The 57671-nt window shown below is 71.4% G+C and carries 44 protein-coding genes and 1 pseudogene (1 of these 45 running past the window's edge); 16 read left to right on the top strand and 29 right to left on the bottom strand.

From position 1 onward, the window contains the following. Together ACZ4N5_RS12170 and ACZ4N5_RS12165 are read right to left on the bottom strand one after the other, a co-directional pair. Positions 1-357 carry the 5' end (the start) of a carboxyl transferase domain-containing protein gene (locus ACZ4N5_RS12170; protein WP_467756993.1) on the bottom strand. Its footprint begins 1029 nt before the window's first position, so only the first 357 of its 1386 coding nucleotides appear in the window; the start codon lies at positions 355-357; the stop codon falls past the left edge of the window. After that, the gene (locus tag ACZ4N5_RS12165) at positions 350-1909 is read right to left on the bottom strand and encodes an acyl-CoA synthetase (RefSeq protein WP_467756992.1); all 1560 of its coding nucleotides are present in this window, start codon (positions 1907-1909) and stop codon (positions 350-352) included. Before ACZ4N5_RS12165 ends, ACZ4N5_RS12170 begins: the two co-directional genes overlap by 8 nt. Positions 1910-2249: 340 nt before the next feature. Here ACZ4N5_RS12165 and ACZ4N5_RS12160 point away from each other — a divergent pair, with 340 nt between their 5' ends. Continuing rightward, the gene (locus ACZ4N5_RS12160) at positions 2250-2948 is read left to right on the top strand and encodes a toxin-antitoxin system, toxin component (RefSeq protein ID WP_467756991.1); all 699 of its coding nucleotides are present in this window, start codon (positions 2250-2252) and stop codon (positions 2946-2948) included. Between the two features lie 30 nt (positions 2949-2978). On the opposite strand, the gene ACZ4N5_RS12155 is transcribed toward ACZ4N5_RS12160, so the two are convergent. Continuing rightward, positions 2979-4082, bottom strand: coding sequence for a MerR family transcriptional regulator (locus tag ACZ4N5_RS12155; RefSeq protein WP_467756990.1), 1104 nt, complete (start codon positions 4080-4082; stop codon positions 2979-2981). A 253-nt stretch (positions 4083-4335) separates the two neighbouring features. On the opposite strand from ACZ4N5_RS12155, the gene ACZ4N5_RS12150 reads away from it, so the two are divergent. Then, the gene (locus tag ACZ4N5_RS12150) at positions 4336-5211 is read left to right on the top strand and encodes an ATP-grasp domain-containing protein (RefSeq protein WP_467756989.1); all 876 of its coding nucleotides are present in this window, start codon (positions 4336-4338) and stop codon (positions 5209-5211) included. Here the strand turns inward: ACZ4N5_RS12150 and ACZ4N5_RS12145 are convergent. From ACZ4N5_RS12145 to pgfA, 10 genes and pseudogenes are all read right to left on the bottom strand, one after another. Beyond that, entirely contained in the window at positions 5192-5869 is a 678-nt protein-coding gene (locus ACZ4N5_RS12145) for a hypothetical protein (protein ID WP_467756988.1), read from the bottom strand. The two genes, ACZ4N5_RS12150 and ACZ4N5_RS12145, sit on opposite strands and share 20 nt — an antisense overlap. After that, the gene (locus tag ACZ4N5_RS12140; protein ID WP_467756987.1) at positions 5775-6680 is read right to left on the bottom strand and encodes an FkbM family methyltransferase; all 906 of its coding nucleotides are present in this window, start codon (positions 6678-6680) and stop codon (positions 5775-5777) included. The genes ACZ4N5_RS12145 and ACZ4N5_RS12140 overlap by 95 nt, the downstream gene beginning before the upstream one ends. Next, the gene (locus tag ACZ4N5_RS12135) at positions 6677-6904 is read right to left on the bottom strand and encodes a Trm112 family protein (protein ID WP_467756986.1); all 228 of its coding nucleotides are present in this window, start codon (positions 6902-6904) and stop codon (positions 6677-6679) included. Before ACZ4N5_RS12135 ends, ACZ4N5_RS12140 begins: the two co-directional genes overlap by 4 nt. Continuing rightward, the gene (locus ACZ4N5_RS12130) at positions 6901-7806 is read right to left on the bottom strand and encodes a hypothetical protein (protein WP_467757131.1); all 906 of its coding nucleotides are present in this window, start codon (positions 7804-7806) and stop codon (positions 6901-6903) included. Before ACZ4N5_RS12130 ends, ACZ4N5_RS12135 begins: the two co-directional genes overlap by 4 nt. 15 nt (positions 7807-7821) lie before the next feature. Then, the gene (locus ACZ4N5_RS12125) at positions 7822-8703 is read right to left on the bottom strand and encodes a class I SAM-dependent methyltransferase (protein WP_467756985.1); all 882 of its coding nucleotides are present in this window, start codon (positions 8701-8703) and stop codon (positions 7822-7824) included. Beyond that, a complete protein-coding gene (locus ACZ4N5_RS12120; RefSeq protein WP_467756984.1) occupies positions 8700-10037 on the bottom strand; it encodes a condensation protein in 1338 nt (445 codons plus the stop codon). The genes ACZ4N5_RS12125 and ACZ4N5_RS12120 overlap by 4 nt, the downstream gene beginning before the upstream one ends. Positions 10038-10708: 671 nt before the next feature. Continuing rightward, positions 10709-14814 (bottom strand): annotated as a pseudogene (locus ACZ4N5_RS12115) (alpha-(1->3)-arabinofuranosyltransferase); the annotation flags it as partial. After that, on the bottom strand, positions 14811-15560 hold the full coding sequence (locus ACZ4N5_RS12110; protein WP_467757130.1) for a class I SAM-dependent methyltransferase: 750 nt from the start codon (positions 15558-15560) through the stop codon (positions 14811-14813). The pseudogene ACZ4N5_RS12115 and the gene ACZ4N5_RS12110, both read right to left, overlap by 4 nt. 287 nt (positions 15561-15847) lie before the next feature. Further along, positions 15848-16999, bottom strand: coding sequence for a glycosyltransferase family 4 protein (locus ACZ4N5_RS12105; protein ID WP_467756983.1), 1152 nt, complete (start codon positions 16997-16999; stop codon positions 15848-15850). Positions 17000-17255: 256 nt separating this feature from the next. Beyond that, positions 17256-18233, bottom strand: a complete 978-nt coding sequence (gene pgfA, locus ACZ4N5_RS12100; protein WP_467756982.1) for a cell envelope lipid trafficking protein PgfA — start codon at positions 18231-18233, stop codon at positions 17256-17258. A 269-nt stretch (positions 18234-18502) separates the two neighbouring features. On the opposite strand from pgfA, the gene ACZ4N5_RS12095 reads away from it, so the two are divergent. From ACZ4N5_RS12095 to arfA, 9 genes are all read left to right on the top strand, one after another. Then, positions 18503-18655 (top strand): hypothetical protein, encoded by a 153-nt coding sequence (locus ACZ4N5_RS12095; protein ID WP_467756981.1) that lies wholly within the window; start codon positions 18503-18505, stop codon positions 18653-18655. Positions 18656-18960: 305 nt separating this feature from the next. Next, positions 18961-20115 (top strand): PucR family transcriptional regulator, encoded by a 1155-nt coding sequence (locus ACZ4N5_RS12090; protein ID WP_467757129.1) that lies wholly within the window; start codon positions 18961-18963, stop codon positions 20113-20115. 257 nt (positions 20116-20372) lie between these two features. Continuing rightward, positions 20373-21146 carry an IclR family transcriptional regulator gene (locus tag ACZ4N5_RS12085; protein WP_467756980.1) on the top strand — a complete coding sequence of 258 codons (774 nt, stop codon included), beginning with the start codon at positions 20373-20375 and terminating at the stop codon, positions 21144-21146. Next, the gene (locus ACZ4N5_RS12080) at positions 21143-22027 is read left to right on the top strand and encodes an SMP-30/gluconolactonase/LRE family protein (protein WP_467756979.1); all 885 of its coding nucleotides are present in this window, start codon (positions 21143-21145) and stop codon (positions 22025-22027) included. Before ACZ4N5_RS12085 ends, ACZ4N5_RS12080 begins: the two co-directional genes overlap by 4 nt. A gap of 173 nt (positions 22028-22200) precedes the next feature. After that, entirely contained in the window at positions 22201-23559 is a 1359-nt protein-coding gene (locus tag ACZ4N5_RS12075; RefSeq protein WP_467756978.1) for an extracellular solute-binding protein, read from the top strand. After that, the gene (locus ACZ4N5_RS12070) at positions 23556-24497 is read left to right on the top strand and encodes a carbohydrate ABC transporter permease (protein WP_467756977.1); all 942 of its coding nucleotides are present in this window, start codon (positions 23556-23558) and stop codon (positions 24495-24497) included. Before ACZ4N5_RS12075 ends, ACZ4N5_RS12070 begins: the two co-directional genes overlap by 4 nt. Next, positions 24494-25357 (top strand): carbohydrate ABC transporter permease, encoded by an 864-nt coding sequence (locus ACZ4N5_RS12065; protein WP_467756976.1) that lies wholly within the window; start codon positions 24494-24496, stop codon positions 25355-25357. Before ACZ4N5_RS12070 ends, ACZ4N5_RS12065 begins: the two co-directional genes overlap by 4 nt. A gap of 18 nt (positions 25358-25375) precedes the next feature. Continuing rightward, positions 25376-26344 (top strand): arabinan endo-1,5-alpha-L-arabinosidase, encoded by a 969-nt coding sequence (locus ACZ4N5_RS12060; protein ID WP_467756975.1) that lies wholly within the window; start codon positions 25376-25378, stop codon positions 26342-26344. A 145-nt stretch (positions 26345-26489) separates the two neighbouring features. After that, positions 26490-27992: an arabinosylfuranosidase ArfA gene (gene arfA / locus ACZ4N5_RS12055; RefSeq protein ID WP_467756974.1), complete on the top strand. Its 1503-nt coding sequence runs from the start codon at positions 26490-26492 to the stop codon at positions 27990-27992. Here arfA and ACZ4N5_RS12050 read toward each other — a convergent pair. The 10 genes from ACZ4N5_RS12050 to ACZ4N5_RS12005 form a co-directional block, all read right to left on the bottom strand. After that, the gene (locus tag ACZ4N5_RS12050; protein WP_467756973.1) at positions 27989-30988 is read right to left on the bottom strand and encodes a beta-galactosidase; all 3000 of its coding nucleotides are present in this window, start codon (positions 30986-30988) and stop codon (positions 27989-27991) included. The genes arfA and ACZ4N5_RS12050 overlap by 4 nt on opposite strands. Before the next feature lie 279 nt (positions 30989-31267). Continuing rightward, on the bottom strand, positions 31268-32047 hold the full coding sequence (locus ACZ4N5_RS12045; protein ID WP_467756972.1) for an intradiol ring-cleavage dioxygenase: 780 nt from the start codon (positions 32045-32047) through the stop codon (positions 31268-31270). A gap of 419 nt (positions 32048-32466) precedes the next feature. Then, positions 32467-34158, bottom strand: a complete 1692-nt coding sequence (locus ACZ4N5_RS12040) for a pyridoxal phosphate-dependent aminotransferase (protein ID WP_467756971.1) — start codon at positions 34156-34158, stop codon at positions 32467-32469. 195 nt (positions 34159-34353) lie between these two features. Beyond that, a complete protein-coding gene (locus ACZ4N5_RS12035) occupies positions 34354-35499 on the bottom strand; it encodes an aldose epimerase family protein (RefSeq protein WP_467756970.1) in 1146 nt (381 codons plus the stop codon). A 224-nt stretch (positions 35500-35723) separates the two neighbouring features. Continuing rightward, positions 35724-36968 carry a multiple monosaccharide ABC transporter permease gene (mmsB, locus tag ACZ4N5_RS12030; RefSeq protein WP_467756969.1) on the bottom strand — a complete coding sequence of 415 codons (1245 nt, stop codon included), beginning with the start codon at positions 36966-36968 and terminating at the stop codon, positions 35724-35726. Beyond that, on the bottom strand, positions 36965-38515 hold the full coding sequence (mmsA, locus tag ACZ4N5_RS12025) for a multiple monosaccharide ABC transporter ATP-binding protein (protein ID WP_467756968.1): 1551 nt from the start codon (positions 38513-38515) through the stop codon (positions 36965-36967). The genes mmsB and mmsA overlap by 4 nt, the downstream gene beginning before the upstream one ends. A gap of 32 nt (positions 38516-38547) precedes the next feature. Beyond that, positions 38548-39660, bottom strand: coding sequence for a multiple monosaccharide ABC transporter substrate-binding protein (gene chvE, locus ACZ4N5_RS12020; RefSeq protein WP_467756967.1), 1113 nt, complete (start codon positions 39658-39660; stop codon positions 38548-38550). Positions 39661-39801: 141 nt separating this feature from the next. After that, on the bottom strand, positions 39802-40770 hold the full coding sequence (locus ACZ4N5_RS12015; protein WP_467756966.1) for a hypothetical protein: 969 nt from the start codon (positions 40768-40770) through the stop codon (positions 39802-39804). Between the two features lie 118 nt (positions 40771-40888). After that, positions 40889-41893 carry a zinc-dependent alcohol dehydrogenase gene (locus ACZ4N5_RS12010; protein WP_467756965.1) on the bottom strand — a complete coding sequence of 335 codons (1005 nt, stop codon included), beginning with the start codon at positions 41891-41893 and terminating at the stop codon, positions 40889-40891. Next, the gene (locus ACZ4N5_RS12005; protein ID WP_467756964.1) at positions 41890-43047 is read right to left on the bottom strand and encodes a mandelate racemase/muconate lactonizing enzyme family protein; all 1158 of its coding nucleotides are present in this window, start codon (positions 43045-43047) and stop codon (positions 41890-41892) included. The genes ACZ4N5_RS12010 and ACZ4N5_RS12005 overlap by 4 nt, the downstream gene beginning before the upstream one ends. Before the next feature lie 252 nt (positions 43048-43299). Here ACZ4N5_RS12005 and ACZ4N5_RS12000 point away from each other — a divergent pair, with 252 nt between their 5' ends. After that, the gene (locus ACZ4N5_RS12000) at positions 43300-44070 is read left to right on the top strand and encodes an SCO2400 family protein (protein ID WP_467756963.1); all 771 of its coding nucleotides are present in this window, start codon (positions 43300-43302) and stop codon (positions 44068-44070) included. Between the two features lie 294 nt (positions 44071-44364). Here the strand turns inward: ACZ4N5_RS12000 and ACZ4N5_RS11995 are convergent, their stop codons facing one another. After that, positions 44365-44814, bottom strand: a complete 450-nt coding sequence (locus ACZ4N5_RS11995; protein WP_467756962.1) for a MarR family winged helix-turn-helix transcriptional regulator — start codon at positions 44812-44814, stop codon at positions 44365-44367. A gap of 110 nt (positions 44815-44924) precedes the next feature. On the opposite strand from ACZ4N5_RS11995, the gene ACZ4N5_RS11990 reads away from it, so the two are divergent. After that, positions 44925-45947 (top strand): NADP-dependent oxidoreductase, encoded by a 1023-nt coding sequence (locus tag ACZ4N5_RS11990; RefSeq protein ID WP_467756961.1) that lies wholly within the window; start codon positions 44925-44927, stop codon positions 45945-45947. Between the two features lie 182 nt (positions 45948-46129). On the opposite strand, the gene ACZ4N5_RS11985 is transcribed toward ACZ4N5_RS11990, so the two are convergent. Then, entirely contained in the window at positions 46130-48739 is a 2610-nt protein-coding gene (locus ACZ4N5_RS11985; RefSeq protein ID WP_467756960.1) for a M14 family zinc carboxypeptidase, read from the bottom strand. A 316-nt stretch (positions 48740-49055) separates the two neighbouring features. Here ACZ4N5_RS11985 and ACZ4N5_RS11980 point away from each other — a divergent pair, with 316 nt between their 5' ends. Beyond that, positions 49056-49919, top strand: a complete 864-nt coding sequence (locus tag ACZ4N5_RS11980; protein WP_467756959.1) for a hypothetical protein — start codon at positions 49056-49058, stop codon at positions 49917-49919. A gap of 94 nt (positions 49920-50013) precedes the next feature. Further along, a complete protein-coding gene (locus ACZ4N5_RS11975; RefSeq protein ID WP_467756958.1) occupies positions 50014-50844 on the top strand; it encodes an EI24 domain-containing protein in 831 nt (276 codons plus the stop codon). A gap of 30 nt (positions 50845-50874) precedes the next feature. Here the strand turns inward: ACZ4N5_RS11975 and ACZ4N5_RS11970 are convergent, their stop codons facing one another. After that, the gene (locus ACZ4N5_RS11970) at positions 50875-52188 is read right to left on the bottom strand and encodes a pyroglutamyl-peptidase I (protein WP_467756957.1); all 1314 of its coding nucleotides are present in this window, start codon (positions 52186-52188) and stop codon (positions 50875-50877) included. Positions 52189-52320: 132 nt separating this feature from the next. Beyond that, the gene (locus ACZ4N5_RS11965; RefSeq protein WP_467756956.1) at positions 52321-52896 is read right to left on the bottom strand and encodes a TetR/AcrR family transcriptional regulator; all 576 of its coding nucleotides are present in this window, start codon (positions 52894-52896) and stop codon (positions 52321-52323) included. A gap of 103 nt (positions 52897-52999) precedes the next feature. Between ACZ4N5_RS11965 and ACZ4N5_RS11960 the strand changes: the two genes are divergently transcribed. Next, positions 53000-55501 carry a glycoside hydrolase family 3 protein gene (locus ACZ4N5_RS11960; RefSeq protein ID WP_467756955.1) on the top strand — a complete coding sequence of 834 codons (2502 nt, stop codon included), beginning with the start codon at positions 53000-53002 and terminating at the stop codon, positions 55499-55501. Positions 55502-55568: 67 nt separating this feature from the next. Here the strand turns inward: ACZ4N5_RS11960 and ACZ4N5_RS11955 are convergent, their stop codons facing one another. Together ACZ4N5_RS11955 and ACZ4N5_RS11950 are read right to left on the bottom strand one after the other, a co-directional pair. Further along, the gene (locus ACZ4N5_RS11955) at positions 55569-56543 is read right to left on the bottom strand and encodes an aldose epimerase family protein (RefSeq protein WP_467756954.1); all 975 of its coding nucleotides are present in this window, start codon (positions 56541-56543) and stop codon (positions 55569-55571) included. Between the two features lie 10 nt (positions 56544-56553). Beyond that, the gene (locus ACZ4N5_RS11950) at positions 56554-57453 is read right to left on the bottom strand and encodes an SGNH/GDSL hydrolase family protein (RefSeq protein ID WP_467756953.1); all 900 of its coding nucleotides are present in this window, start codon (positions 57451-57453) and stop codon (positions 56554-56556) included. Positions 57454-57671 lie beyond the last annotated feature (218 nt).

Below are 57671 nucleotides of genomic sequence, written 5' to 3'. Positions count from 1 at the left end.
GACGGGCAGCCGGTGCGTGCGGGCGTAGTCGTAGGCCGCCTCCAGCCGGTCTCCGGTGCGTTCGCCGAGGGAACCGCCGAGGAAGCCGAACTCGAAGGCGACGAGGACGGCGGTGACCGGACCGAGCGGAGCTCTGCCGTCGATCGTCGTACCGAAGCTCGCCGTCCCGAAGGTCGCGGTGCCGCAGACGACGGACTCCTCCTCGCCGGTACGGGCGGCGGCGCGCGCCCGCGCGTCGTCGTACCCCGTCCAGGAGAGCGGACCATCGGGCCGGAACTCCCCGCCTGGGGACGGGAGTTCGGCGAAGCTGTCGGTGACCAGGGCGATGGCCTCGCGGGCCGAGATCCGTTCAGTCACGCGGCAGCGCCCGCTTGAGGATCTTGCCCATGTCGTTGCGGGGCAGCTCGTCCAGGAAGCGCACGGTGCGGGGCCGCTTGTGCGGGGAGAGGCGGCGGGCCACATGGTCGGCCAACTCGTCCGCGGGCGGCGGTGCCTGAGGATCGAGAGGGACGATCCAGGCCACCACGCGCTCACCGAGGTCGGCGTCGGGCTCCCCGGCGACGGCGGCCTCGCGCACCCCGGGATGTTCGAGGAGCGCGTTCTCGATCTCACCCGCGCCGATCTTGTAACCGCCGCTCTTGATCAGGTCGGTGGCCTTGCGGCCGACGATACGGACCGAGCCGTCGGGGTCGAGAACCGCCATGTCACCCGTGCGGAACCAGCCGTCCGCGGTGTACGCGGCGGCGGTGGCGTCGGGCCGGTTCAGGTACTCGGTGAAGAGGTTCGGCCCGCGCACCTGGATCTCACCGACGCTCTCGCCGTCGTGCGCGCCGGTCGGGGTGCCGTCGGCCTCGTACCCGGCGATCGTCGTCCCGTCCTCCTCGACGAGCCGCAGGCCGACGCCAGGCAGCGGCACGCCGACGGTGCCGGGCCGGACCTCCCCGTCCGCCCGCACGCTCGTGTTCATCAGGGTCTCCGTCATGCCGTACCGCTCGACGACCCCGCGTCCGGTCGCGGCTGTGATCCGCTCGTGGTCGTGCAGGGGCAGCGCGGCGGAGCCCGACACGAGCAGCCGCGCCCGGCCCAGCGCCTTGGCGAGCCCGGGGTCCCCGGCGAGCGCCTCGGCGAGCCGGTGGTACATCGTCGGCACCCCGAACAGCATCGTCGCCCCGTCGTTCAGCTCCCGAGCCACGCCTTCCGCGCTGAACCGCCCCAGATGCCGTACGGACCCGCCGCGGCGCAGCGGGCCCAGGATGCCGATGATCAGCCCGTGCACATGGAACAGGGGCAGGCCGTGGACCAGCACGTCGTCGCCGGTCCACTGCCAGGCGTCGGCCAGCGCGTCCAGGGTCGAGGCGACGGCCCGGCGCGGGATGACCGCGCCCTTGGGCGGACCGGTGGTGCCGGAGGTGTAGACGACCAGGGCGGGGGCGGCGGGATCGGTGACCGCGCCGCCCGTTTCCGTACCGGAGGCCTCGACACCGCCCTTGACCCCGGCCTCGCCCTTGACCCCGGCCTCGCCCTTGACCTCGGCCTCGGACTCAACACCGACTTCGGCCTCGACATCGATGCGGTCCAGCGCCTGGAGCGGAGCTGGGAGCCGGTCCCCGCCGGCCGCGAGCACCAGGGACGGCGCGCTGTCGCCCAGGATATGGCCGAGTTCCGCCTCTCCGGACTTCGGGTTCAGCGGCACGGCCGGCACCCCGGCGAGCAGCGCGGCGACGACACCGACGGCCGTCTCCAGGGTCGGCGTCGCCCAGACGGCGACCCTCCCGGCACCGTCGAGCCGTGCGGCCAGCGCTCCCGCCGAGGCGGCCAGTTCCGCGTACGTCAGGGACCGATCGCCGAAGCGCAGCGCGGACCGGTTCGCGACCGAACCGCCCACCAGGGCCGGGAAGAGGGAGAACACGGGGACTCCTTGCCGAGAGGACTTCACCGGGAGGGACAGGCTCTTCCTACACGATGAGGCTCCCGAACCGGGTGGCAGGCCGCCGGTCCGCGCCGAGGACGTGGAGGGGGAGCGCAGGCGTCGTAAGGATCGTTCCGAAACCGGGAACGATCGTTCGGGAACCGTGGCGTGGACGGACCCGGACACGTAGTGTCGGCCTCGCGTCACAACTTGATGAGTCAACTGCCGGGAGACCTTTGGTGAGTGAGTCCCCGCCGCTCCTTCCCGAGACACTGGAACGCCTCGGTGCGCGGATCGTCGAGTTCCAGTCCGTCCCGCTGGACGCCGAGGGGGCGGAGCGATGACGGCGAAGCCCACCGGTGCCGTCGGAGGCTTCCTGACGGCGCTGCGTCCGCGCGGCGCCCGCTCCGAGATGCGGACGCTGGCGGTGGAGCTCGGCCGGGTGCTCCGGAGAAGGATCGATACGCCGGTCGGTATGCGGGAGTTGGCGCAGGCCCTGTGCGAGGAGATGAGCCGACGGCGGGGCGGCCGTCCCGTCCAGCTCCGTTTCGAGCGCTTCCCCGACGAGATCGAAGTCACCGGCCTGTGGATGGAGTTCAACGACTTCGACCTCGTCATCGTCGAGGAGCGCGCCGAGACGGTGCAGCAACTCGTCATTCTCGGACACGAGTTGTGGCACATGAAGGAAGGGCACCGAGACCACCACGTGGACGGCGCACCGGCCGTCGCGCGGGCGGCCCTCTCGGACCGTTCCACCCTGCGTGATCCCGGAGCGCGCACGCCGTTCCGGCGGGAGGTCGCCCTCACGGTCGCCGCCCGCAACGGATCACGCCAGGCGGACGAGGCACAGGCCGAGGCCTTCGGCCTGCACCTGGCGAGCGTCTTCCGCTCCTGGGTGACCGGCCCCGGCGGGGGCGCCCCCGTCGACCCGGTCGGCCGCGCCATCGAGACCTCCCTCGGCTACCGCAGACCGCGGGACCGACCCGCGCCCCAGGAGCAACCGCGGCCCCTCGGAAGCGACCTGCGGAACCAGGACTGACCTGCGGTACCAGCGCTGACCTGCGGGCTTCTATCCGACCCGGAGTCCGGCCGGCCGCGCCGCCTCGACCACGTCCGCGACCACACAACTGACGTTGTCCGGCCCGCCGGCGTCGTTCGCCGCCCCGATCAGGGCCCGGACGGCCGCGTCGGGATCGGGAGCCGTGACGAGAAGCCGTGCGATCTCCTCTTCCGGCACCACGGTGGAGAGGCCGTCCGAGCAGAGCAGGTAGCGGTCGCCCGGCAGTACGTCCTGCAGTCGCAGATCGGGTACGGCCGCCTCGGCGCCCAGTGCCTTGAGCAGCAGGGCGCGCTGGGGATGCGCGGTCGCCTCCTCCGGGGTGAGCCGGCCCTCGTCGACCATCGACTGGACCATAGTGTGGTCGTGGGTGATCAGGAACAGCCCGCCGTCGCGGAGCACATAGGCCCGCGAGTCCCCGATGTGGACGAGAGCGAGCTGGGAACCGGTCCACACCAGGGCCGTGAGCGTGCTGCCGGTGTACTCCCCGTCCGCAGCCTGGGCCGTGGCGTGTCGCGGCACCAGGTCCGCCACGGCCTGGGCGGCGCCCTCCACGGCGTCCTGCAGGAGGTTGAGCACGCCACCGGCCGACAGCGGCTCGTCGTCCAGGAACGTGAGGGCCCGCACGGCCGCCGTGCTGGCGGGTGCCCCGTACGGCCCGCAGCCGTCGGCGACCGCGAGGACACGGGCGCCCGCGTGGACGCTGTCCTGGTTGGCGTCACGGACCAAGCCGGTGTCGGAGAGAGCGGAACAACGGAGTTCCAGCATGCTGGTGTCCTTTCCTTGGGACGGTGAGAGATGGTCCACGAGGAACGCCGCCAGATCCCGGCGGGCGGCCGTCTCGGCCTCGACCCGGGCCCAGTACGCGCGGATCTCCCCCGCGGCCGGCGCCGGTTCCAGGGCGCACACCCGCCGGATCCGGGCCAGCGGCATGCCGAGCCGCCGCAGCCACGCCACCAGCCGGGCCTGTTCGAGCTGAGCCACCGCGTAGTAGCGGTACCCGGTCTCGGGGTCCACCCGGGCGGGGCGCAGCAGCTCCAGCTCGTCGTAGAGCCGCAGCGCCTTCGGCGACAGCCGGGAGGCCTTCGCGAAGGCCCCGATCGTCAGCATGTCCATGTGCCCACCCCGTCGCTCCCGTGTCCGGGCCGTTCCTCGTTGTCCGGTTCCTCGTTCTGTCACCGATGCTGGGCCCTCCCCCTTGGTGAAGGTCAATATTGGCTTGGCCAGGGGATGCGGGTGGTTGTTAGCCTGCGGCGGGATTGTCCCGGGTGGCGTGCCGGTGGGGTGCGTCCGAGGTCGTACGCCTGTGTCGTACGCCGCAGCTGTACGTCGATGTCGTACGCAGGTGCCGTACGAGGATGGAGTCCGCGTGGCCCGTATCGCGCTCGTCACGTACGACCCGGGCGAGGAGCCCGGCGCGGACCGGGATCTGCCCGTGCTGAGGGGAGCCCTGGAGGATGCCGGGGCGGTGGCGGACATCGTGCACTGGGACGACCCCGGGGCTGACTGGGCCGGGTTCGACCTGGCGCTGATCCGCTCGACCTGGGACTACAGCTGGCGAGTGGCGGAGTTCGTCGAATGGGCCGAGCGGTGCGCGGGGCTCACGCGGCTCCTGAATCCGGCGCCGGTCGTGCGATGGAACACGGACAAGCGCTACATCGGGGACCTGGCGGACGCGGAGGTGCCCGTCGTGCCGACCCGATACCTCGCGCCGGGGGACCCGGTCGAGCTGCCCGGCGACCACGAGTTCGTCGTGAAGCCGACCGCTGGGGCGGGGGCGCGCTATGCCGCCCGGTACGCACCGAAGGAGCGGGACACGGCCCTCGGCCAGCTCGCGCGCATGCACGCCGAAGGGCTGACCGCGATGGTCCAGCCGTATCTGACGAACATCGACACCGGGGGCGAGCGGGCGCTCCAGTTCTTCGGCGGGCGGCTGCTGCACGCCAGTCGCAAGGGAGCCGTACTGGAGCCGGGAACGCCCTACGACGGGGCGAAGACGCCTCACCCGCGACTGGAGGTCTGGGAGCCCACCACCGCCGAACAGGCCGTCGCCGAAAGGGCGTTGGCCGCTGTACCGGGAGGCGCGGACAGCGTGCTCTACGCCCGTGTCGACCTCGTCGACGGCGACGACGGCGAGCCCCGGGTGATGGAACTGGAACTCGTCGAGCCGAACCTCTTCCTGTGGCTCCACCCGCGGTCGCTGCCCGTCGTCGTGGACCGGATCCTCAAGGCCGCCGCCCTTTGAGGGTCTCGTCGACGGTCCTGTCCGCGGACTCCTGACCAGACTTCTCGGGGGGTGCGGGGACAGGCCCCTTGACGCCCACCCGTTGCAGCAGCCCCCAGGTGAACTCCGCGGCGCACGCGTGAGGCACGCCCGACGCGTCGGGGGCCGTGAACGCCAGACCCCAGCGGGTCGGGGCCGTGCCCTCCAGGGGCCTGGCGGGGGCGAAGGCGCGGGCCGCCTCGTCGACCGTGCAGCACCAGGGGGCCAGGTCCTCCAGGGTCTCCAGCGCCGGGGCGGGGGCGCCCGGGGCCCGTACCAGCCATTCGTTCCAGGCGACGCCGTTCGGGGCGAGCAGGACCTCGAAGCGCAGATCGGGCCACAGAGGCACCGGCCATTGCAGGGCCTCGCAGGTCAGATCGCCGATCCGGCGCTCCCGCGCGGACTCGGGGGCACCGAGCACCGAGCGGTAGCGGGAGGCGGCGGACCGGGAGCGTGGTGCGCGCAGCATCGCCTGCCAGCGCCGGTTCGCCTCGCGCATGTCGGCGATGGACGCACCCAGTTCGTGACGGGCGTCCTCGACCAGGTCAGGGTTGTGGTCGGCCATGCGGCGCAGCAGGACCAGCTGGAAGTCGAGCGGGGTGAAGGGGGTGGCGGGGTGTTTGGCCGGCATGGGGTCCATGGTCGCGCACCCGGCCCTCGCCCGGACGGCGCCCGTCCGGCAGGAACAGCACCGAGTTGACGTACCGCGGTCCGCGCGGCGGCAGCACCCGGCGCAGCAGCCCCTGCGAGACGACGTACGACATCCGCGCCTGGTGCGCCTCCAGAGGGAAGGAGGCGAGCGGCACCCAGCTGGAGCCGGGCAGCACCCAGCCCGTGTACCCCTGCTCGGCGAGATGCTCGACGACCGGGGCGACCGGCTGGATGCGGGACTCCAGCTCGATGAACAGGGCGGGGCGGTCGCGGGCCAGCAGATCCCGGGCGCCGCGCAGCACCGCCGGCTCGTTGCCGTCCACGTCGATCTTGATGAAGCCGACCTCGCGCAGATCCAGGCTGTCCAGGGTGAGGCAGGGCACCTCCAGCGCGCGGGCGTGGATGTCCCGGCGGACGAGTGAGGACACGCCCCGGTCGCCCGCGTCGTCCGCGGGCAGCCACAGCCGGGCCGTGCCCCGGTGGTCGGAGGCGGCGGCCCTGATCACGCACACGTTGTCCGGAGTGGCCGAGGACAGCAGTCGGGCCAGGTGCGGCACCGGTTCCACGGTCACCACACGGCGGGCCAGCGGGGCGAGGCGGCGCGTCCAGGGGCCGTACCAGCCGCCCACGTCCACGGCCGTGCCGCAGCCGGGCGGACACAGGTCCGCGAGCCGGGCCAGCTCGGGTTCGAAGCGCGGATAGACGAACCGGGCCGTCGCCGCGACCAGGCGGGTGGGGAGAAAGGGGGCGAGGCGGGCGGCGAGGGTCCTGGCCGCGCGGCCGTCGGCTGATCCGGTCATGGCGCCATCCGCCCGAGAAGTTCCTGGTGTTCGTCCTCCGTCACCTGCTCCCCGGAGGACGGCAGCAGCTGCGGGATGCCGTCCACGACGGGGTAACGGCGGCGCAGCCGGGGGTTGTAGAGCGCTTCCTCGGACGGACGGGCCTCATCCGGGGGGACGAGATGCAGCGGACCCTTGTCGAGCGGGCAGGCGAGGATTTTCAGCAGCGGGTCGTCGGGATTCATGGGGGTGTCAACTCCTTGGCGCCGATGGGGGTTTGAGGCGCCTCGTCATGCTTGGGCATGGCGAGCAGCACGGTCACCGCGAGAACGGTGCCGGCCAGCCGCAGGGCGAGCCGGACCGGATCGTGCGGCAGGGCCTCGCCGAAGGTGAGCGTGCCGAGCACCGCCGTGAACAGACAGGTCACGGTCGTGCAGACCGGCACGATCAGCGAGGCCCGGCAGCGCTGGAGCGCCGCCTGCGACATGACCAGGCCGAACGCGCCGGTGAAGAGCAGGAGATAGGGGTACGGGGAGCGCAGCAGGCCGACGACCGCGCCGCCCGGGTCGCTCGTCGTCAGTCGGCTCGACACCCCCTTGATGGCGAGCGAGCTCACCCCGTACAGCAGGCCCACCGCCACGCCGTATTCGACGCCGGTGCTCGGCATGCGGTGCCGGTGCCGGGAGCGGCGCTCGGCGGCCGCGTACAGCCAGACGCCCAGCGCGAGCGAGGGCAGGCAGACCGTGAGGACCAGCGGCGCCGGAGCGCTGCGGCTGACCGTGTCGGAGCCCTCGCGCAGGGACAGCACGACCATCAGCAGGGCGAGCAGGATCGCGCCGAGCGCGTACCGTTCGCGGCCCGTGGTCTCCTCGCCGAGCAGCCGGGAGGAGAGCAGCACAAGGAGGACGAGCCCGGACACGAAGATCCCCTGGGCGGCGGCGATCGGCAGGGTGCGGTACACGGCCAGCTGCGCGCCGAACCCGGAGGCCAGCGCGAGAGAGCCGCCGATCCACAGCGGGCTGCCGAGGACCAGACGGAGCAGCCGGGCGGGGCGGTGGATGTCCACCTCGGGCAGGGCCGCCAACGCGCGTTTCTCCAGGACGAATCCGGTGCTGTACAGGACGTTCGCCAGCAGAGCCGCCGTCACTCCCCACCACATGGGCTACGTCCTTCGCGCGTGCAGGAGCAGGATCGAGGACAGGGACGGCACGGCACAGGCCAGCCGGTCCAGCGGGCGCAGCGGACGCGGTACGCCGTGGAAGGGCGCGCCCGCCAGCCGGACGACCTCGAAGCCGGAGGCGGCCACGAACTGCCGGAGCGCGCGGGCCGTGTACAGCCGCAGATGGCCGACGACCTCCCGCCCCGGACGGCCGTGCACGGCGCGCAGGCTCACTTCGGAGAAGACGGGCTGGACACCGGCGAGCAGCAGGCCGCGGTTGTACCACGCTGCCAGATTGGGGGTGGACAGCATCAAGTGGCCGCCGGGGCGCAGCACTCGGCGGATCTCGTCGAGGGCGCCGTCCGGGTCCACGAGGTGCTCGATGACCTCGCTGAAGAGCACCGCGTCCGCCGTCGCCGTCGCGAACGGCAGCCCCTCGTCGGCGAGTTCACCGCGAATCGCGTACGGGACACGGGTGCGGGCCCGGCTGAGGGCGTCCTGCGACCAGTCGACGCCGACCACGCGGTGCCCGGCCAGGAAGGGGGCGGCGGTCGCGGCGGCGGTGCCGTCGCCGCAGCCGATGTCGAGCACGGTCCGGACGCCCGCCGTGGCCGGCCCGAGCGCCGCGGCCAGCATCCGCGCCTGGCGCAGACTGCGCGGGGTTCCCGAGGCGACGGGGACGGCCGGATCCTCGTAGAAGTCCCGAAGTCCGCGGCGGGCGCGTGGTGTTGGGCTGGACCGCCTGGACTGGGCGAACGGGTTGGACGGGTTGGACGGGTCGGACTGGGCGGAAGGTGTGGAGAGGGTGGTCGGCGTGGCTGGGGCGGACGGGGTGGTCCGGGTGGACGGAGGTGTAGTTCTCGTCGACTTCGCGCCGGTGGTCATCCGCCGATCGCCTCCCTCTCCTGGGTCGCGTGCAGATAGTGCTCGAAAAGGTCGCGGAGGTGGGCCCCGTCGCCGTGGCCGAGCAGACTGCGCGACCAGCGCAACGAGACGTGCAGCCGGCCCGCGGTGGACGCGGTCGTGACGGTCAGCCCGCGGGGTGTACGGGCCGGGGCCGAGAACCAGACCGCGTGGGCGCGGCCCGCCTCCTCGCCGAAGTCGAGCGAGTACGGGATGCGGCCGATGTTGCTGAGCAGGACGGTCGACGTCCAGGGTCCGGCCGCCCTGCGCAGGCCCCGGGTGACCGCGGCACGCCAGGCCACCGGTACCACGGGTGCCGTCAAGAGGGCCGCCCCGTAGCCGAGTTGGGGCCGCTCGGCGGCCTTCAGGGCGCGCGTGCGGGTGGCCGTGCGGCGGAGCAGTTCGCCCATCCGGGACGCGTCCACCTCCTCGGGGGCGAACGTCACCTCGACCAGCCGCGTTCCGTTGCCGATCGGCATGTCCGTGCCGCGCGGCCGGTCGTCGACCGGCATCGTGATGCGCAACGGGCGCGGACGCGCGCCGTGTTCCCTGTTCCAGTGGGCGACCATCAGCGCGGTGGCCGCCATGAGCTGGTCGTTCACCGTGTAGGGGGAGCCCTTGGGGCGGCGGGGCACACCGAGCTCGGTGACGATCAGGCCGTTGCCGGGGGAGGTCTCGGGGCTGCCCTGGGCGACGCGGGCGGGCGGGGTCCAGGTGGAGGGGGCGTTCCCGTCCCCCGGTTCCGGGGTCTCCGGGGTGCGCACGGGCGGGGCGGAGGGGGTGTTGTCCCTGCCCCCGTACAGCTCCGCCGCGGTGGCGAGGACACGCAGGCACGCGGGTCCGTCCAGGGCGGTGTGGTTGATGGTGAGGAAGAGGACGGTGCCTCTGCGGGCGGGTGCGGGGCCCGCCCCCTCCACCACCTCCAGGCGGATCGGCGGGGACGCCGACAAGGGCGGGGCCTCCTGAAGGGCCCTGGTCCGCGCGGCCCGCAGGGCGTCCGGGCCAGGGGGCGGGAAGGACACCACCCGGACGTCCGGTTCCGGGGTCAGCTCCCATTCGTAACGGCGGCGGTACCAGGGCCCCGGGGCCTCGCGCATCAGGACGCGCGGATGACGGCGCAGGGCCTCCGTGAACGCGGCCGTCAGCCGAGCCCGGTCGACAGGGCCCGGCAGATGGATCTCGATGTGGACGGTCTCCGGCTCCTCCTCCTGGCTGCAGTGCCGGGAGACCTCGTCCACCACCGGGAACGGAACGCGCCCGCGGGGTCCCGCGGGGCCGCCCGTGCCGTCCTGAGCCGGATGCTCCACCGTGGTCACGCCGACGTGTCCTTCCCTGTGTCGTTCCGGGGCCCCTCGGGCGGACTCACCCGGAACCTCGGTTTGCGGAAGGCGATGCGCGCGGTCGGCGGATCGGGCGCGGGCCGCTGCGACCCGGGCCCACGCGCGGAGATCGTGGGCCCGGAGGTGACCCCGGTCCCAGTTCCGGCTCCGGTCCCAGTTCCGGCTCCGGTCCCAGTTCCGACCCCGGTCCCAGCCCCAGTTCCGGCCCCGGTCCCAGCCGCGTCGCCACTGTGTTCCGGGGTACCGGTCCCGCCCCTCGCCGCGCCGCCTCCCTGTTCCGCCGTGCCGGCTGCCTGTTCCGGCGGCCGGTGTCCGGGTTCCGTCGTGCCGGCTGTCTGTTCCGGCGGCCGGTGTCCGGGTTCCGTCGTACCGGTCGGCTGCTCCGACGGCCGAGATCCTGGCCCCGCCACAGCTGCCTGCCGTTCGGCCGGAGGGACCTCGTGCCTCGCCGCGGCGGCTTCACGCTCCGCCGCCTGGTCCTCCCGGGTTGCCGACGGACCGGCACCCCACCGTGCCCTGAACCCCGCCGGTAGGGTTCCCGGGCCGCGTGTCCTGCCGCGTACTCGTTGGGGCAGCGGTGCCGTGGGGGCCTCCGAGGAGTGCGGCCGCGGCGACCGTGCCGGTGCGACGGACACCCCGGGGTCGCCGGGCTCCCGTACGCTCACCAGCCCCGCGAACAGGCCGGTCAGCGCCAGGAGTTGAGCGACCGGGCCGAACGCGCCCGCACCCTCCGAGACCGGCGATCCCGCACCCGTCGCGGCCGCGATCCCCGCCCCGGCGAGCGCGAGGAACGCGATCGGCACGAGCAGCGTGTGGCGGCGCCGGGCGAGCAGGGCCAGGGCCGGGACCAGCAGGGCGAGGAAGCCCGCCACGACGACGCCGACCAGGGTGAGGGCGACCAGGCCGAGCCACGGACCGGGCAGCGGCGGTACGGGCTGCGGCTCGTCGGGGTTGGGTGAGCGGCGGCGCCACACGACGAGGCCCACGAGCACGGCGACGGCGACCCCGCCGCCGATCAGCCCGGCCTGGTACGTCGCGGGCTCGTACGACAGCTTGACCGTGCCGCCCGCGCCGGACGGGATCCGCCAGCCCTGCTGCCAGCCGTCGAGCCGTACCGGAGTGAGTTCCTTCCCTCCCAGGGTGGCCTTCCAGCCGTCGTTGAAGTTCTCGTACGTCGTCAGGTACGAGGCCGCGCCCGCGCCGACCGTCACCTCGCGGCGGTCGCCCAGCCAGTCCCGTATCTTCAGGGCCCGGCCGGAGGTGGAGGCCTCGGCCGGTGTGCCGCGGGTCAGTGTCACGTCCGTGACGGCCAGTGGCCCGCCGTCGCCCGCCTCGACCCGGTGCGCCCCCTCGGAGAGCTGCAAGTCGGCTGCAGAACGCCCTCCTTGACAAGGCGTCACTTCGATGGCCCGGCGGTCCACCAGGTCCCGCACCGTTCCCTGCGCGCTCGTCTCGTACAGCTTCCCGTCGACCGCGACGACGGGGCCCTTCCCGCAGGGGAGCGAGAAGGGGCGGGTGCCGGCGGGCTGCCGGGTGCGGTACTTGTCGAGCGCGGGGATGTACGCCTCCGTGAGGCCGACCGGCAGTTGCAGGTCGGCGCCGGCGACCGGGTTGTGGACGGTCAGGGGAGCGGTCTCGGTGACGGTGATGTCGAGGTGGTCGGTGGTGATGGGGTCGAAGCGGGCCCAGCCGAACTCGTCGACCCCGACGATCGCCGCGCCGTCCGGCGAGCTGATGTCGATCTTCGTGGGGCGGGTCGACAGACCGCCCGCCGGGGCCAGCACGATGGACGAGACGGGCTGCTTGCCCGGCCAGCTCAGATGGATCGTCGGGTTGCCGCCCGCGATCCACGCCGTCGTCAGGTCGCCGTCGGTGAGGTTGCGCGCGGACAGGCCCGCGCCCAGCTTCGCCGTCGAGTCCGCGGTCGCCGTGATCCGGCTCTGCTGCTCGGGCGCGACCTCGTACAGCAGCTTGTCGAGTTCCTCGCCCGGCACGGGGACGGCGTCCGCCTTCACCGTGTACGTCCCCGGCGCCGAGGTGGAGAAGACGCGGTGCAGGCCCGCCTCGGTGCCCGTCGGGGAGAGGCCGGTCGGGTCGGTGGAGCGGTGCAGGGAGACGATCTCGGAGGAGGCGTCCGAACCCGAGGCGTCCGTGGGGAGCTTGAGCAGACGCGTCACCTGCACGTCCGGCAGCGCGATCTCGGAGAAGCCCGCGCCGGTGAGCCCCGGATGCCGTTCGGTGGAGGAGACGATCGTGATCTTCAGCCAACTCGTCTCGCCGGAAGGGGCCTTGACGGACTGTTTCCTGCCGTTCGGCAGGAGGTGACTGGTGGCGGAGCCCTTCTCCGTCTCGACCCGGATCCGGGTCGCCGCCGAGCACCGTCCTGCGGCAGCGGGATCACGTCGAAGGACGCGGGCACGTCCACGGAGCCGTCGAACCCGATCCGCAGCCATTGGCCGTTCGCCGAGCCCGCCGCCCCCTCCGCCCACGCCGTGTCGGGGTTGCCGTCGAAGGCGTTCACCGGGTCGTACTGCGGAAGATGGAACAGCCAGTTGCCGGTGGACGAGGCCGTGACGGAGCGGGCGCCGCGCAGCTCCGCGACGGTCTGGTGCGTGACACCCTCGGCCGGAAGGATCTGGCGTGGGCTCTTGCCGGGATCCTGCAGGCTGCCGCTGTCATTGCGCTGGTCACGCGTGTACGTGTACGAGGTGTTGGCGTCGACCAGGCCGAAGCGGGTGTCGGCGCGGCGCAGCCCGTCGCCCACCACCTGGACCGGCGCGGTGCCGAGACCGGGATGGTTGTCGCCGGTCAGCACAGCGGCGCGGCCCCGTATCGAGGGGTCGGCGGCCAACGGGAGCAGCGACTCGGGCCCGCCGGAGACCACGGCCGTGTCGGCGATCGGCTTCAGCCCGGCCTGCCCCGGCCGTGGCACCGACTCGTCGACCGGCTCGTAGATCTCCACGGCGCGTTGGCGCGGGTAGAGCCCCTCGACCTGGAGCGGGGTGTGGTTGGCGATCCGGCCGCCGGTCATGACGGGCCCGAATCCGTTGACCCGTTGGTAGCCGGACTGTTCCAGGGTCCGCCGCACGGTCGCGGTCGGGACATAGCCGATCTGACCTGGGTCGAGGTCGTTGCGTACGACGACGTAGTACAGGCCGGCCCGGCTCAGGTAGTCGGCAAGGCCCGGGACGTCGCCGCCGGTCAGCAGGGACTGCTCGACCGCGTCCATGGCGCGCCGGTTGCCCGGGGTTCCGAAGGGGACGTAGTCCCGCTCGGCCCAGCGGGAGCCGGCGAGCACGTCGAGGGGTTCGTCGATGGGGGAGCCCCAGGTGTAGATGCCGTGCGCGGTGGCGGGGACGACGAGGGCGCGGGAGTCGGGCGAGTACTTCTTGAGCCAGTCCGCGGTGGTCTTCCAGTACCGGGGCAGCTCCTGGAACGAACCCGGTTGCAGGATCGACCCGTCGAGATACGGCCAGGCGAGTCCGGGCACGACGAGGACCGCCGCGATCAGCGGGGCGAAACGCCGGCCGCGCACCGGGCGGGCGCCGTGCGTCTGCGTCGCGACGCCCACCAGATGCGCGAGGCCGAGGACGAGCGCGAGCGCGAGGCCCGTCTGGAACTTGTAGATGTTGCGGAAGGGGACGAGCCAGCCGTTCAGCCAGTCCTGGACCACGCCGTGGAAGGGTGCTCCGAACGAACCGCCGTACCCGGCAAGGGTGATGAGCGCGACCGACAGCACGGTCAGCACGAGCCAGCGGCGCTCGGGCATGTCCCGTCTCGCGAGGCCCGCGAGACCGAGGCCCGCCACGAGCGCCGAGCAGACGATCACGATCACCGACGACGCGACGGACCAGCCGGCCGGCAGCCAGGCCTCGCCGAAGTGCAGATACCCCACCCAGTTGCCCGCGCCCCGCAGCGACTCGGTGGCCGACATGGTGGCGGTCGTGGTCTGCGAAGTCTCTATATAGGGAAGGAAGTTCTCCCCGTAGGCGCCGAGCAGCAGCAGCGCGATCCACCACCAGGCCGTCGCCAGGATCACGCCCGGCACCCACCAGGAGATGAGCCCCCGCTGCCGGGGCCCGCGCGGGCGGGACAGCAGATAGAGCCCGACGGGGAGGAGCGACGCCAGGGTCGCGGCCGCGTTCACCCCGCCCATGAACGGGACGACCAGCGCCGAGCGCAGGGCCGCGATCCGGGCGCTGTAGCGCTCGTCGGTCAGCGGCAGCAGAACCCAGGGGAGGAGAGCGCCCGGGAGCGCGGCCGCGGAGGTCGAACCGACGACGATGGTGAAGACCGGCCACAGCGCGTACGCGACGGCGGCGAGCAGGCGGGACGCGCCGCTGCCGACGCGGAGCCGCTCGGCCAGCCTGAGCGCGCCCCAGAAGGCGACGGACACGACGATCGACAGCCACAGCCGTTCCGCCAGCCACACCGGGAGATGGATCAGCCGGCACAGGCCGTAGTACGGCAGCATCGGCCAGGCGTAGCCGACGTACTGGTCCTGGATGCCGCCGAAGCCGCCCCGGTCGTGCCACAACTGGCCCAGGTCGGAGAGGAATTGCCAAGGATCGAGCGCGACTCCGAGCTTGGTGTCGAAGGTCGTGCGTCCGGGGTGCACGGCCAGGAACAGCACGAACACCACGGCCCAGAAACCCAGCAGCCACCGTCGGGAGCGCGGCCCCTCCGGGGGGCCGGACGTGCCGGTGGCGGGGCGGACCGCTGCCGGGGGAGGAGCCTGGACCGTGCTCGTCATGGTGCACACCGCCGGAGGATGAGGAGGAGGTTCCAGGTGGCGAACTCGCGCAGCCCCGGCGCCTTGGCGACGGCTTCCGCGAGGAAGGGCCAGTAGCGGGAGCGGGCCGAGACGACCGTGATGTCGTCGCGGGCGCGCACCTGCCGCAGGGTGGTACCGATGTGCACGGCGAAGAGGTTCTCGCCGAGGGTGTGCTTGGGGGGCCTTCCGGTACGGCGCCGGTAGCGGGCGCGAGCCCGTTCGGCGCCGAAGTAGTGCCAGGGCGCCCACTCGTGACCGCCCCACGGGGACAGCCAGTTGGTGAACGACACGTAGATGAGCCCGTCCGGGCGGGTCACCCGGACCATTTCGCTCAGGAACGTCTGCGGATCGGCCACGTGCTCAAGGACGTTGGAGGAGAAGCAGACGTCCGCGACCCCGTCCGCGAGCGGCAGCAGATAGCCGTCGGCGACGACGGCCGACTCGGGCGGTTTCGGGCCGAGTTCCCGCAGGTCCGGCTCGAAGAGATAGGCGTGGGCGCCGCGCCGTCGGAACTCCTCGGTGAAGTAGCCGCCGCCGCCCCCGATGTCCACGACGGTACGGCCCTCGACGGCGCCGTACGCCGCCTCGACCTGGTCGGCGGCGTCCCGGGCGAGCAGCGCGTAGCAGGCCCCGGGGTCGTCCTGCTCGTGCAGGAAGGCCCGGAAGAGGGCGAGGGACCGACGCACGGAAGGATCCTTGAGGCGGGTCCTGGCCCCGGCGCCAATACCGCCGCTTGCGCCCGTACCGGCACCGGTGCCGGTGCTTGCGCCAGTACCGCTACCGGTGCCGGTACCTGTGCCAGTACTGCTGCTTGCGCCCGTACCGCCACCGGTCCCGGTGCCAATACCCCTGCCAGTAACGCTGCTTGCGCCCGTACCTGTGCTGCTTCCGCCGCCGGTCCCGGCGCCCGTACCGCTACCGGAGTCGGCGTCGGTGTCGGCGCCGGAACGTTCCCGCTTGCCGTTCGCCTTGTCGTTCGCCGGCCGTCCCTCACCGGCGGGCCCGGCGCCCGTCATGGCGCCCAGCCCCTCACCGCCTCCGCGGCCACCGCTTCGAACCGGCGGACCGTGTGGTTCCAGCGGTAGCGGGCCGCACCGTCGCGGGCGGCCCGGCCCATCAGCGTGCGGCGGTGGCCGGACAGGGCCAGGGTGCACCAGGCCGCCGCGAAGGAGGACTCGCCACGGGCCAGCACCCCCGTCTCGCCGTCCACGACGGAGTCCCGCAGCCCGGGTACGTCGAAGGCGATGGCCGGGGTCTCGCGCGCGGCCGCCTCGGTGACCACCAGTCCCCAGCCCTCGACCGCGGACGGGTGCAGCAGCAGCCAGGCGGCGCAGAGCAGCCGGTGTTTCTCGGCCTCGGAGACATGACCGGTGAACTCGACTTTGTCGCCCGCGAGTTGTTCGAGACGCTCCCGCTCCGGGCCGTCCCCGACGACGATCAGCCGGCCGCCGGTGACCGGGCGGACCCGCTCCCACAGCCGCAGCAGCAGATCGATCCGCTTGTACTCCACGAGCCGCCCCATCGCCACGAACAGCGGCTCTGGCGAGCGCGCGGCCCGCGGCCCCGGTTCCTCGACCCCGTTGTGCACGACCCGGATGCGCTCCCGCTCCACCCCGATCGTGTGCAGGGCGTGCGCCGTCGAGGGAGAGACGGCGACGAGCAGATTGCGGCGTTGCGCGCCGGCCAGCGCCCAGTGTTCGAGTCTTCGGCCGAGCCGGGCGGCGGGCGCCAGCGGTCCGCCGAACCGCATCGTCCACAGATCCGTGTGCACATGGTTGACCAGGCAGAGCGTGGGACCGCGGTGCCACAGGGGTGTCAGATACGGCAGCCCGTTGCACACCTCGACGAGCAGGTCGCAGTCACCGACCTGGCGGTGCAGGGCCGGGCGGGCGCGCAGGAAGTGGCCCAGGTCGCCGCCCGCCGAGACGACCCGGTAGTCGCGGTAGGACGCGGGGCCACCGCACAACAGGGTGACCTGGTGGCCGAGCCGGGTCAGCCCGTCGGCCAGTCGGTCGACCAGGAGTTCGGAGCCGCCGGCCGCGGGATTGCCGAGATCACGGCGGGCGAGGAAGACGATGCGGCGCGGGTGTGGGGGGAACGCCGGAGGGTACTGCGCGGGGCGCGGGGACGCGGTGCGCAGCGGGGACGGCACGTGCTGGGGCATGGGTGCTCCAACTCGTCTCGGGGTGCGGAACTCAGTGTGGGGGGTGGGACGGAGTGCGGATCATCGGTGATCGTGCGGGCTTGGCTGCTGGTGGTGGGTGACGCCGGGTCCGCCCGGCCGCGGGGGCGCGGGCGCTTGCTGTAACGGGGCTGTGGACGGGCTGTGTTCGGGTGGGGCTGGACAGTTTTCGCCGAGCCGTTCGCGTCGGCTACTCACCGGAGTGACAATTTCGGGGCTTTGTAGAGCTGACGGCGCATCACATCGTGAAGGAAGTGGGGGACGACTCGGACGAACCGGGATCACGTCGCCCGCGCACCATCAAAACGGCGCCCACCGTGGCCAGAACGAATCCCACCACACCGGCACCGATCGGCAACGTCCGACCCAGCAGGAGTAGTTGACCGCTCTCGGTCTTCGCCTGCGCGACCTGGTCCCGCTGGGTCGCGGCGGTGAAGGCCAGCTTCCGGCTGTCCAGCAGCACCGCCGCGTCCTTCTCGCCGCCCGGGGCGCGCAGCGTCCTGCGCGGGCCGACCTGCGCGTAGATCACCCGTCCGGTGCGCTGGTCCACGACGAGTTCGATGAGGTGGTTGGAGTACCACTCCTCCGCGAGCACCTGGCTGCGCTGCGGCTCCCCGACGATCAGTCCCGGCACCAGCCGGGTCCCGGTCCGGGTGGCGGGGACGGTTCCGGTGAACCGGTACCCCTCGTACCCGCGGATCTTCCGGGTGCCCCTGTAGCGCAGGGTGACGGGCGCGCCGAGAGAGTCGTCCCACCAGCGGTAGGCGCGTTTGTGCACGTCGAAGGGGAATTTCAGATAGGCCTCGCCCTCGAAGTACGGGCTCTCCTTGCAGCAGTGCACAGGCTCGTTGGACCTGCGGTCGGTGACCCAGCGGCCCGGCGTGAACTCCAGGGCGTCGTGCGGGTCGGCCGCGGGCAGCGACCGGTCCGTGTCGACCGTCGTCGTCACGTCCCAGACGGCCTTCCCGCTGCGCTCGCTGTCGGCCACGTCACCCCGCACCACCTGGGTGACGGTGATGTTCTGGCCGGGAACGGCCTCGACCTTGTCGGCGTCGAAGACGCTGCCGGTGCCGGTGTAGACGGCGGTCGTGTCGATGTCGATCGGGTTCACGGCGGCACGTGGCTCCACGTACCAGGCGAGCATCGGAGCCAGCACCAGCAGGAAGGTGCCGAGGCCGACGAGGATCAGGGAGACGGGTGAGAAATTGCGGCGCATCCGGGCACTCCAGGGGCGTGAGGAGGCTCGACGCACAGGTGGTATCCGGTGGTACGAGGGGATATGGATGCGTCGACACCGAGGGAGAAAGTGCACGTGCGGTATGGGCCGGGAACCGTAGGCGCACTCTTGACGGAGTGTCAATGCATTGTCGAGACTGGACACCTGCCGGGCGGGGCCGGCGTGGACGGTGTCCGTGGGACCACTCGACCGTGGCCACGCGGACTCCCGGGGTGGGGACGACCTCCGACAGAGAGGCTGACCCTGCGATGTCCAGACTGCTCGCCGCCGCACTCACCGTCGCCGTCGCCGCCGCACTCGCCGTGGGCGCCGCCCTCGGCATCGTGGCCGTGCTCGACGCGGCCCCCGACCAGCCGAACACGCCGCTGATCACCTACCAGAATGCCGGTCAGGAGCGCTGACGGTGCCGAGCCGCAGAGGCACACGGCCGGCGTTGCCGGGCGAGGACGGGGGTTCCCCCCGGCCGGGCGGACCCGAGATCCCGGGGGCGCGCGGAGACCCCGACGAAGCGGAGTCCGGGCGAGGTCGCCCTTCCGGCGCGAGCCGCGGTGGTCGGCCCGGCACGGGCCGCGCTCGCGCTCCCGGCACCGGCCGCGACACCCCGGACACGGACCGAACGGCACAGAGCCGCCCCGTACCCGCCACCGCGCGCTCGGCCTGGCACGACGTGCCCCGCCTCCAGGTGCGGCAGTTCGCGACGATCGCCATGGCCGAGGCGCCGGTCCTCGCCGAGGAGATCCTGCGCGAGATCCGCCGCGAGTACCCGCAGCTGCCCCTCGTCCTCGACGACTCCGGCGAGCCCATGGCCCTGGTCGGCATCCGCCGCGCCATCGAGGTCTTCGTCCAGCACCTGGAGACGGCGGAGGGCCGCCCGCGCGTCCACCCCGAGGTCTTCCAGGAATTCGGCCGGGGCGAGGGCATGCACGGCCGCACCCTCGACGCGCTCCAGGCGATCTACCGGCTGGGGGTCAGACTCGCCTGGCGCCGGTTCGCGGAGATCGGGCAGCGTGTCGACATCCCGCCCCCGGCGATGTACGAGCTCGTCGACGCGGGATACGAGTACCTGGACGGCCTCGTCGACCAGTCCGTACGCGGCTACGCCGAGGCCGCCGCCCGGCAGGCCGGGGAGCGGCTGCGTCTCCAGCGCCGCCTGATGGAGCTGCTGCTCTCCGAGCACCACTCCCGGGGCGACACCGAGGGGCTCGTCGAACGGGCCGCCCGGATCGGCTGGCCGCTGCCCGACCGGCTGGCCGTCGGAGTACTGCTGCGCCCGGCCCGGGAAGCCGTCGCACCCGCCGTCGGACCGAGCGTGCTGCTGGACATGGAGTACGAGCGGCCGCGCATGGTCGTGCCCGAGCCGGCCGCCGCGGGCCGCCCCGAGCTGCTGCACCGGGCGCTGACCGGGTGGGCCGGGGCGATCGGGCCTCCGGTGCCGCTGGCCGACGCCGCGAAGTCGCTGCGCTGGGCGGAGGCCGCCGTACGGCTCATGGAGCGGAGGCTGCTCCCCGCCGGGGAGGTTCTGTACTGCACCGAGCACACCGAGGCCCTGGTGCTGCTCCAGCCCGAGGAGCTGATCGACGATCTCGCCCTGCGCTGTCTGGAACCGCTCGCCCACTGCGGCCCGACCCACGGCCGGCGGCTCGCGGCGACCCTGCTGGCCTGGCTGGAGACACGGGGAGGCGCGCCCGAGGTCGCGGCCCGTCTCGGTGTCCACCCGCAGACCGTCCGATACCGCCTCCGGCAGATCAGGGAACTGTGGGGCGACGAGATCGACGACCCCGACCGGCGGTTCGAGCTGGAACTGGTGCTCCGCGCACAACGTCTCCGCGGCGAACTCGGAGACCCCCGTCCTCGCCGCTGACCCGGCCGCCGACCTCGCCCGTCCGGACGCCGCACCGGGCGCGACGATCCGTGGCGGGGGTCGCTGCGGGGTCCGTCGTGGGTTCCGTGGCGGGGTCCGGACGGGGTCCGTCGTGGGGTTCGCCGTGGGGTCCGTCACGGGGGCCTCCGAGCAGGGGCCACCCCCAAACCATTGCCCGTCCAAGGGCAGTATGACTAGCCTGTGTTCGTCATCCCGATCGTCTGTTGAAATTTCGAACAAAAGGGAGGGAGTCGGCTGTGGGACGCCTCGTACCTGCCGTGACCCGGGCTCTGGACATACTGGAGCTCTTTCTCGACGGGGACGGGACTCTCTCCGCCCCCGACATCGTGCGCAGACTCCAGCTGCCGCGCACGACCGTGCACGAACTGGTGACCACGCTCGCCGCCCGCTCGTACATCGTGCAGGTGCCCGGTCAGCCGGGACGGTACCGGCTGGGTGTACGCCCGTACCAGCTCGGCAGCCGCTACGCCGAGCAGCTCGACCTCGCGGCCGAGGGCCAGCAGGTCGCCCGCTCCGTCGCCGAGACCTGCGACGAGACCGTACACGTGGCGATCCTCGAGGGCACCGACGTCATCTACATCGCGAAGGTCGACTCGACGCACGCCGTCCGCATGGTCTCGGCGGCCGGCCGTCGCCTGCCCGCGCACTGCACCTCCGTCGGCAAGATGCTGCTCGCCTCCCTCTCCGAGCCGGAGCTGACCTCGCGCGTCCCCGACGACGCCGACCTCGTGGCGATGACTCCCAACAGCATCACCGAGCCGGTTGCCCTGCGGGAGGCCCTCGCCGAGATCCGCCGTCGTGGGATCGCCGTCGAGAGCCGTGAGTCCAACCCGGACGTCAGCTGTGTCGCCGCCCCGGTGCGCGACCGTGCGGGACAGGTCGTCGCCGCGCTCTCGATCTCCGTACCGATGATCCGCTGGAGCGACGAGCGCCGCGTCGAGCTGGAGCAGCTCGCGGTGAAGGGCGCCGCGGAACTGTCCGAGCGGCTCGGCCACCGGAACGTGCGGTGACCGCCGTCGAGGTCGCGGTCCCCGCGCACGCGGCACTCGGCGAGGGCCCGACCTGGGACACCCGGGCGCGCCGGCTCATCTGGGTCGACGTCCTCGGCTCCCGGATCCACACCTACGACCCCGCCTCCGGCCGCCGCACGGTGATGACCACCGAGCAGCACGTGGGTGCCGCCAAGCCCCGCGCGGGCGGCGGCCTGGTGGTCAACCTCCGCGACGGCGTGGGCCTCTACGGTCCGACGGGGTCCGACGGGGCCACCGCCGCCGGAGCCGCGGGGTCCGGCGGTGCGTTCCGGTGGCTGCACCGGGACCCCGTGCCCGGCCGGCGCGCCAACGACGCGGCCGTCGCCCCCGACGGCTCGCTGTGGTGCGGCACCATGCGCTACGACGAGGCGCCGGGCGGGGGCACGCTGTCGAGGATCGCCCCCGACGGCACCGTCCGCCCGATCCTCGACGACGTGAGCGTCAGCAACGGCACGGGCTGGAGCCCCGACGGCCGCCGTGTCTACTACGTCGACTCGCCGACCCGCCGCATCGACGTCTTCGACATCAACGACGATCAACTCCCGGTCGGCAGGCGCCCGTTCGCGACCGTGGAGGACGGATTCCCGGACGGTCTGACGGTGGACGCGGACGGCTGCGTCTGGGTGGCCCTCTGGGACGGCGGAGCGGTCCGCCGCTACACGCCGGACGGCACGCTGGACCGGGTCCTCGAACTGCCGGTCCGCCGCCCCACCGCCTGCGCGTTCGGCGGCGACGACCTCACCGACCTCTACATCACCACCGCCCGTACGGGCCTGACGGCACCGCACCCGATGTCCGGCTCCCTACTCGTCGTCCCCGGCGCGGGCAAGGGCCTGCCGCAGCCGGAGTTCGCCGGATAGCCGGCACACCCAGCCCCGCCGCGAGTCCCCGTCCAGGTGCCGGTCACCGGGCGGGGACTCGCGTTTTTGAGCCACTGATTTTGCGCAAACCATTGACGGGTAAGCGCTTCCTATCTACGGTCCCGTTCGAAGTTGCGATCACCTGACGAAATTTCGAACAGTGGGGGCACGGTATGGCACGACCTGGCCTGAGCCGCAGGCAACTCCTCTCCGCGGTGGGCGGGTTGACGGTCACGGGCAGTCTCGGCTTCGCCGCACTCGGCACCGGCGCGGACGCGCTCGCCTCCGGCGCGAGTACCCGGGTCCGTTACTGGAACCTCTTCACGGGAGGCGACGGAGCCAACATGGTCGCGATGGTGGACGCCTTCCGGAAGGAACATCCCGGCATCGCGGTCAAGGACTCCACCCTCACCTGGGGCGACCCGTACTACACGAAGCTCGCGATGGCCGCCGCGGGCAACCGCGCGCCGGACCTCAGCGTCATGCACCAGGGCCGCGTGCCGGGCTTCGCGCCCGGCCGGCTCCTGGACCCCTGGGACATGGATCTGCTCACCAAGTACGGCGTCCGGGAAGCCGACTTCAACCCCGTGCTCTGGAAACGCGGCATCGTCGACGGCAAGCTCTACGCCCTGCCCCTCGACATCCACGTCCAGCTGAGCTTCTACCGCACGGACGTCTGCCGGAAGGCCGGCCTGCTCGACGCGGACGGAAGGCTGCCGACCGCGACCTCCACCGACGACTGGTTCGGCATCCTCAAGGAGGCCAAGAAGCAGCTGAAGGACGGACAGCAGACCCTAGGCCTGCACGCCTTCGACCAGAACTTCTCCTGGTGGTTCTTCGTCGCCTTCTACCAGCAGCTCGGCGGCGGCTACTTCAACGACGACCGGACCCACGTCACCTTCGACACCGACAAGGCCACCCAGGTCCTGGAGTTCCTCCACCAGCACGTCGCCGACGGCTACACGATCGTCGGCCAGGCCGACGGCGAGGCGTTCCTCGCCGGATCGCCGTTCGTGTGGGAGGGGAACTGGTCGGTTCCGTACTTCAGTGGCGAGAAGGTGGGCTACGGGGCCCAGCCACTGCCCCCGGTCTTCGGCACCCCGGCCACGCACGCCGAGTCGCACTCCTTCGTCCTGCCGCACCAGGCCGACCGCGGCGGCGCCGCCAACGAGGGAGCGCACCTGCTGGCCGCCTACATGGTCAAGCACGCCACCGCCTGGGCGGGCGGTGGCCATGTCCCCGCCTATCTGCCGACCTTCCAGGACCCGGCCTATCTGAAGCTGGCCCCGCAGAACGAGTACTCCCGCCCGGCCATGGCCCACCCGGCCACCGAACCGCGCATCTGGTTCGCCGGCTCCACCGGCACACTCGCCAAGCGGATCGGCCCGGTCGTCGCCTCCTCCAACGTCGGCTCCGCGAAACCGGCCGTCGCCGCCCGCCGGATGAAATCCGTCCTGGAGGAACTGCTGGCCATGCGGAATCCGATGGACGGCCGCACCGCCGCCCAGGAGCTGAAGGGAACCGCGGCATGACCACCACCCTCGCCCCCGCCACCGGCCTGCGGCCCCGCGCGGCCACCGCGACGGAGTCGGCCCGCGTGCGCTGGGGCCGCCGGTTCCAGCACGGCGGCTGGTTCGTCGCCCCGTTCTTCGTGCTGTACGGGCTGTTCGTCGTCGTCCCGGTCGTGCGCGGCCTCTACCTCAGCCTCACCGACGCCAACATCTCCGGCGACCACACCAGCTTCATCGGCCTCGACAACTACCGCGAGGCGTTCCAGGACCACCTGGTGTGGAACTCGCTGTGGCACAGCGTCCAGTTCACCCTCTACGTCGTCCCCTGCATCGTCGTCGTGGCGCTGCTCATGGCGCTGATCGCCCACCACATCACCCACGTCAAGTGGTTGTGGCGGCTGTGCTTCTTCGCGCCGTTCCTGCTCCCGTCGGCCGTGGTCGGCAACCTGTGGTGGTGGCTGTTCCAGCCCACCAACGGCATGGTCAACCACGTCCTGGGCATCGACACCCCCTGGCTCACCCAGAAGTCCACCGCCATGATCGCGGTCGTCGTCGCGACCCTGTGGTGGACGGTCGGCTTCTCCTTCCTGCTCTACCTGGCCGCGCTCCAGAACATCCCGCACCACCTCTACGAGGCGGCCGAACTGGACGGGGCGGGCGCCTACCAGCGGATGCTGCACATCACCGTGCCCAACCTGCGCAACATCACCGGCCTGGTGCTCGCCCTCCAGGTCCTCGCTTCGCTCCAGGTCTTCGACCAGGCCGTCGTCATGTACCAGTTCGGTCCGGGGCCCGAGGAATCCACCCGCACCTTCGTCCAGTACACCCTCGAACAGGGCTTCACCAGCTACCGCGTGGGCTACGCCTCCGCGATCTCCTTCATCCTGTTCCTCATCATCGCGGCCGTCGCCCTCGGGCGAATGTGGCTGCTGCGGCTCCGCGAGGAGGACGCCCGATGACCACCGCCGACCCGACTCCCGTACCCCGCAGGCCCCGAAGCTCCTGGACACCGGGACAGATCGCGCTGACGCTGGTCGCCGCCGCCCTGTCTCTCGTGTGGATGGCCCCGCTCGGCTGGGCGCTGTCCACCTCGCTGAAGACCCCCACCGAATCGGTGACCTCCCCGCACTGGATCCCGCAGCACTTCACGGCGGCTTCCTGGAAGAGCGTCATCGAAGCCGGCAACATCCCCAACTGGTTCGTGAACTCGCTCGTGGTGTCGGTCTGCGTCACCTTCGTCGTGCTGCTCGTCGCCGCCCTCGCCGGATACGGCTTCGCCCGCACCGAGTTCCGCGGCAAGTCCGCCCTGATGGCCCTGACGATGGCGGGCCTGATGTTCTCCCCGGCCATCCTCGGCGTCCCCCTCTTCGCGACCGTGCAGTCGCTCGGCATGGTCGACACCTACTGGGGGATGATCCTGCCGCAGTGCGCCCCGGCGGCCATGGTCTACATCCTCTACAAGTTCTTCCAGTCGCTGCCCCGCGAACTGGAGGAGGCCGCGTTCATCGACGGCGCGGGCCGCTGGCGGATCTTCTTCACGATCGTCCTCCCGCTCTCCAAGCCGTCCCTCTCCGCGGTCGGGATCTTCACCTTCATCGCCTCGTGGAACAACTTCCTGTGGCCGTACATGGTGACCAACAACCCTGATCTGATGACCATGCCGAACGGCATCGCCACCGTGCAGAACTCCTTCGGCATCATCTGGCCCCAGCTCATGGCGGGCGGCCTGATCGCGGGCCTTCCGCTGATCGTCGTGTTCGTCTTCTTCCAGAGCCAGATCGTGCGGGGCGTCGCCCACACCGGTCTGGCCGGCCAGTGACCGGACGAGGAGCCCCAGTTGACCGCACGCAGACTCGCCGCCCTGGTCGTAGCGGCCGTCGTCGCCCTGCTGCCGACCACCGCTCAGGCCGACGTCACCTACCCCGACCCGCAGCCCGTCACCGGGCAGCAGATCATCCATGACCCCACGGTCATCCACCTCAAGTCCGGTGGATACGCGGCCTATTCGACCGGCGGCGTGATCGGCGCCCGTCTCTCCCGGGACCGGGTCCAGTGGGACGACGCGGGCAACGCCTTCGCCGCGCCGCCGAGTTGGTGGTACGAGTACAACGCCACCGGCGACCCCTGGGCCCCGGACATCTCCTACCGTGCCGGCCGCTACTGGCTCTACTACGCGGTCTCCTCCTGGGGCACCAACCACTCCGCGATCGGCGTCGCCACCTCCCCGAGCGGTCTGCCCGGAACCTGGACCGACCACGGCAAGGCCTTCACCTCGGAGACCACCGACACCTGGAACGCCATCGACCCGGCCGTGACCCGCGCCGACGGCAGACTGTGGATGACGTTCGGCTCGTACTGGACGGGCATCCGCATGGTCGAACTGGACCCGCGGACCGGCAAGGCCGAAGCCGGTGCCCCCGTCCATCACCTGGCGACCCGCCCGGACGCCCCGTACGCCGTCGAGGGCGCCTACGTCGTCCGCCACGGCCGGTACTACTACCTCTTCGCCTCCTACGACGCGTGCTGCGCGGGCGTGAACTCCACGTACAAGATCCGGGTCGGCAGGTCGACTTCGGTGACCGGCCCGTACCTGGACAGCACCGGCACCCCGATGCTCGACGGCGGCGGCGACCTCCTGCTGGCGAGCCACGGCCGTTACATCGGCCCCGGCGGCGAGTCGGTCTTCCGGGACCGTGGCGAGGACTGGCTGGCGTACCACTACTACGACGCGGACGACAACGGCACGCCCAAGCTGGGACTGAACCGGCTGAACTGGACGAAGGACGGCCGGCCCGTCGTCGGCTAGGGGCGCGCGACCCAAGCCCCCCTCAAGCCAACCCACCCAAGCCAACCCCCCTCAAGCCAACCCATCCAAGCCCCCCTCAAGCCAACCCCCCTCAAGCCACCCCACCCAAGCCACTCCACCCAAGGCGCCCCCTCGAAAGGACACCATGCGCACCGCCCGCTTCGCCCTCGACCCCGCCTTCACCATCGGCGAGGTCAACCCCCGTCTCTTCGGATCCTTCGTCGAGCACCTCGGCCGTTGCGTCTACACCGGCATCTTCGAACCCGGCCACCCCGCCGCGGACCCCGAAGGCCTGCGCACGGACGTGCTGGAGCTGGTCCGAGAGCTCGGTGTCACGGCCGTCCGCCATCCCGGCGGCAACTTCGTCTCCGGCTACAACTGGGAGGACTCGGTCGGCCCCGCGGAGGAGCGGCCCCGCCGGCTGGACCTCGCCTGGCGCTCCACCGAGTCCAACCGCTTCGGGCTCAGCGAGTACATCGGCTTCCTGAAGAAGATCGGCCCGCAGGCGGAGCCGATGATGGCCGTCAACCTCGGCACGCGCGGCGTCGCCGAGGCACTGGAGCTCCAGGAGTACGCCAACCACCCCTCCGGGACGGCCCGTTCCGATCTGCGGATCGCGCACGGCGACAAGGACCCGTTCCGCATCGGGCTCTGGTGCCTCGGCAACGAGATGGACGGCCCCTGGCAGACCGGCCACAAGACCGCCGAGGAGTACGGCCGGCTCGCCGCCGAGACCGCCCGCGCGATGCGGCAGATCGAGCCCGACCTCGAACTCGTCGCGTGCGGCTCCTCCGGACAGGGGATGCCGACCTTCGCCGAGTGGGAGGCGACGGTCCTCGCCGAGACGTACGACCTCGTCGACCACATCTCCCTGCACGCCTACTACGAGGAGACCGACGGCGACCGGGACTCCTTCCTCGCCTCCGCCGTCGACACCGAGTCGTTCATCGAGAACGTGGTGGCGACCTGCGACCACGTGGGCGCCCGCCTGAAGTCCGCGAAGAGGATCAACCTCTCCTTCGACGAGTGGAACGTCTGGTACCAGAGCCGGCCCAACCCGCACCCGGTCGAGGACTGGCAGGAGGCCCCGCGCCTGCTGGAGGACGTCTACTCCGTCACGGACGCGGTCGTGTTCGGCTCGCTGCTCATCGCGCTGCTGCGGCACGCGGACCGGGTGACCGTCGCCTGCCTCGCCCAGCTCGTCAACGTCATCGCGCCGATCATGACCGAACCGGGCGGCCCGGCCTGGCGGCAGACCACCTTCTATCCGTTCGCGCAGGCCTCGGCGCACGGGCGCGGGCAGGTCCTCGACGTCCGGGTGGACTCGCCGACGTATCCGACCGGCAAGTACGGCGAGGCCGACCTGCTGCACGCCACCGCGGTGCGCGCCGAGGACGGCTCGGTCACCGTCTTCGCCGTCAACCGCAGCCAGACCGAGCCGCTCCCGCTCGAAGTCGCCCTGAACCGGATGGGGTTGACGGCGGTCGTGGAACACAGCGCGCTCGCCGACGCCGACCCGGACGCCACCAACACCCTGCACGACCAGGAACGGGTCACCCCGCACCCCGTCGAGGGGACCACGCTCCGGGACGGCACGCTGAGCGCCGTCCTGGAGCCGCTGTCCTGGAATGTGATCCGGCTGGCCTAGGACCTGCGCTGTGCGGTCGTGGGGCCGGGGGAGTCCACCGGGGTCACCGGAACTCCTCCGGCCGCGCTGCCCAGCAGCGTCAGTTCCACCTGGCCGGGGCCGGCCGGTGTGGTCCCGTCGGACAGCACCGCGAGGGCCAGTGTGTTGCGCCCTCGTGTGCGCAGCACCCCGTTGGGGAGGACGAACGTGTGCTGGGGCCCTACATCGTTGATGTACTGGCCCATGTTCCAGCCGTTCAGGAAGATCTGGACGCGATAGGCGCGGGCCGGATCGTCGGTGAGGGTGAGCCCGATCGAGGCGTCCACTCCGGCGTCTACCGCCAGCCGGAAGCCGGTGCGGTACCAGGTGACGCCCTGCCGTCGCTCGGCGCGCGGGAACCCGGCGGCCTTCCAGCCGCCGTCCGCGAACCCCGGCAGATGCCAGCCGTGCCGTTCCCCGTGCAGGCCTCCGGTGTTGAGCGGTCCGCGCACCGGATCGGGGGCCGCCGCGCCCTGGACGCGCCAGCGGATCGCGGGAGCGGCCCCGGCGAAGGCGACGGCCGTCAGACCCCGGGCCGCCTTGTGCGTGTCGTTGGCCTTCCCGTCCTCGTCGTGCTGCATCCGCCGGACCAGGACGGACAGCACATGGGAGTGCCCGTCCCGCGGACGGACGGGAAAGGTGGCGGTGGCCGCCCAGGTCCCCTGCCGCACGGTCTTCTTGTCCGGCACCGGCATCCGATGCGTGCCCAGCGGCTCACCGTCCAGCCAGGCCATCAACAGCCCCTGGGCGCCCGCGACATAGGAGAGGGACACGGACTCCGCGGCGCCCGCGTCCGCGAAGTGCCCGCGGTACCAGACGTCGCCGTAGTGGAAGCCGTAGTCGTCGGCGAACAGCACGGGCTGCCCGGCGGGGACAGGAGTGATGCTGTACGAGGACGTCCTGTCGGCGACCCGCCACGCCGTGTCGTCGTAGTCGGCGGCCGATTCGGGATTCCCCTCGGCCCGGCGCCAGTCGGTCAGCACGGGCAGCCGCACCTGGTCCACACCGGCCAGCGGGCGCTCGGCCCGCAGGCTCCCGGAGGCGGTGGCGCGGGACTTCAACGTGCCGTGATTCCAGACGAGTTCGCTCATCCCGCGCGGCCCCCACACCTCCAGGTCCGCCGCCCGTACCGTGTCGCCGGTGAGCTGGACGGCCGGGCCGCGCAGGGTGGCCGTGCGCAGCAGCGCCGGGCCGCACACCAGCACCGGACCCGACGGAGTGTCGTACCGCCACAGCAGTCGGGAGCTCTCGTCGTCGGCGAACAGCAGGAGCAGGGGGGCTGCGATGCCGCCGCCCTCCACCCGGACCCGGGTGATGCCGTCCAGCACGACGTCGATCCGCAGGGTCCCGTCCCCGTAGCTGTGCCCGGCGTCCCCGTCCAGCACGGTGACCGTCGGCTCGCTCGCGGACTCCAGACAGGTGCGCGTCGCCTCGCCCGCCCGGCCCGTGAACACCGCGATGTCCTGCCGTCCCGCGGTCAGCCGCAGCATCGGCTGGGCGGTGGAGTAGCTCAACTTCCTTCGTCCCAGGGCGATACCGGCGGCGAGCAGCCGGGCGTCGAGGCCGGGCACCGGCACCGCGACGGTCGTGCCGGCGAGCGGGACTGAGGCGACGGCCTCGGCGGACGAGTCGTTGCGCAGCACGTGGAAGTGCGCCTTCGTGTCCGGATTGACGAGGTGGTACGCCTTGATGCCGGGGGCGGCCGCCGCCCCCGTGGCGCCGCCCGGGACCGGATCGACGGGGTCCAGCTTCGCCAAGTCGGGCACCGAGTGCAGCAGTTGGCCGATCTGGTGCATGGGGACGAGCTTCTCGGTCGGCTGACGTGCCTCGTCGAGGGCGGCCCCGTAGTCGTACGACGTGTAGACGATCGGCGCGGGCAGCCAGCCCCAGGACGTGCCGCCGAAGGTCATGTAGACGTTGTGGATGGTGATGCCGTTGGCGAGGTTGGTGAGGTAGAAGCGCCGCTCGTAGGCCGCGTCCCGGGTGCGGCGCGACTCCGCGTAGCCCAGGCCGTCGAACTCCGCCCCGCCCCACGGATCGAACCAGCCGCCTCCGAACTCGGGGATGAACCCCGGGGTGTCCGGACTGGCGGTCGAGCCACCCTTCATACCGCCGGGGCCGAAGTACCCCCAGTCCGGTGGTGTCTTGAAGGGGGAGGGGTAGCCGTCGAAGCCGTAGAGGTAACGCCCTCGCTCACCGCCCGTGTCGAAGGTGCCCGGGGCCCAACGGCCGTTCCGGCCCTTGTCGTTGTGGAAGAGCGGCACGTCGATGCCGTCCGCCCGCACTTTCGCGTACAGATGCGCCATGTAGTCGCGGCCGGCGGGCTCGGTCACGTGGTCGTCGTACTCGTTCTCCAGTTGGTAGAGCACGATCGTGCCGCCGCCGTCGGTGTAGAGGTGACGGGCGGCGATGCGGTCGACGGCGGTCAGCCACTCGTCGACGTACTTCAGATAGGTCGGGTCCGAGGTGCGGGCCACCCCCGGGGTGGCGGTCAGCCAGCCGGGGAAGCCGCCCGCGTCGACCTCGGCGTTGATGTACGGGCCGGGGCGCAGGATGACGTACAGCCCGGTCTCGGCGGCGGTCCGCAGGAACAGGTCGAGGTCGCGGACCCCGGTGAAGTCGTACTGCCCGGGTGCGGGGGAGTGGTAGTTCCACGCGACGTAGATGCTGATCGCGTTGTACCCGTGGGCGCGCAGTTTCTGCAGGACGTCCCGCCACAGGGACGGGCTCGGCAGCCGGAACGGGTGGACCTCTCCGGACCAGATCACCAGGCGCTTTCCGTCGATCAGCATCGAGTAGCGGTCGAAGCCGACCGTGTGCGTCCTGCCGTCGGCGGTGGGCGGTGCGGGCGCGGGCCCGGTGGGTGCGAGAGGCGTCCTTCCTGCCGCGCACGCCTCGTTGCCCCCGCTGCCGCTCAGCGAGAGGCCGAGTGCGGCGGTGCCTGCGAGTGCGCTGAAGGTACGTCTGCTCAACACCATGCGGGTTCTCCCGGGGACGGCGACGGGGGTTCCCCCGCTCGGTCCGATCCCGAGAACCCGGGGGAAGGTGCGGCCATTGTCCACAGGGGCAGGTCATTTGATGGTCGTATGACGATCTCGGCGCGGGGGGATTACGCGGTATGGGCGCGGCCGGAGGGGCGCGGAACGCCGGAAACGGAGGCCTGTCGTCCCATCCGTCACTTCTGTCCCATCCGTCGCGGCCGGGAGCGGCCCGCGGGGTCGCGGACCGCCCCCGGCCTCCGTGGGGGGAAGGTGCGGTCAGCTCGTCACGACGCCGAGCGTCAGGGTGCCGGTGTAGCCGGCTGAGCCGGTGCTGCCGAGGGCCGTCAGGGTCAGGAGGCCGGAGGAGGCACCTCCGTCGTCGTAGACGGAGTCCTGGGCGAGGGTGGTGCGGGTGACCTTGTTGGTCGAGTACGGGGACACCTTGGCCATCGCCGTGGTGATCGTCTCGTTGAAGAAGAGCTGGCCGGTGTGGAGTTCCTGGCCGCCGGTGAAGGAGCCGTCGGAGGTGAGGGTGACGCCGGTGTGCACCTTGACGTGGATGTGCACGCAGCGGCCCCGGTACCAGCCGGGGTAGATCGTGGTGATGTTCGCGACACCGGACGCGTTCGTCAGGACGCCGCCGCGCAGGAACGTGCCGTCGTCCGCCTCGCTGTGGCCGTTGTTGCCGACGAAGCCGGAGTACTCGCCGAGCGCGTCGCAGTGCCAGATCTCCACGAGCGCGTTGCCGATCGCCGCGCAGGTGGAGTCGTCGACGACGGTGAGCACCAGCTTGAGCGGGGCGCCCGCCTTGCCTTCGGTGACATCGGCGCGGACGAGCTGTCCGTCGAGGTAGTAGGGGCCTTCGGTCATTTCCTTGGTGAGAGTGCAGACGGCCGCGGCGGCGGGGGCCGCGTCCGCCACGTCGGTGACGCGGGCGGAGGCGGCGGGTGCCGCCGCGCCGACGGCCAGCGCCGCGGCCGTGGCGCCCGTGGCGATCAGTACGGTCCGGCGCCCGAGCGCGGTCTCCGACATGTCTTTCGAGGGGGAATTTGTCATGAACACGGCACCGTAGAAGTGGATGCTGTCTGTCAGCTGTCAGTTCCGCAAAGCGACAGCCCGTCAAGTTCCTTGTTGGACACCTTGCCCGGTTCCCTCCCCGGCGCGCCGTCCGCGGGGTCGACATGGGGAGGGCCGCCGGGGGCCGCCGCCCGGCGCGGGGGACGCGCCGGGCTCCGATCGCGCGCAGCGGTGTTACGGGAGGCGGGGACAGGTGAAAGGCGAGGGCGCCAGTGCCTCGGTTCCGCGGGCACCGCGCTGTGGTGTCCGGCCCCGGGGCTCGTGGCACCGGACACGAGGGTCCTCCGGCGTCGGGCGGGCGCCCTTCTGCCCAGCCCGCGCCGTCGGTGACGGGCGGTTCCCGGCGGCCGGCCCGTGGCCGCCCGCGCGGAGGTCCGCCCGGCGATATGAGTGGCCTTCTAACCGGCCTGGTTGTACAGCATCGCGCCCACGGCTCCCCAGCCGCCGTCCGACTGGGGTGGCGGTGGTTCCGGCTGCGTCCTGCCCCGGACCTGGGCCGCCGTCAGGCCGCCCTGCGCGCCCATGGAGGCGGCGCCCGCCATGCCGGGCATACCCGTCTGGGCGGCAGGCTGGAGACCGGCCGGCTGGGCCGGTGCGGGCATCGCCGCGGGCGGCATCTGGGCCGGCATCGCACCCGGGCCCTGGGCCGCGGCCGGCCAGTTGGTGGGCTGCGGAGCGGGGTAGCCCGGGGCCGCCACGGGCTGCTGCGGGGCCGGGTAGACCGGGGCCGCCACGGGCTGCTGGGCGGGGTAGGGCGAAGCCGCGGCGGGCCGCGCCGGCGGACCGGGCGGCAGGCTGGGCTGCGGGGCGGCCGCCGCCACCGGCTGGGCCTGAGCGGGCTGTCCGGGCCAGGCGTTCGCCTGGGCGGCCAGCCCCTGCATACCCGCTCCGTTGGTCGCGCCGACGAGACGGTCCACCGCCGCCGTACCCGAGCTGTAGCCGGTCCCGTTGCTCAGCTCGGGTGCGGCGGTTCCCCTCCTGGACCCGTAGAGCACCTGCTCCAGGCCGGCCACCAGGCGACGCACGTCCGTCTGGGGTCTTACCACGAGTCTCAGGAAGCGGCTGGACGAACCGACCTTGTTGCCGCACTCGCGGACCAGGATGCGGTGTTCGGTGAGCAGCCGGTCCCGGACCACCGTGCCTTCGGCGCCGACGGGAAGGCGTACGAACAGGAAGTTGCCCTGCGAGGGGTAGATCGTCAGACCGGGCAGCGCGGAGAGCTGGCGGGCCATGTCGAGCCGGTCCCGGCGGACCATGTGCAGGCTCTCCATGTATTCGGCGCCGTGGTTCTTGAGCATGAACACCACGGACTCCGCGAAGGAGTTGAGGTTCCATTTCGGCAGCATCGAGCGGACCTTGCCGGCCAGGGCGGGGTTGGCGACGAGATAGCCGAAGCGGATGCCGTGCAGGCCGAAGTTCTTGCCGAGGCTGCGCAGCACGATGACGTTGGGCCGCATGACCGCGTCCTCGACCACGCTGGGCTCGGACTCGGCGTCGGCGAACTCCAGGAACGACTCGTCGATGATGACCAGGTCCAGATCGGCCATCGCGTCCATGAACTGGATGACCGACTGGCGCGGCAGGAAGCCGCCGTCGGGGTTGTTCGGGTTGCAGATGACGGCGACCTTGGTGCCGCGGGCGCGGATGAACTTGGCGTACGCGGCGAGGTCGAGCGCGAAGCCGGTGGACTCCTGGAGCGGGAACATGTCGACCCGCTTGCCGGTCTCCATCGGCTGGTCGGTCCAGCGGCCGAACGTGGGGACGGGTATCGCGAGGGACTCACGGACCAGCAAGTGATCGATCCATGTGATGAGTTCGGTCGAACCGTTGCCCATCGCGACGCACTGCGGCGGAAGTTGGAGCAGCGAGCACAGCTCACTGGTGATCGTGTCGGCGCTGCTCGGGTAGTAGGTGATGATCTCGCGCAGCCGGCCGGCGAGTTCGTCGAACATCGCGGGCGTGGGGAAGTACGGGTTGCAGGGAATGCAGAAATCCACCGGGCCGGCTCCGTCGCCCTCCCGCGTCAGTGCGGCCATCGACGGGCTGTGCGCCGCGGTGCCGCGAAAGAGCGAGGTGACATTGCCTGCCATGGAACCTCCGTATAGGGCGAGCCCGCTGGGGAGGACGGGCCCTCCGTCTTTGGGTGGCCCGCGCGGGGGAGCACGGGCCGCCCTTCCATACGGATACGGATGTGGCGCTGTTCAATCACTGCGCAATCGTGCGGATGTTGTGAACCGACTGTGAGGACCGGTCACACGCCGGACACATGCGCCTGTGGGGTCCGGTCAGGCACCGAACGAGTGCACCGTGGAGGTCCGGTAGGTCTGCCCCGGCCGCAGCACCGTCGACGGGAACGACGGGTGGTTCGGGGAGTCCGGGAAGTGCTGGGTCTCCAGGCACAGGGCGTCGCCCTGGCGGTAGATGTGGCCGCCGGTGCCGACCAGGGTGCCGTCCAGGAAGTTGCCCGAGTAGAACTGCAGGCCGGGCTCGGTCGTCGCGATGCTCAGGGTGCGGCCGGAGGACGGGTCGCGGAGCGTCGCGACATGCCGGGGCTTCGCCGTGATGCCCTTGTCGAGGACCCAGTTGTGGTCGATGCCCTTGCCGTACAGGAGCTGCTGGTGGGCCACCCGGATGTCCCTGCCGACGGTCTTCTTCCGGCGGAAGTCGAAGGGCGTGCCCGCGACCTCGGCCAGTTCACCGGTGGGTATCAGGCCCGAGTCGACGGGGGTGAAGCGGGCGGCCGCGATCTCCAGCTCGTGGTCGTAGATCGAGCCGCTGCCCTCACCGGCGAGGTTCCAGTACACATGGCTGGTGAGGTTGACGACGGTGGCCTTGTCGGTGGTGGCCTCGTAGTCGATGCGCCAGTCGCCGTGCCTGGTCAGGGTGTAGGTGACCGTCGCCCTGAGCGTGCCGGGGTAGCCCATCTCGCCGTCGATGCTGGTGTAGTGCAGGACGAGTCCGACGTCGGAGCCCGAGGTGAAGCCCTCCACGTCCCAGACGTGCTTGTCGAAGCCCTTGGCGCCGCCGTGCAGGCTGTTGACGCCGTCGTTGACGGAGAGCTGGTAGCTCTTGCCGTCCAGGGTGAACTGCCCCTTGCCGATGCGGTTGCCGTACCGGCCGATCAGCGCGCCGAAGTACGGGCTACTGGCGACGTAGTCGTCGATGTTGTCGAAGCCCAGCGCGACGTTCCGGTACCTGCCGTGCCGGTCGGGGATCTCCAGGGACTGGACGATTCCGCCGTACGACAGGACCTTGAGCCGTGTCCCGCCGTTCTCCAGCGACCACCGGTGGACCTTCGTCCCGTCGGCGAGCTTGCCGAAGAGCTCCTTCTCGGGCTTCCTGCCGCCCGAGGCGTGCGCCGTGCCGATGGTGGCCGCGGTTAATCCCGCTGCCGCCGCCGCTGCGATGACCGTACGTCTGCTCGTTTCCATTTACGGCTCCTGGTAAACGGGGAATCACTTCCCCGGCCTGTGCGGTGGGTGATCGTGCGGTATCTTTCTGTTGTCCTCACGGGGGCAGGTTCGGGCTGGACCTCAGCCTTCGGGCTGGAAGCCCGCCGCCTTCGGAGGCGGGCGGAGTCACTGCGGCTCCTGAAATGAAGGAAGCCGAGTCCCGCAAGGACATTGGGCCCCGCCGGTCGGCGGGGCCCTGTCGTTTACGAACCGACCTTGCGCTTGTTCCACACGTCGAACCCGACCGCGGCCAGGAGCACCAGGCCCTTGATGACCTGCTGCCAGTCGCTGCCGATGCCGACGAGGTTCATTCCGTTGTTCAGCACGCCCAGGACGAGACCACCGATGATCGCGCCGAGGACCGTGCCCACGCCGCCACTCATCGACGCACCGCCGATGAACGAGGCCGCGATGGCTTCGAGTTCGAAATTCAGACCCGCCTTCGGGGAGGCCGCGTTGAAGCGGGCCGCGAAGACCAGGCCCGCGAGTGCGGCGAGCATGCCCATGTTGAGGAAGACCAGGAAGGTGACCTTCTTGTCCTTCACACCCGACAGCTTGGCCGCCGGAAGGTTGCCGCCGATCGCGTAGATGTGCCGGCCGATGACCGCGTTGCGCATCAGATAGCCGAAGCCGGCGACCAGGACGCCGAGGATCAGCAGGACCACCGGAGCACCCTTGTAGCTGGCGAGCAGCATGGTGACGGTGAGCACGGCGGCGATCAGCGCGACGAGCTTGAGCAGGAAGAGGTTCTTCGGCAGGACGTCGAGCGAGAACTCCTGCTGCCGCTTGCGGTCGCGGACCTCCTGGAACACCACGAACGCGACCAGGCCGATGCCGAGCAGCAGTGTGAGGTTGTGGTAGTTCGTGGTGGGTCCGACCTCGGGCAGGAAGCTGTTGGCGACCTTCTGCAGACCCTCGGGGAACGGGCCGATCGTCTGGCCCTTGAGGAAGATCTCGGTCAGACCGCGGAAGGTCAGCATGCCCGCCAGGGTCACGATGAACGACGGTATGCCGCCGTACGCGATGAGGAAGCCCTGCGCGGCGCCCGCCGCGGCGCCCATGGCCAGACACAGCACCACGGCTATGGGCCAGGGGATGTTGTGGTCGACCATCAGCACGGCACCCACCGCACCGACGAACGCCGTCAGCGAGCCGACCGACAGGTCGATGTGGCCCGCGATGATGACGAGCATCATGCCGATCGCGAGGATCAGGATGTAGCTGTTCTGCAGCACCAGGTTCGACACGTTGCGCGGCAGCAGCAGGTCGCCGCCGGTCCACACGGCGAACAGCACCACGATCAGGCCGAGGGCGAACAGCATGCCGTACTGCCGCATGTTGCGGCGCATGCCGTCGAGCATCAGCTGAAGCAGGCTCTCTCCGGCGTCCGAGCCGCTCTTGCCGGCCGGCGCCGGGGCCGGCGTCTTGGCGGTCACATCCGTGCTCATCGGGTTACCTCTTTGTCCTTCGTCATCTGGCGCATCAGCGTTTCCTGCGAGGCCTCCGCCCGCGAGAACTCACCCGTCAGCCGCCCCGCGGCCATCGTGTAGATGCGGTCGCACATACCGAGCAGCTCCGGCAGCTCGGAGGAGATGAAGACGACCGCCTTGCCCTCGGCCGCCAGCCTGTCGATGACCGTGTAGATCTCGAACTTGGCACCCACGTCGATCCCGCGGGTCGGCTCGTCGAGGATCAGCACCTCGGGACCCGCGAAGATCCATTTGCTGAGGACGACCTTCTGCTGGTTGCCGCCGGACAGCTTGCCCACCGGCTCGAAGACGGTCGGTGCCTTGATGTTCATCGAGGTGCGGAAGCCCTCGGAGACCTGCCGCTCCTGGTGCTCGTCGACCACTCCGCGCTTCGCGACCTTGGACAGGGCGCTCAGCGTGATGTTGCGGTTGATGGTGTCGATGAGGTTGAGCCCGTAGTGCTTGCGGTCCTCGGTGACGTACGCGATCCCGTGCCCGACCGCTTCGGACACGGTCTTCGTACGGATCTCCTTGCCGTCCCTGGCCACCGTGCCGCCCGCGTACCGGCCGTAGGAGCGCCCGAAGACGCTCATCGCCAGTTCGGTGCGGCCGGCGCCCATGAGTCCCGCGATGCCGACGATCTCGCCGCGGCGCACGGAGATCGATACGTCGTCGACCACCTTGCGCTGCTGGTCGATCGGGTGGAACACGGTCCAGTCGCGGATCTCCAGCGCGGGCGCCGCACCCGCCTCCGGCTCGTGCGGCGTCCGCTCCGGGAAACGGTGTTCGAGGTCGCGGCCGACCATGCCGCTGATGATCCGGTCCTCGGTGGTCTCCGGGGCCTTCACGTCGAGCGTCTCGATCGTCCGCCCGTCGCGCAGGATGGTCACCGAGTCCGCGACCCGCTCGATCTCGTTCAGCTTGTGCGAGATGATGATCGAGGTCATTCCCTGGGTCTTCAACTCCAGGATGAGATCCAGGAGTTTGCCGCTGTCCTCGTCGTTCAGGGCGGCCGTCGGCTCATCCAGGATGAGCAGCTTCACCTTCTTCGACAGCGCCTTCGCGATCTCGACGAGCTGCTGCTTTCCCACGCCGATGTCGGCGACGCGGGTCTGCGGGTTCTCGTCGAGACCGACCCGCCGCAGCAGCTCGGAAGCGTGCCGCAGCGTCTCGGTCCAGCTGATGAGCCCGCGCGTGGCGTGCTCGTTGCCGAGGAAGATGTTCTCCGCGATGGAGAGGTAGGGCACCAGGGCCAGTTCCTGATGGATGATCACGATGCCGTGCTGCTCACTGGCCCTGATGTCCTTGAAGGAGCAGACCTCCCCCTCGAAGAGGATGTCCCCTTCGTAACTGCCGCTCGGGTGGACGCCGGAGAGGACCTTCATCAAGGTCGACTTGCCGGCGCCGTTCTCGCCGCAGATGGCATGGACCTCGCCCTGCTGGACGGTCAGAGTGACATCCGACAGCGCCTTGACGCCGGGAAAGGTCTTGACGATCGAGCGCATTTCCAGGACGGGTCCCGCCATGGTCGTGCCTTCCAATCACTAGGGGGTGGCGGTTACTTGAGGTCGCTGTCCTTGTAGTAGCCCGTGGCGACGAGCTCCTTCTCGTAGTTGGACTTGTCGACGCTGACCGGCTGCAGCAGGTAGGCGGGGATCACCTTGGTGCCGTTGTTGTACGTCGTGGTGTCGTTGAGCTCGGGCTTCTTGCCCTTGAGGGCCGCGTCGACCATGCCCGAGGCCACCGTCGCCAGCTTGCGGGTGTCCTTGTAGACCGTCTGCGTCTGCTCGCCCGCGATGATCGACTTCACCGAGGCCAGCTCGGCGTCCTGGCCGGTGACGATCGGCAGCGGCTTGCTCTTCGAGCCGTAGTCGTCCGACTTCAGCGAGGAGAGGATGCCGATGGAGATGCCGTCGTAGGGCGAGAGCACCGCGTCGACCCGGGCGCTCTTGTACGACGAGGTCAGGATGTCGTCCATGCGCTTCTGGGCGGTGCCGCCGTCCCAGCGCAGGGTGGTGACCTGGTTCAGCGCGGTCTGGCCGGACTTGACGACGAGCTGCTTCTTGTCGATGTACGGCTGCAGGACCTTCATCGCGCCGCCGAAGAAGTACTTCGTGTTGTTGTCGTCGTTCGAGCCGGCGAAGAGCTCGATGTTGAACGGGCCCTTCTTGGAGCCGTCCGCGAGACCGAGCTTCTGCAGGATGTAGTTGCCTTGGAGCTCCCCGACCTTCGAGTTGTCGAAGGACGCGTAGTAGTCGACGTTCTTGGTGCCGAGGATCAGACGGTCGTAGGCGATGACCGGGATCTTGGCGTCGGCGGCCTGCTGGAGCACGTTGTTCATCGACTTGTTGTCGATGGCCGCGATGATCAGGGCCTTCACACCCTGCGTGATCATGTTCTCGATCTGCGAGACCTGCTGGTCCGGGTCGTCCTCACCGAACGCGAGCTTGGTCTTGTACCCCTTGGCCTGAAGGTCCTTGACCACGTTGTTGCCGTCGCCGATCCAGCGCTCGGAGGACTTCGTCGGCATCGAGATGCCGATCGTGGCGCCCTTGGTGTCACCCGAGGTGTCCTTGCTGCCGCCGTCGCTGTTCTGGCCGCAGGCGGTCAGGGCGAGGGCGAGGGAGGCGGCTCCGGCTATGGCGGTGAGGGCGGCTCTGCGGTTACGCATGATCATCATCCTTGATGTCTTGGACCGGGCTCGGTCTCACGGAACTCGAATGCTCCGGGAGCTTTGAGAGAGGAGGGCCGAGAAGGTGTGTTGGATTGTGCGCGACTGTGTCGGCTTGTGTGAAGGGGGTTTGTGCGAACGTTATGAGGGAGTGTCGAACCGTGTGAGCGCGCCGGGCAGCCGGGTGCCGAGCGGCGCCATGTCGCCGTCGGCTCCGTGCCGTGCGAGCAGGTCGAGGGCGAGCCGGCCGCGCCGCACCCTTTCCCGGGCCGTGCTCAGGGTCAGGTCCCGCAGATGGTGTCCGTACGGGTAGATCCCGGGGGTCTTGGACAGCCCGAACTTCAGATACAGCGGTGCGCCGCGGCGGATCAGCTCGGCGACCTCGTACATCCGTATGTACCCGCCGAGATCGTCGGGGGCCTCGATGTACATGTCCATGGGGGCGGCGGAGACCCGCCGGATCTCGGTGAGGTGATCGAGTGTCAGATCGCTCGGCACGTTCACCGAGTCGGCGCCGAGGTGCTCGTACACGGCGTACGAGGCCGGGTTGACCGGACCGATCAGCGCCGAGACCTTGAGAGTGGTGTCGGCCGGGATGATCCCGGCGACCCGCGCCCGGTGCAGCGTCCACAGCACGCCCTCGTCGGCGACGAGCAGGCACTTGACGCCCAGTTCCGTCGCCCGGACGGCGTCCTCGACACAGCCGGCCACCGCGTCGTGGCCGCGGGCACGCAGCCCGCCGCCGCGAGAGTCGGTACGGACCGAGGCGCCGATGTCCCAGATGCCCCGCGGGCCGGTGAACAGACAGAGTTCGATGTCGCGTTCACCGGTGGCCTCGACCATCTCGGTGATCTCGGCGTCGGTCAGCATCCAGATACCGCTGCCCTGGCTGATCCGGTGGATCGGCACATCGAGCCGCGAGGACTCCTTGAGGACCACGGCGAGCGCCTCGGGCCCCTCCACGGAGGGAACCTCGGTGCGCCAGCGACCACCTCCGGGGAAGGTGTGCGGCGAGGCGTCGGCGGGGGAGAGGGCGGGCGCGCCCAGGCCGAGAGCGGCGAGCGCGCTCTCACCGGGTCGACGGGCTGCCATGGGGAAGGCGTCGGTCACGAGCTGTCCTTCATGTTCGATATTTCGGGCGGAGTTCGCGGCTCAGGGTGTGCGGGAGCCTGGTGTACGCCGGTACGGAGCCGTCAGGAGTCCCCGTACCGGCGTACGGCTCGGGTGGTCACGGCTTCAGCAGGACCTTGCCGACCTTGGGATCACCGGACCCCACCAGCTCGATGGCCTCCGGGAACGCGGCGAGCGGCAGCTCGTGCGTCACCAGCGGCGACGGATTCAGCAGACCGGCGCCGAACACCCGCACCGTGTGCGCCCAGGCCTCCGGCGGCGCCCCGAACACGGTGTGCACCTCCAGCTGCCGTACGACGAGATCGGTCGGATCGAGCCCCTCGGCACCCGGCGCCGGGATCCCCGTGAGGACCAGGCGTCCGCCGCGCCGCAGCAGGGAGGCGGCGGTGCGCGCGGCGGACGCGGACCCGGCGGTCTCGATGACCACGTCGAAGTCGTCCGGGAGTTCCTGGTCCCTGGTACGGAAGTCGGTGGCGCCGAAGTCCTTCGACAGGGCCGCCCGGTCCGGACGGGTGCCCACCACGAGCAGCTCGGCCGGCGAACCCGCCTTCAGGAACTGCACGGCGAACATCCCGAGCGTCCCGGTGCCCACCACGGCCACGCGCTCACCGGGCCGGGCGTTCGCCTTGAGCGCGGCGGCCGCGATGCAGGCGGCCGGTTCGAGCAGGGCGGCGGCGGTCAGATCGGCGTCGTCGGGCAGGACGTGGAGCAGCCGCGCCGGCAGCGTCAGCGTGCTCGCCATCGCGCCGGGCCGGGTGAACCCGGTCTCCTCGTACCCGGCCGTGCACAACGTTGTCTCGCCCGCGTGGCAACGGTCGCAGACCTGGCAGTTGCGGAAGCCCTCACCGACGACCTTGCGGCCGACCAGCGTCGCGGGGACACCGGCGCCGACCTCCTCGACGGTCCCGGACCACTCGTGACCCGGGGTCAGGGGGTAGCGGACGTACCCCTCGGGCCGGTTGCCCTGGTAGACCTCGCGGTCGCTGCCGCAGATGCCGACCGCGTGCACCCGTACGAGCGCCTCGCCCGCCGAGGGCCGAACCGGCTCGTGCGGGATCAGCCGGTGCTCGCCCGGACCCTCGACGACGACCGCGGTGCTCACTTCGCCCCCTTGGGCTTGCGCTGCTCCCAGCCGTCGGCCCACAGGTCGAACCGGGCCTGCTGCTGCGGGAACTCGGCCGCGGCGTCGACGTCCAGCTCGACGCCCAGACCGGGCTCGTGGGACAGCTGGAAGTAGCCGTCGACGACCTGCGGGGCGCCCTTCACGACCTTCTTGATCTCCGCGTCCGCGAAGTCGTTGAAGTGCTCCAGGATCTTGAAGTTCGGCGAGGTGAAGCCGACCTGGAGGGAGGCGGCGGTCAGCACCGGGCCGCCGACGTTGTGCGGCGCGACCAGGACGTAGTGCGCCTCGGCGGTGGCGGCGAGCTTCCGGGTCTCCCAGATGCCGCCGATGTGGCCGACGTCGGGCTGGATGATGTCGACCGCCTGGCTCTCGAAGAGCTCGCGGAACTCTATGCGGTCGTGGATCCGTTCACCGGTGGCGACCGGGATGTCGACCTTGGCGGCCACCTTCTCCAGGGCCTTGAGGTTCTCCGGCGGCACCGGCTCCTCCAGCCACGCGGGCTTGAAGGGCGCGAGCTCGTGGGCCAGCCGGACGGCGGTGGACGGCGAGAAGCGGCCGTGCATCTCCAGCATCAGCTCGGTCTCGGGCCCGATCGCGTCGCGCACCGCCTCGATGAGCGACACCGAGTAGAGCGTGGCCGCGTGGTCGAGCTCGAAGTGGCCGGTGCCGAAGGGGTCGATCTTGAGAGCCTTGTAGCCCCGCGCGACGACCTCCTGCGCGGCCTTGTGATAGGCCTCCGGGGTCCGTTCGGTGGTGTACCAACCGTTGGCGTACGCCTTGACCTTGTCGGTGACCTTGCCGCCGAGGAGCTGCCAGACCGGCACCCCGAGCGCCTTGCCCTTGATGTCCCAGCACGCCATCTCGATGACCGCGATGCCGGACATCACGATCTCGCCGGCCCGCCCGTAGTCGCCGTACTTCATCCGGCGGACCAGGTCCTCGACGGCGAACGGGTCGGAACCGAGAATATGGTTGGCCTGCGCCTCATGCAGATAGCCGATCAGCGCGTCGGTGTGGCCCAGCATGCGGGTCTCGCCGACTCCGGTGATGCCCTCGTCGGTATGCACCTGGACGTAGGTCAGGTTCCGCCAGGGTGTCCCGACCACGTGTGTGGTGATTCCCGTGATGCGCACGGCAGATGCCCCCTGCTGCTTGAGCTTGTTCGAAATTTCGTCACACGTTCGAAATGCTGGCGTGACAGTAAGGATGCGGCCGGGGGAGTGTCAATGGGCCGCGCACATAACGGTTTGGACGCGATGGGCGCAGGATGGCGGGGAATGTTCGGGGGTGTCCGGGTCCGACGGACCGGAATGCTGGATTCCGCACAGAACTTTCACAACTGCCCCTAGGAACGTTACCGGCGGTGACCCTAGTCTTCCCGCGTCATGGACTACTGCCACGTGTGCCGAAGGCACCTCAACGGCGCCCTCGCCTGTCCCGGGTGCGGCACCCCGGTCGACGAACTCGGCGCGGACGCTGAGGAGGTCGACGCGCGCCCGGAATCGGATGGCGACGCCGACGCGTACTACGGCGAGGACGGCGACGCCCAGGGACACTCCGGGCGGGCCGCGCGACGGCGTGGGGAGCGTGGCCGGGACGCCGCGAGCGATGCCGGGAGTCCGAGCGGCCCGCAGGGCCCGCCCGCCCCGGCCGGCACCAGCCGACGCGACCGCAAGGCCGCCGCGCACCGTCGGCGGCGGCGCCGCACCCTGTTCGTCGCGGTGGGCTTCGTTCTCGCGGCCGGCGGTCTGAGCCTCGCCGAACTCGGCATCGACGCACCCGGGCTGGGCCCGAGTCCCGCGGCGGCCGGCGGGGAGTCGCCGGACGGCTCGGCCTCGTCGGCGGCGTCCGCGCACCCGAAGAGTTCCCCGTCGGGCTCCGCCTCGGCCACCCGTACGCCCGGCTCCTCGTCGTCGCCCTCCGGATCCGCCTCCGCGTCCGCCTCCGCATCTCCCACGGCGACGAGCGAGAAGAGCGCCGGGGGTGGGTCGGCGAGCGCCGGCACGCTCCCGGGCCGGTCCACCTCGGCCCCGGTGAACGCCTCTTCGTCCCCCCGGACACCGGCTCCCACCACCGCGGCGCCCACGACGTCGGCGCCCACACCGGCCCCCTCGTCCTCGGACGGGTGCAACCGCTTCTTGTGGTGGTGCACGTAACGCCTGCTGGCGCCCGACCGGCCCGCGGCGGTTCCGACACGCCGCTGACGGGGCTTCATGTCTGTCGCGTGACGACCCCTTTCCGGGGCACCCTCGGCGATTCCGCCCGACAGGACGCGGCGGAACCCGGCAGGCTTCGGCAGGACCCGGCGGAAACCGACAGACTGTGACAGGCTCTGCCAGACCCTGACAGAAGCCAACGGAAACTCGCAGAACCTGACGATCCCGGTCGATCCGGGAGGCTGCCGTTCGCGCCGTGAGGCGTTCAGGCCCGGGGCGCCCGTGCCGGTGCCCTCAGTCGCTGTCCGTGTCCTCGCCCAGCATGCGGCGCAGCAGGTCGCGCAGGGTCAGTCGTTCCTGATCGGAGAGCTCCGCCAGGGGCTCGCGGGCGAAGTTCAGCGAGTCGCGCAGCCCCCCGGCGATCTTGCGCCCCTCGGCCGTCGCCGCCGCCAGTTTCACCCGGCGGTCCGCCGGGTCGGGGCGCCGCTCCACCAGCCCCCGCGCCTCCAGGCGGTCAACGATCCCCGTGACGTTCGACGGCTCGCACTTCAGCTGCTGCGCCAGGCGCCGCATCGGCAGCGGCTCCAGCGAGAGAAGGCCCAGCAGTCGCGCCTGCGCGCCGGTGAGGGCGTGTTCGGCGGCGGCGTCCTCGTACTCCTCGTGGTAGCGGGCCACGACCGTGCCGATCAGCTCGACGACCTCCATGGTCAAAGGGTCGATCCGTGGTCTCTTGTGGGTGGCCATGCCTCCCAGAGTATCGCGTTACTTGACATCATCAAATATTCAGGCGCATGGTTGTTTCAGGAACTGAAGTATTAGAGCCGCTCGCCGGTCACCGTGAAAGGCGCACCCTCATGTCCGAGACCCCCCAGCTTCCCTCCGTCGGCCGCGAATGGCACCTGGTCAGCCGTCCGGTCGGCTGGCCCGAGCCCGCTGACTTCGCCCTGGTCGAGGCCGAGGTCCGGCAGCCGGGTCCCGGTGAGGTCCTGGTGCGGAACGCCTACGTCTCCGTCGACCCGTACATGCGGGGCCGCATGAGCGCCGCCAAGTCCTATGTCGCCCCCTTCGAGCTCGGCAAGACCATGCAGGGCGGCGCGGTCGGCGAGGTCATCGCCTCGAACGCCGAGGGCATCGAGGTCGGCGACCATGTGCTGCACTTCCTCGGCTGGCGCGAGTACGCCGTCGTGGACGCCAAGCAGGCCGTCAAGGTGGACCCGGAGGCCGCGCCCCTGTCGACGTACCTCGGCGTCCTCGGCATGACCGGCCTCACCGCCTACGCCGGGCTCCTGCGCACGGCCTCCTTCAAGGAGGGCGACTCCGTCTTCGTGTCCGGCGCCGCCGGTGCCGTCGGCAGCCAGGTGGGCCAGATCGCCAGGCTCAAGGGCGCCTCGCGCGTCATCGGCTCCGCCGGGTCCGACGAGAAGGTCAAGCTGCTCGTCGAGGAGTACGGCTTCGACGCCGCCTTCAACTACAAGAACGGCCCGGTCTCCCAGCAGCTGCGCGAGGCCGCCCCCGACGGTGTCGACGTCTACTTCGACAACGTGGGCGGGGACCACCTGGAGGCCGCCATCGGCTCGCTGAACCGGGACGGCCGCATCGCGATCTGCGGCATGATCTCCGTCTACAACAGCACCGAGCCCGTCCCCGGCCCCAGGAACCTGGCCCGGCTGATCCAGACCCGCGGCCGCATGCAGGGCTTCCTCGTCGGCGACCACTACGACCTCCAGCAGGAGTTCGTCCAGGAGGTCGGCGCCTGGGTCCGCTCCGGTGAGCTGAAGTACAACGAGACGGTCGTGGAAGGCATCGAGAACAACGTGGAGGCGTTCTTCGGCGTCCTGCGCGGCGACAACGTCGGAAAGATGATCGTCAAGCTCTGACCTCGGTCCCACCGACGGCCGAGGCCTGTCCGACGGCGCTCGTCGCGCACGACGGAGGCCGCCACGACGGAGGCCGCCACGACGGAGGCCGCCACGACGGAGGCGGTCACGACGGAGACCGGCACGACGGAGGCCGCACCCCCGGGGACGTGGGGTGCGGCCTCCGTCTGTTCCCTCCGAGGTCAGGACACCGTCAGCAGCGCCCTCGCCACCTGCGGGAACTCTCCCTTCGGATGGTCGCGGAAGAGCGGTTCGGTGCCGAACAGCACGGCGTGCGGCCCGGACACCACCGAGGCCCGGCCGCCGGCCGCCGTCGGCCCTCCCGAGCCGTCGTCCAACGGCCGCCAGTGCCCGGCGAGCAGCGGATCGCCGCTCGCGTAGGACTGCTCCACGCGGACACCGGGGCCCAGGTCGGTGAACCAGACGGGCGCGTAGACGAAGCTGTGGTCGGGAGCGCCCGCTGTCACGGAGCCGCACGTCCGCGCGGCGCCGCTCACCCTGGTGGAGCCGCCCGAATTCACCACTCTCACCACGCCGTTGGCGTCCGGGTTGCCCTCCACCGGGGTCGCCGCGAGCAGTCCGGCGGCCGTGTTCAGCGCCGCGCCCGTGGCGCCGCGTCCGACGAGGCCGTGGGTGCCCAGGAACGTGTCGAGAGCCGCCCGCGCGGCCGGTGCGAGGGCCGCGTGGTCCAGCCCCGACGACACGAACAGCACGTCCGCCGCCGACCAGTCGAAGCCCGCGTCCAGGATCGCCGTCGACACCGGGATCACGTCGAAGTTCATCTCGCGGAGCGCGAAGAGTTCGCCGGGGGTGACGGCCGCGGCGACGCGGACCCGTCGCAGAAGGGCGCCCCCCGAGGCCGTCGCCCGGTCGAAGGCGACGTCGTACACACGGGCCGCCTCGACGGCCCGCGCACGGCCCGACGCCGGCACGACCACCCCGCCGCCACCGTCCTCCCGTACCGGAACCCCTTGCTTCAGAAGGGAGTTGAGAGCGGCGATCTCCTGCGGTGTGCCCAGCCGGAGCCGCAGATCGCCGTGCGCGGCGACCTGCCCGGCGCGCGGCGCGGCGTCGACCGCGCGCAGCGGGAGAGCCGACAGGGAGCCGCTCTCCACCCGCTCGACCGTCGCGCCCCACAGCCGGCCGAGGCTCCAGCCCGAGATGTCGTACATCGTCGACACCTTGTCGCTGATGTCCCGTCCGTCCGCGAGCATGACATTGGCCAGACCGCGCTTCGGCTGACGCAGATTGACGACGTACGAGCCCTTCGCGTACGAGCGTCCCGCGAGCCGGAAACCGCGTGTCGCGCGGGTGACGCGCACGTCGTTGGCGATCAGGTGGTCCACCAGACGCGCGGCGGCGGCGCCGGAACGCTGGGCCGCGCCCGCCGGAACGACGTACGCGCTCGGGAAGTCGGTCGTGTAGACGTCCTCGGGACCGATGCCCGGGACACCGGGGACGGTCTCGGGGGACACCGGTACCTGCGCGGCGCCCGTCGCGCCCCGCCGGAAGACCTCGATCTGGTCGGCGACGAGCGAGGTCCGGTGGGTGCGGGCGAAGTCGAGCGTGGCGCGCAGGGCGGCGCCCGCGACCGCGACGTTGATCGCCGAGCGGCGCCTCAGTTCCGTCACCGGCAGGGTGTCGTACGCCGTGCCGTTCACCGTCATCGGGATCTCGACGGTGTGCGCGGCGACCGCGCCGTGGAAGGCCGCGTACTGCGGGGTGAACACCGGCGGCCAGTCGTCCCAGCCCTCCTGCTGGTCGCGGAAGGGGATCTGGACGGGCTCCACACCATCGCCCGCGGGGGTGTATCCGAGGCCGTTGACGGCGGCCTCCATGCCGAGGGCGTTGGCGTAGGTGTTCTTGAGGAAGAGGTCGTACTCGTAGTTCTCGCCGTGCGGCGGGGTCGTCGGCTCGATGAGCGTGCCGTTGACGTAGCCGTGCAGATCGAGCATGACGGCCGGCTGCTTGTCGATCATGATCTGCCGCATCGCGCGCGTCTCGGGCTGCGAGGCGGTGATGAAGTCCCGGTTCAGGTCGAATCCGTTGGCGTTCGAGCGGGTGCCCGCGATACGGCCGTCCGGGTTGGCGGTGATGTCGAAGTAGAGCCTGCTGTGGGCGAGGAGGTCCTTGGTCTTCGCGTCCTCGGCCGTCGCGAGGTGCGCGATGAGCGAGAGGGCGGCGTCCGTTCCCTCCCACTCGTTGCCGTGGATGTTGCTGTTGAGGAAGACCGGCGTCTTGTAGTCGCGCTTGATCGCCGGTTCCTTGGCGGCGGCGCCGGGCGCGTTCTCGATGAGCTCGCGCATCCGCTCCTGGGCACGGGTACCGGCGGCGGACTCCGGGGCGGTGACGGTGACGAGGAACAGGCGGTGGCCGCCCGCGGACCGCCCCGCGACCTCGACGCTCACCCGGTCGCCCAGCCGTTGCAGGGCGTTGAGCTTCGGGGCGATGGCGTGGTACGGGGTGAGGCCGAGCCTGATGGACTTGTCGGCGGGGTTCTCGGGATCCGGGGTGAGGACCTGCTCGCGGGGGTAACCACGAGTGCTCGCCGAGAGGCCGGTGACGGGGGCGGTGAGCGCGGCGCGGGCGGCGCTCGCGGGCGAACGGGCGGCGCTGTCGGCGACGGCGGAGCCCTCGCGGACCGGAACCGGGACCGGGACCGGTGGCCCGTGGTCCGCGGTGGCACTGGTCGGCGCGACCAGCAGCGACCCGGCCGCGACGGTCGCGACGACCGCGACGGTCCCGGACAGGGCGCGTCTCGACAGGGTTCGGCGAGGCTTCGGCAAGCGCATGCGTCGTACCTCCGGACCAACTCGGATCGTTCTCGGACCAACTTGGATCGTTCTAGGAGCGGATCGTTCTCGGGACGGTTCGGATCGGCTCGGGCCGGTACGGCTCGGCTCGGCCGGTACGGCGAGGTGTATCTGTTCGACTCTGGCGCAACAAGGGCGTCTTCCCGCCACACAGGCCCTCACGTCCGCCCCGACGGCCGTCATGGATGCCCCGGACGGCGCATCACCGGGGGGCCGGAGCGGGCATGCTGACTGCGGCACCCGGCCCGATCCGCCGGACAGGTCCCGGCGGCGACGCGTGCGGCGAGGAGAGCCCATGTCCCCGATTCCGTCGCTCCCCAGCAGGGAGGACGTGCTGCGCCTGGTGCGCGGCACGACCGACATCACCGGCCAACTCCTCGACACGGCGGGGAACATCACCAGGATCGCCGTCAATACCCTCGACCCCCGGGACGGCTCCGGGACGGAGGCGCTGCGCGTCCTGCGCGAGACGACGGCCGAACTGGCCGAGGCCAGCGCCTCCCCGCAGGCGCAGGAGGCGTTCTACAAGATCGTCGACACCCTGACCCGGCTCGGCACCAGCGGGGCGCCGCTCGCCGTGCACCCCGTGAGCGAACCCGCCCAGGCGCTGCTCGCCGCGATCGGCGACAGCCTGCTGCCCGTGCTCGACGCGGTGGAACCCGCCGTGCAGGAGGCCGTCGTCGTCCTCGGTGAGCTGATCGAGGCCACCTCGCCACTGCTGCCGGCGGCGGCCGGCGTCGCGGCGGGGGCCCTGCTCGCGCTCACTCCGGTGATCCGGACCTCGGCGGACGTACTGCGCGACTCCTCGCCCGAACTGCGGCGCGTCGCCGACGCGTTGACTGCCGCGCTGGCTCCGCTGCTGCCTCTCCAGGTGGCACTGGCCGAGCGGGTGGCCGCCGCGGGGGCCGGAGCCGTCCGAGCCGGACTTCCGCCGCTCGCCGACCTCACGGAGGCCGCGGCCGCCGCCGTGACGGCGGCGCGCCCGCTGCTCGTCGCGGGCGAGGAACTCCTCGTCGCCGGTCTCGAACAGCTCCAGCCCGTGATGCTGAGCTCCGCCCACCGGGCCGGCCGGGTCGCCCGCGCCGCCGCGGTCCGCGTCTCGGCCGCGATCGCGCCCGCCGCGGACCGGGGGGTGGTGGTCGCCGTCACCGTCGCGTAGCGCCACCGCCCTGTAACGGGTCACCCCCGCCCCGTGTCGAAGCCGTCACCACCACGCACTGGGGTCCGCCGCGACACCCCGATAAAGTTTCCCCATGCGCGATCTTGGGGTGGGCTTCGGCTATTTGCTGCGCGGCCAGCGTTGGGTGGCCCGGCACGGGAAGAGTTACGGGTTCGGGTTGCTGCCGGGACTCATCACGCTCGTGCTCTACGCGGCGGCACTGGTCGCCCTCGGCATGTACGGGGAGGGCTTCGTCACCTGGGCGACGCCGTTCGCGGACGGCTGGACGAGCCCCTGGGCAGGTCTCTTCCGCGGCTTCCTCACCGCCGTGCTCTTCGCCCTCGCCCTCCTCCTCGCCGTCCTCACCTTCACCGCGGTCACCCTGCTCATAGGCCAGCCCTTCTACGAGGGCCTCTCGGAGAAGGTCGACAGGGACGTCTCCCCGGACGGCACGGCCCCCGAGTCGGGGCTGCCGCTCTGGCGTGAACTGTGGATCTCCGCGCGCGACAGCCTCCGTATCCTCGTGCGGGCTCTCGTCTGGGGCGTCCTCCTCTTCGCACTCGGCTTCGTTCCGTTCGTCGGGCAGACCGTCGTCCCGGTGCTCGGCTTCTTCGTCACCGGCTTCTTCCTCACCGAGGAACTCGTCGCCGTCGCCCTGCAACGCCGCCGCATCGACCTCCGGGCCCGCCTCGCCCTGCTCCGCTCCCGCAAGGCACTGGTGTGGGGCTTCGGCACCCCGCTGGGCCTGGCCTTCCTCGTTCCGTTCGTCGCGGTGTTCCTCATGCCGGGCGCCGTCGCGGGCGCCACCCTGATGGCCCGGGACCTGCTCGGCGAGGAGATCGAGGAGAGCAGCGAGGGCGATGCCGGCGAGGACGCGGACGGGGCTTCCGAGGGGGCTTCCGAGGAACAGGGCGCCACCTCGTGACCGAGACGCCCGCCGTCGCCGTCGCCGTCGTCACGGTGCGTGCGGGGCGGTCGCGTCGACGGCCACCGTCAGGATCGCCCGCACCTGCGCGATGATGTCGAGACGGTTGCGCACGAACTCGGGGTCCGTCACCGTCCCGGTCGCCGGGTCCGTGTTGTCCGCGCCGAACTGCAGGACAGGCGTGTGGACATGACCGCCGGGCAGGCTCGCGCCGAGGCCGAGACGGTCCCGCAGCAGCGTCGCCCGGTAGGCGATCTCGTTCGACAGATAGTCCCCGCCGCCGCCCGCGCGGGCCTGTGATCCCGGGGTCGGCCCGTCGGGGCGTACGACAGGATCGGCCCCTCCCGCCGGGATCTCGGTCACCGAGGTGTGGTCGTAGACCGGGAAGCGGCCCGTGTGCGCGGCGACGATCTCCGCGTACGGGAGGGTCGTCGTCGTCCACTGGGGCTGCGAGGCCGGGTCGGTGACCGGGACGGTCCCCGTCACCGAGACGTTGTCGTTGTCCGGAAAGCCGCCCCGCCAGGCCCCGTTGGTCCGCTCCACGTCGAACCGGCCGACGCGGCCCTGGCTGACCGTGGTGAACAGGTCCACCTGCGGGAGGTACGGCCGCAGGGTCCGTTCCACCGTCCCTTCCGCGGAGCCGGACGCAGGGGAGGTGCCCCCGGTGAAGTCCTGCCAGCGGACCGGGAACACGACGGTCTCCACCCGCGCCGGACCGCCCGCGGTCCGGATCGTCGTGCCGTCGAGAGCGAGCGCGGTCGCCCCGGACGGGTTGGAGATCCGGATGTCACGGTCGAGCGTGAACGGGTCGAACCCGGTGACCAGGATGCGCTTCATCCCCGTGCGCGGCCCCGTGCGCGGTGGGAAGTGCACCGCGTTCTGACCGCGCGAGCTCCACTCCAAGCCGTCCAGCAGGCGGGCGCGTTGAGTTCTGGTCAACCCGAACCCGGGCTCCCATCCCCGCACTTCGCGCGTCATGCCGAGCCGCGCCCAGTACAGCGGCCGGTCGTCGTCCCGGCTCAGGTCGCCGCCCGCCGGGCCCCGGCCCTGCGCCCGGTCGACCGCCCGCCGCCACAGCCGGGCACCCTCCCGCATCACGACCCGCTCGGCCTGCGCGTACGACCCGGCCCGGCCCAGCGCCCGGACGAACTCCGGTGCCAACGTGTCGAATCCGGAGCGCCGCAGGATCTCCCGGGGCGCCGCCCCGTCGAGTCGCTGCTCCTCGACCGTAGGGGTGCCGGCGGTGGGGTTCTCGGCCGTCGTCGCCGACGCGGTGGGCAGCACGGTGATGCCCGCCAGCAGCGCCAGCCCGAGAATGCCGATCCGAACACGTAACTGGGTCAAGGGAGTTCGGGCCTTCCGTCATGTGGGGGGTGCTGCCGGACGGCGGCAGTATCCCGTGACGCGGGGGCGTACACCATGGCGCGAGGCGGAAGTGGCCGAAGGGCATGGGCCGTTGACCGGGACGGACGTCGGTCAGTCCTCGCCCAGCAGGGTGAGGAAGTCCCTGAACGCGGCCGGCATGTCCACCGACTCCGGGTCCAGCAGCCACTGGTACTGCAGCCCGTCCATCACGGCGACGAGCAGCGGAGCGGCGCGCTCCGGCGTGAGACCGCTCGGCAGCCGCTCCCCGTACTCCGCGCGCAGCACCGAGGCCATGTTCGCGCGCACCGCGGTGTAGCGCCGGGTGAAGAACTCACGCGCCGGGTGCCCCTCCGTGACGCTCTCGCCGAGCAGCGCCGAGAAGGTCTGGATGATCCCGGGCCGCATGGCGTTGTACTCGACCAGCGAGACGAGCAGGTCGGCCCGCCACGTGGTGTTGGGCAGGGCGTCCCACTGGTCCCGCTCCTTGAGCACGGCGACGAGCAGGGCCTCCTTGGTGGGGAAGTGGTGCAGCAGGCCCTGCTGGGTGAGGCCCACGCGCTCGGCGACCGCGGCGAGGCTCGCGCCCCGGTAACCGCGCTCGGCGATCACCTCCAGCGCGGCGCGCACGATCTCCGCGCGCCGCTCCTCACTCCTGGTCCTGGTCGCCATGGCGTCACCGTACGGCATCCGATCACCGCCATTATAACGGCCACGTCACGAAACCTACCGCTCTACAGGTGGCCGATGCAGGATGGGGGAGACCGACGGCTTTCAACGAGGAGGTGCCGCCATGGCGGAGACTGCGGTGGAGACGGCGAAGGACCGGAAGGACGCGGAAGCGGAGGCGGCCCGCGAGGCCGTCGTCGAGGCGGCCCTCGGCCGGCTCGACCTGGACGCGAAGGCCCGGCTGCTGTCCGGCCGGAACATGTGGACGCTGCCCGCGCTCCCCGAGATCGGTCTGAAGTCGCTCGTCATGTCCGACGGTCCGATCGGCGTCCGCGGCGTCCGCTGGACCGCCGACGACCCCTCCGTCGCGCTCCCGTCGCCCACCGCGCTCGCCGCCACCTGGGACCCCGACCTGGCCCGCCGGGCCGGCACGCTCCTCGCCCAGGAGGCCCGCCGCAAAGGCGTCCACGTCCTGCTCGCCCCCACCGTCAACCTGCACCGCTCACCGCTGGGCGGCCGCCACTTCGAGGCCTACAGCGAGGATCCCCACCTGACCGGCGCGATCGGCAGCGGCTATGTCCGGGGCGTGCAGTCCGGCGGCGTCGGCACCACCGTCAAGCACTTCGTGGCCAACGACGCCGAGACCGACCGCTTCACGGTGAACAACCTCGTCTCCGAACGCGCCCTTCGCGAGCTGTACTTGGCGCCCTTCGAGGCCATCGTCGAGAACGCCCACCCGTGGGGGATCATGACCGCCTACAACTCGGTCAACGGCACGACGATGAGCGAGCACCGCTACCTCGTGAACGAAGTCCTGCGCGGTGAATGGGGCTTCGACGGCTTCAACGTCTCCGACTGGATGGCCGCCCGCTCCACCACGGCCGCGATCGAGGGCGGCCTCGACGTCGCCATGCCCGGCCCCCGGACCGTCTACGGCCCGCCGCTCGCCGCGGCCGTGCGCGCCGGCGAGGTGGCGGAGGCCACCGTGGACGCGGCCGTCCGCAACGTGCTCCGCCTCGCCGCCCGCGTCGGCATCCTGGAGGGCGCCGAACCTGTCGTGACCGAGCTGCCCGAGGCCGTCGACGGGGAGGCGCTGGCCCGCGAGATCGCCCGCCGCTCCTTCGTCCTCGTCCGCAACGAAGGCGCCCTGCCGCTCGCCGAGGGGCACCGGGTGGCTCTCATCGGAGCCGCCGCCCGCGACGCCCGCGTCCTCGGCGGCGGCTCCGCCACCGTCTTCCCCGCCCGGATCGTCTCGCCCCTCGACGGCCTTACCGCCGCCCTCCCCGAGGGCAGCCTGACGTACGCCGTCGGCGCCGACCCGACCGTGGAACTCCCGGTCGCCGACAAGGGGTTCGAGCTGCGCACGGTCTGCCGTGACGCCGCCGGCGAGATCATCGCCACCGTCTCCGTCCCGAACGGCCAGATCCAGTGGATGGGCGACGACCTGCCCGAGGGCGTCACCCTCCCCCAAGCTTTCGACTCCGCTCAAGCAGGGGGTACCCCCAACACCCTCCACAGCGTCGAGCTGACCGGCACCTTCACCCCGCGCGACAGCGGCCCGCACACCTTCGGCATCAAGGGCCTCGGCGCGTTCACCCTCACCGTCGACGGCACGACGTACTTCGACGACGTCCAGGGCACCGACAAGGACCGCCCCTTCGTGACGATCTTCGGCGCCCCGGTCCCGCGCGGCCAGGCCGAACTCACCGCGGGCGAACCGGTCGAGGTCTCCCTCACCCATCTCGTCGAGTTCCCCGACGGCATCCGGATGAAGGTGGTCGGCTTCTCGCTCGCCCATCAGGAGCCCGTGCGCGACGCGGACGAGCTGATCGCCGAGGCCGTCGGGGCGGCCCGCGCCGCCGACACCGCCGTCGTCGTGGTCGCCACCACCGACCGCGTCGAGTCCGAGGGCTTCGACCGGGCGGACCTCAGGCTCCCCGGCCGCCAGGACGAACTGGTGCACGCCGTCGCCGCCGCCAACCCCAACACCGTCGTGGTCGTCAACTCGGGCTCCCCGGTGGAACTCCCGTGGCGCGACGAGGTCGCCGCCGTGCTCCTCAGCTGGTTCCCGGGGCAGGAGGGCGGCGCCGCCCTCGCCGACGTCCTCACCGGCACCCACGAGCCGGGCGGTCGCCTCCCCACCACCTGGGGCTCCCTCGCCGACGCCCCGGTCACCCAGGTACGCCCGGCCGACGGCGAACTCCCGTACACCGAGGACGTCTTCATCGGCTACCGCGCCTGGGAGAAGGAGGGGAGGACCTCCTCGTACGCCTTCGGCCACGGCCTCGGCTACACCGACTGGACGTACGAGTCCATCGAGGTCGAGGGCACGACCGTCACCGTCCGGGTCCGCAACTCCGGTGAGCGCGCCGGGCGCGAGGTCGTCCAGGTCTACCTCGCCCCGGCGGAACCCGGCACCGAGCGGCCCGTCCGCGTGCTCGCCGGTTTCGCCGGCGTCGAGGCGGGACCCGGCGAGAGCGTCGAGGCCGTCGTGGCACTCCCGCGCCGCGCTTTCGAGATCTGGGACACCACCGCGAGCGGCTGGGCGTTTGTGAAGGGTTCGTACGAGATTCAGGCGGGCCGTTCCCTCAGGGACCGCCGTCTGAGCACGATGATCGAGGCGTAACCAGCGCGCGCCGCTTCGGCGAGCCCCGGTCCGGAACCTGACCTCCGGACCGGGACTCGCGGTCTGGCTAGGACCGCACGGAGAACCCGTACACCGTCTCCGACCTGTACACGTCGCCCGGCCGCAGCTCCGTGCTCGGGAAGTCCGGCCGGTTCGGGGAGTCGGGGAAGTGCTGGGTCTCCAGCGCGATGCCGTCGTTGGGGGCGAAGGGGTCGCTCAGGTGGTCGGCGGTGTAGAACTGGAGACCGGGTTCGGTGGTCGCGACCGTCAGTACCCGCCCGGACGCCGGATCGTGCAGCTCGGCGACCTCCACGGGAGCGCCGGTGACCCCCTTGTCGAGCACGTAGTTGTGGTCGTATCCCGCGCCGGTCTTGCGGGACTCCCGGAAGTCGAAGCGCGTGCCCTCGACCGGGTCGAGTTCCCCGGTCGGGATGAGGTCCGCGTCCACCCGCGTCAACCGCGAGGCGTCGAGGCGCAGTTCGTGCCCCAGCGCGCTGCCGGAGCCGCTCAGGTTCCAGTACGTGTGGTTCGTCAGGTTCAGCACGGTCGGCGCGTCGGTGACCGCCTCGTAGGCGATCCGCAGCGCGCCCCGCTCGTCGAGCGTGTACGTCACCGAGACCTCCAGGCGGCCCGGAAAGCCCTCCTCGCCGTCCGGGCTGACCCGGGAGAGCCGCACCCCGTGTTCGAGCGGCGCCGCGTCCCACACGCGCTTGTCGAAGCCGCCGTCGCCGCCGTGCAGCGAGTTCGGCCCGTTGTTCGGGACCAGGTGGTACGTCGCTCCGTCCAGCGAGAAGCGGGCGCCGCCGATCCGGTTCGCGTACCGCCCGACCAGCGCGCCGAGATACGGTTCCGGATGGGCCGTGTAACCCGCCAGGTCGGGGAAGCCCAGCGTCACGTCCACGGCTCGCCCGTCCCGGTCCGGCACCTCGGCCGACTGCACGATCCCGCCGTACGTGAGCACACGCACCCGGACCCCGGCGCGCTCCAGTGTCCAGCGATGGACCGGGGTGCCGTCGGAAAGTGTGCCGAAAAGTTCGCTCATGAGGGAAACCCTAGGTCACCGGTTTGCGCGAGGTGACGGTCCGGTAGGCGATCTCTGCGAGTCGTGCCTGTCCGTCCCTGCTCGGATGGAACCAGTCCCAGTGGCTCAACTGGTCCGTACCGAAGCGGTAGTCGAAGACCGCGTCCCCGTCGAAGCGGCAGCGCCGGTCCTTAGCGCACACCTCACGCAGCACCTGGTTGTACGCCTTCACCCGGTCCTGCACCTGTCCGCGCCGCAGGGTCGCCGCCGAGCCCAGCGAGTCCGCGTCGCCGAGCATCGAGGGGCAGATGCCCAGTTTCCAGACCTGCTTGCCCAGCGGATTGCCGCGCCCCTGGGACCACAGGCGCTTCAGATCCGGCACGCTCGACACATACACCTGGGTCTTGGGCAGAGCGCCGCGCAAGGTGTCCATCGCGTCCTGGAACTCGGTCCGGAAGTCGGCGACGGACGTCATCGCCGATGCGGAGGAGCGGCAGGCGTCGTTGGCGCCCGCCATCACCGTTACCAGCTCCGGCCTGCGGGTCGCCGCCTGTGCCATCTGGCCGGGGAGATCGGCCATCCGCGCGCCGGTGACCGCGTAGTTCCAGCTGCGCTCGGCCGCCCCGGTGGCGCCGAGCAGCCGTACGGCAAGACTGTCGACCTGCGGATCGCTGCCGGTCGCCCACGACACCTCGGGGCAGTCGGACAGCACACTGCACGCGTCGAACCCGCGCGTGATGGAGTCCCCGACCGCGGCCATGGAGTCCGGGCTGCGGTCCCAGACCGGCGTGGGCTTCGGGGACGGCCGGGCTCCCGTCCCGCTGGGCGCGGAGGAGTTGCCACCGGTGGCGTCGCACGCGGCGACGCCCAGGAGAGCCGCCGCCGCGGCGACGGCGAGGACGGCCCGCGAACGGTGGCTGCGATTCCGCATCCCCTGGTCTCCTCGTTCGTTGTACAGGGTTGGTCGGCACCCGTTCTGCGCGGTCGGTCGCACCACGTCGTACACGGTCGGTCGCACCGCGTTTCCATGGGGCGGCCGTCTCCACCCGGGAGATGACCCGGACCCCCGGCAAGGGAGTCCGGACGCGTCCCGCCGGGTGAAACCTCGGAGGTTCACGGCGCTTGGACCGACGGTACGTCACACTCCTT

Source organism: Streptomyces sp. NPDC026500 (genome assembly GCF_055567635.1).
Note: the sequence above shows the minus strand (reverse complement) of the source record. Positions and strands in the feature narration are given on the sequence as shown.

Coding starts and splice junctions, on each gene's coding strand:
- ACZ4N5_RS12145 (WP_467756988.1), bottom strand. CDS start 5,869: ATGGACCCCATGCCGGCCAAACACCCCGCCACCCCCTTCACCCCGCTC.
- ACZ4N5_RS11985 (WP_467756960.1), bottom strand. CDS start 48,739: ATGCGCTTGCCGAAGCCTCGCCGAACCCTGTCGAGACGCGCCCTGTCC.
- ACZ4N5_RS12140 (WP_467756987.1), bottom strand. CDS start 6,680: ATGACCGGATCAGCCGACGGCCGCGCGGCCAGGACCCTCGCCGCCCGC.
- ACZ4N5_RS12075 (WP_467756978.1), top strand. CDS start 22,201: ATGGCACGACCTGGCCTGAGCCGCAGGCAACTCCTCTCCGCGGTGGGC.
- chvE (WP_467756967.1), bottom strand. CDS start 39,660: ATGCGTAACCGCAGAGCCGCCCTCACCGCCATAGCCGGAGCCGCCTCC.
- ACZ4N5_RS12045 (WP_467756972.1), bottom strand. CDS start 32,047: ATGACAAATTCCCCCTCGAAAGACATGTCGGAGACCGCGCTCGGGCGC.
- ACZ4N5_RS11950 (WP_467756953.1), bottom strand. CDS start 57,453: ATGCGGAATCGCAGCCACCGTTCGCGGGCCGTCCTCGCCGTCGCCGCG.
- ACZ4N5_RS12050 (WP_467756973.1), bottom strand. CDS start 30,988: ATGGTGTTGAGCAGACGTACCTTCAGCGCACTCGCAGGCACCGCCGCA.
- ACZ4N5_RS11995 (WP_467756962.1), bottom strand. CDS start 44,814: ATGGCCACCCACAAGAGACCACGGATCGACCCTTTGACCATGGAGGTC.
- ACZ4N5_RS11960 (WP_467756955.1), top strand. CDS start 53,000: ATGGCGGAGACTGCGGTGGAGACGGCGAAGGACCGGAAGGACGCGGAA.
- ACZ4N5_RS12090 (WP_467757129.1), top strand. CDS start 18,961: ATGGCCGAGGCGCCGGTCCTCGCCGAGGAGATCCTGCGCGAGATCCGC.
- ACZ4N5_RS12105 (WP_467756983.1), bottom strand. CDS start 16,999: ATGCCCCAGCACGTGCCGTCCCCGCTGCGCACCGCGTCCCCGCGCCCC.
- arfA (WP_467756974.1), top strand. CDS start 26,490: ATGCGCACCGCCCGCTTCGCCCTCGACCCCGCCTTCACCATCGGCGAG.
- mmsB (WP_467756969.1), bottom strand. CDS start 36,968: ATGAGCACGGATGTGACCGCCAAGACGCCGGCCCCGGCGCCGGCCGGC.
- pgfA (WP_467756982.1), bottom strand. CDS start 18,233: ATGCGCCGCAATTTCTCACCCGTCTCCCTGATCCTCGTCGGCCTCGGC.
- ACZ4N5_RS12070 (WP_467756977.1), top strand. CDS start 23,556: ATGACCACCACCCTCGCCCCCGCCACCGGCCTGCGGCCCCGCGCGGCC.
- ACZ4N5_RS12035 (WP_467756970.1), bottom strand. CDS start 35,499: ATGGAAACGAGCAGACGTACGGTCATCGCAGCGGCGGCGGCAGCGGGA.
- ACZ4N5_RS12065 (WP_467756976.1), top strand. CDS start 24,494: ATGACCACCGCCGACCCGACTCCCGTACCCCGCAGGCCCCGAAGCTCC.
- ACZ4N5_RS11990 (WP_467756961.1), top strand. CDS start 44,925: ATGTCCGAGACCCCCCAGCTTCCCTCCGTCGGCCGCGAATGGCACCTG.
- ACZ4N5_RS11975 (WP_467756958.1), top strand. CDS start 50,014: ATGCGCGATCTTGGGGTGGGCTTCGGCTATTTGCTGCGCGGCCAGCGT.
- ACZ4N5_RS11955 (WP_467756954.1), bottom strand. CDS start 56,543: ATGAGCGAACTTTTCGGCACACTTTCCGACGGCACCCCGGTCCATCGC.
- ACZ4N5_RS12040 (WP_467756971.1), bottom strand. CDS start 34,158: ATGGCAGGCAATGTCACCTCGCTCTTTCGCGGCACCGCGGCGCACAGC.
- ACZ4N5_RS12135 (WP_467756986.1), bottom strand. CDS start 6,904: ATGAATCCCGACGACCCGCTGCTGAAAATCCTCGCCTGCCCGCTCGAC.
- ACZ4N5_RS11965 (WP_467756956.1), bottom strand. CDS start 52,896: ATGCCGTACGGTGACGCCATGGCGACCAGGACCAGGAGTGAGGAGCGG.
- ACZ4N5_RS12095 (WP_467756981.1), top strand. CDS start 18,503: ATGTCCAGACTGCTCGCCGCCGCACTCACCGTCGCCGTCGCCGCCGCA.
- ACZ4N5_RS12160 (WP_467756991.1), top strand. CDS start 2,250: ATGACGGCGAAGCCCACCGGTGCCGTCGGAGGCTTCCTGACGGCGCTG.
- ACZ4N5_RS12000 (WP_467756963.1), top strand. CDS start 43,300: ATGGACTACTGCCACGTGTGCCGAAGGCACCTCAACGGCGCCCTCGCC.
- mmsA (WP_467756968.1), bottom strand. CDS start 38,515: ATGGCGGGACCCGTCCTGGAAATGCGCTCGATCGTCAAGACCTTTCCC.
- ACZ4N5_RS11980 (WP_467756959.1), top strand. CDS start 49,056: ATGTCCCCGATTCCGTCGCTCCCCAGCAGGGAGGACGTGCTGCGCCTG.
- ACZ4N5_RS12155 (WP_467756990.1), bottom strand. CDS start 4,082: ATGGACATGCTGACGATCGGGGCCTTCGCGAAGGCCTCCCGGCTGTCG.
- ACZ4N5_RS12125 (WP_467756985.1), bottom strand. CDS start 8,703: ATGACCACCGGCGCGAAGTCGACGAGAACTACACCTCCGTCCACCCGG.